47 protein-coding genes, 2 tRNA genes and 1 pseudogene are annotated in these 56083 nt (G+C 75.0%); 20 read left to right on the top strand and 30 right to left on the bottom strand.

What is annotated here, in order from left to right; all coding sequences use genetic code 11:
* Window positions 1-159: 159 nt before the first annotated feature.
* Window positions 160-792 (bottom strand): annotated as a pseudogene (gene dhaL, locus AB0O91_RS35870) (dihydroxyacetone kinase subunit DhaL).
* An 11-nt stretch (window positions 793-803) separates the two neighbouring features.
* A complete protein-coding gene (dhaK, locus tag AB0O91_RS35865; protein WP_363442214.1) occupies window positions 804-1799 on the bottom strand; it encodes a dihydroxyacetone kinase subunit DhaK in 996 nt (331 codons plus the stop codon).
* A 158-nt stretch (window positions 1800-1957) separates the two neighbouring features.
* On the opposite strand from dhaK, the gene dhaM reads away from it, so the two are divergent.
* Window positions 1958-2353 carry a dihydroxyacetone kinase phosphoryl donor subunit DhaM gene (gene dhaM / locus AB0O91_RS35860; protein WP_363442212.1) on the top strand — a complete coding sequence of 132 codons (396 nt, stop codon included), beginning with the start codon at window positions 1958-1960 and terminating at the stop codon, window positions 2351-2353.
* 6 nt (window positions 2354-2359) lie between these two features.
* Here dhaM and AB0O91_RS35855 read toward each other — a convergent pair whose 3' ends face one another.
* Window positions 2360-4072: a bifunctional 3'-5' exonuclease/DNA polymerase gene (locus tag AB0O91_RS35855; protein ID WP_363442210.1), complete on the bottom strand. Its 1713-nt coding sequence runs from the start codon at window positions 4070-4072 to the stop codon at window positions 2360-2362.
* Between the two features lie 155 nt (window positions 4073-4227).
* Between AB0O91_RS35855 and AB0O91_RS35850 the strand changes: the two genes are divergently transcribed.
* Window positions 4228-6270 carry a M3 family metallopeptidase gene (locus AB0O91_RS35850; RefSeq protein ID WP_363442209.1) on the top strand — a complete coding sequence of 681 codons (2043 nt, stop codon included), beginning with the start codon at window positions 4228-4230 and terminating at the stop codon, window positions 6268-6270.
* Here AB0O91_RS35850 and AB0O91_RS35845 read toward each other — a convergent pair.
* Window positions 6257-7702 carry a cellulase family glycosylhydrolase gene (locus tag AB0O91_RS35845; protein ID WP_363442207.1) on the bottom strand — a complete coding sequence of 482 codons (1446 nt, stop codon included), beginning with the start codon at window positions 7700-7702 and terminating at the stop codon, window positions 6257-6259. The two genes, AB0O91_RS35850 and AB0O91_RS35845, sit on opposite strands and share 14 nt — an antisense overlap.
* A gap of 126 nt (window positions 7703-7828) precedes the next feature.
* Window positions 7829-8455, bottom strand: a complete 627-nt coding sequence (locus AB0O91_RS35840) for a TetR family transcriptional regulator (protein ID WP_363442206.1) — start codon at window positions 8453-8455, stop codon at window positions 7829-7831.
* 187 nt (window positions 8456-8642) lie between these two features.
* On the opposite strand from AB0O91_RS35840, the gene AB0O91_RS35835 reads away from it, so the two are divergent.
* Window positions 8643-9869, top strand: coding sequence for an acyl-CoA dehydrogenase family protein (locus AB0O91_RS35835; RefSeq protein WP_363442204.1), 1227 nt, complete (start codon window positions 8643-8645; stop codon window positions 9867-9869).
* A 25-nt stretch (window positions 9870-9894) separates the two neighbouring features.
* On the opposite strand, the gene AB0O91_RS35830 is transcribed toward AB0O91_RS35835, so the two are convergent.
* The 3 genes from AB0O91_RS35830 to AB0O91_RS35820 all read right to left on the bottom strand — a co-directional run bounded on the left by AB0O91_RS35830 (window position 9895) and on the right by AB0O91_RS35820 (window position 12192).
* Entirely contained in the window at window positions 9895-10497 is a 603-nt protein-coding gene (locus AB0O91_RS35830; protein ID WP_363442202.1) for a hypothetical protein, read from the bottom strand.
* A gap of 182 nt (window positions 10498-10679) precedes the next feature.
* Window positions 10680-11489: an enoyl-CoA hydratase/isomerase family protein gene (locus AB0O91_RS35825; protein WP_363442200.1), complete on the bottom strand. Its 810-nt coding sequence runs from the start codon at window positions 11487-11489 to the stop codon at window positions 10680-10682.
* Window positions 11490-11640: 151 nt separating this feature from the next.
* A complete protein-coding gene (locus tag AB0O91_RS35820) occupies window positions 11641-12192 on the bottom strand; it encodes a GNAT family protein (protein ID WP_363442199.1) in 552 nt (183 codons plus the stop codon).
* A 78-nt stretch (window positions 12193-12270) separates the two neighbouring features.
* On the opposite strand from AB0O91_RS35820, the gene AB0O91_RS35815 reads away from it, so the two are divergent.
* Entirely contained in the window at window positions 12271-12918 is a 648-nt protein-coding gene (locus AB0O91_RS35815) for a TetR/AcrR family transcriptional regulator (protein WP_363442197.1), read from the top strand.
* Between the two features lie 277 nt (window positions 12919-13195).
* Here the strand turns inward: AB0O91_RS35815 and AB0O91_RS35810 are convergent.
* A tRNA-Arg gene (locus AB0O91_RS35810) sits at window positions 13196-13271 on the bottom strand.
* Window positions 13272-13924: 653 nt separating this feature from the next.
* Here AB0O91_RS35810 and AB0O91_RS35805 point away from each other — a divergent pair.
* The 5 genes from AB0O91_RS35805 (at window position 13925) to AB0O91_RS35785 (ending at window position 19530) form a co-directional block, all read left to right on the top strand.
* Window positions 13925-14509 carry a single-stranded DNA-binding protein gene (locus AB0O91_RS35805; protein ID WP_363442196.1) on the top strand — a complete coding sequence of 195 codons (585 nt, stop codon included), beginning with the start codon at window positions 13925-13927 and terminating at the stop codon, window positions 14507-14509.
* A gap of 354 nt (window positions 14510-14863) precedes the next feature.
* Window positions 14864-16300 carry a Cys-Gln thioester bond-forming surface protein gene (locus AB0O91_RS35800; RefSeq protein ID WP_363442194.1) on the top strand — a complete coding sequence of 479 codons (1437 nt, stop codon included), beginning with the start codon at window positions 14864-14866 and terminating at the stop codon, window positions 16298-16300.
* A 271-nt stretch (window positions 16301-16571) separates the two neighbouring features.
* A complete protein-coding gene (gene ettA / locus AB0O91_RS35795; protein ID WP_363442193.1) occupies window positions 16572-18236 on the top strand; it encodes an energy-dependent translational throttle protein EttA in 1665 nt (554 codons plus the stop codon).
* 110 nt (window positions 18237-18346) lie between these two features.
* Window positions 18347-18790 carry a thioesterase family protein gene (locus AB0O91_RS35790; RefSeq protein WP_363442191.1) on the top strand — a complete coding sequence of 148 codons (444 nt, stop codon included), beginning with the start codon at window positions 18347-18349 and terminating at the stop codon, window positions 18788-18790.
* Window positions 18791-18837: 47 nt separating this feature from the next.
* Window positions 18838-19530, top strand: a complete 693-nt coding sequence (locus tag AB0O91_RS35785; protein ID WP_363442189.1) for a hypothetical protein — start codon at window positions 18838-18840, stop codon at window positions 19528-19530.
* A 57-nt stretch (window positions 19531-19587) separates the two neighbouring features.
* Here the strand turns inward: AB0O91_RS35785 and AB0O91_RS35780 are convergent, their stop codons facing one another.
* From AB0O91_RS35780 to AB0O91_RS35735, 10 genes are all read right to left on the bottom strand, one after another.
* Window positions 19588-19992, bottom strand: coding sequence for a globin (locus AB0O91_RS35780; protein WP_363442187.1), 405 nt, complete (start codon window positions 19990-19992; stop codon window positions 19588-19590).
* Between the two features lie 89 nt (window positions 19993-20081).
* A complete protein-coding gene (locus tag AB0O91_RS35775) occupies window positions 20082-21227 on the bottom strand; it encodes an ABC transporter permease (RefSeq protein ID WP_363442185.1) in 1146 nt (381 codons plus the stop codon).
* Window positions 21224-22141, bottom strand: coding sequence for an ABC transporter ATP-binding protein (locus tag AB0O91_RS35770; protein WP_363442183.1), 918 nt, complete (start codon window positions 22139-22141; stop codon window positions 21224-21226). Before AB0O91_RS35770 ends, AB0O91_RS35775 begins: the two co-directional genes overlap by 4 nt.
* A 169-nt stretch (window positions 22142-22310) precedes the next feature.
* Complete coding sequence (locus AB0O91_RS35765) at window positions 22311-23513, bottom strand: FHA domain-containing protein (protein ID WP_363442181.1); 1203 nt, start codon at window positions 23511-23513, stop codon at window positions 22311-22313.
* A 73-nt stretch (window positions 23514-23586) separates the two neighbouring features.
* On the bottom strand, window positions 23587-24942 hold the full coding sequence (locus tag AB0O91_RS35760) for a VWA domain-containing protein (protein ID WP_363442179.1): 1356 nt from the start codon (window positions 24940-24942) through the stop codon (window positions 23587-23589).
* A gap of 105 nt (window positions 24943-25047) precedes the next feature.
* Window positions 25048-26403, bottom strand: a complete 1356-nt coding sequence (locus tag AB0O91_RS35755; protein WP_363442177.1) for a PP2C family serine/threonine-protein phosphatase — start codon at window positions 26401-26403, stop codon at window positions 25048-25050.
* A 3-nt stretch (window positions 26404-26406) separates the two neighbouring features.
* Window positions 26407-28914 (bottom strand): tetratricopeptide repeat protein, encoded by a 2508-nt coding sequence (locus AB0O91_RS35750; RefSeq protein ID WP_363442175.1) that lies wholly within the window; start codon window positions 28912-28914, stop codon window positions 26407-26409.
* Window positions 28915-28919: 5 nt separating this feature from the next.
* A complete protein-coding gene (locus AB0O91_RS35745; protein WP_363442173.1) occupies window positions 28920-30305 on the bottom strand; it encodes a hypothetical protein in 1386 nt (461 codons plus the stop codon).
* Between the two features lie 202 nt (window positions 30306-30507).
* Window positions 30508-31482, bottom strand: coding sequence for a transporter substrate-binding domain-containing protein (locus tag AB0O91_RS35740; RefSeq protein WP_363442171.1), 975 nt, complete (start codon window positions 31480-31482; stop codon window positions 30508-30510).
* 16 nt (window positions 31483-31498) lie between these two features.
* A complete protein-coding gene (locus AB0O91_RS35735) occupies window positions 31499-32821 on the bottom strand; it encodes a hypothetical protein (RefSeq protein ID WP_363442169.1) in 1323 nt (440 codons plus the stop codon).
* 473 nt (window positions 32822-33294) lie between these two features.
* Between AB0O91_RS35735 and AB0O91_RS35730 the strand changes: the two genes are divergently transcribed.
* Window positions 33295-33870, top strand: coding sequence for a nucleosidase (locus AB0O91_RS35730; protein WP_363442167.1), 576 nt, complete (start codon window positions 33295-33297; stop codon window positions 33868-33870).
* A 133-nt stretch (window positions 33871-34003) separates the two neighbouring features.
* Window positions 34004-34537 (top strand): DinB family protein, encoded by a 534-nt coding sequence (locus AB0O91_RS35725; RefSeq protein WP_363442165.1) that lies wholly within the window; start codon window positions 34004-34006, stop codon window positions 34535-34537.
* Window positions 34538-34604: 67 nt separating this feature from the next.
* On the opposite strand, the gene AB0O91_RS35720 is transcribed toward AB0O91_RS35725, so the two are convergent.
* A complete protein-coding gene (locus AB0O91_RS35720) occupies window positions 34605-34958 on the bottom strand; it encodes a DoxX family protein (RefSeq protein ID WP_363442163.1) in 354 nt (117 codons plus the stop codon).
* A 109-nt stretch (window positions 34959-35067) separates the two neighbouring features.
* Here AB0O91_RS35720 and AB0O91_RS35715 point away from each other — a divergent pair, with 109 nt between their 5' ends.
* Window positions 35068-35967, top strand: a complete 900-nt coding sequence (locus AB0O91_RS35715) for a LysR family transcriptional regulator (RefSeq protein ID WP_363442161.1) — start codon at window positions 35068-35070, stop codon at window positions 35965-35967.
* Window positions 35968-36167: 200 nt separating this feature from the next.
* On the opposite strand, the gene AB0O91_RS35710 is transcribed toward AB0O91_RS35715, so the two are convergent.
* Together AB0O91_RS35710 and AB0O91_RS35705 are read right to left on the bottom strand one after the other, a co-directional pair.
* Complete coding sequence (locus AB0O91_RS35710; RefSeq protein ID WP_363442159.1) at window positions 36168-37718, bottom strand: AMP-binding protein; 1551 nt, start codon at window positions 37716-37718, stop codon at window positions 36168-36170.
* A gap of 86 nt (window positions 37719-37804) precedes the next feature.
* The gene (locus AB0O91_RS35705; protein ID WP_363442158.1) at window positions 37805-38359 is read right to left on the bottom strand and encodes a hypothetical protein; all 555 of its coding nucleotides are present in this window, start codon (window positions 38357-38359) and stop codon (window positions 37805-37807) included.
* 337 nt (window positions 38360-38696) lie between these two features.
* On the opposite strand from AB0O91_RS35705, the gene AB0O91_RS35700 reads away from it, so the two are divergent.
* Window positions 38697-39371, top strand: coding sequence for a DUF4232 domain-containing protein (locus AB0O91_RS35700; RefSeq protein WP_363442156.1), 675 nt, complete (start codon window positions 38697-38699; stop codon window positions 39369-39371).
* A gap of 40 nt (window positions 39372-39411) precedes the next feature.
* Here AB0O91_RS35700 and dmpI read toward each other — a convergent pair whose 3' ends face one another.
* Together dmpI and AB0O91_RS35690 are read right to left on the bottom strand one after the other, a co-directional pair.
* Window positions 39412-39594 carry a 4-oxalocrotonate tautomerase DmpI gene (dmpI, locus tag AB0O91_RS35695; RefSeq protein WP_363442154.1) on the bottom strand — a complete coding sequence of 61 codons (183 nt, stop codon included), beginning with the start codon at window positions 39592-39594 and terminating at the stop codon, window positions 39412-39414.
* 125 nt (window positions 39595-39719) lie between these two features.
* On the bottom strand, window positions 39720-40616 hold the full coding sequence (locus AB0O91_RS35690) for a LysR family transcriptional regulator (protein WP_363442152.1): 897 nt from the start codon (window positions 40614-40616) through the stop codon (window positions 39720-39722).
* Between the two features lie 147 nt (window positions 40617-40763).
* Here AB0O91_RS35690 and AB0O91_RS35685 point away from each other — a divergent pair.
* A tRNA-Leu gene (locus tag AB0O91_RS35685) sits at window positions 40764-40847 on the top strand.
* A 52-nt stretch (window positions 40848-40899) separates the two neighbouring features.
* Here the strand turns inward: AB0O91_RS35685 and AB0O91_RS35680 are convergent.
* Both AB0O91_RS35680 and AB0O91_RS35675 read right to left on the bottom strand, forming a co-directional pair.
* Window positions 40900-42225 carry a hypothetical protein gene (locus tag AB0O91_RS35680; protein WP_363442150.1) on the bottom strand — a complete coding sequence of 442 codons (1326 nt, stop codon included), beginning with the start codon at window positions 42223-42225 and terminating at the stop codon, window positions 40900-40902.
* 341 nt (window positions 42226-42566) lie between these two features.
* Window positions 42567-43685: a serine hydrolase domain-containing protein gene (locus tag AB0O91_RS35675; protein ID WP_363442149.1), complete on the bottom strand. Its 1119-nt coding sequence runs from the start codon at window positions 43683-43685 to the stop codon at window positions 42567-42569.
* Window positions 43686-43828: 143 nt separating this feature from the next.
* On the opposite strand from AB0O91_RS35675, the gene AB0O91_RS35670 reads away from it, so the two are divergent.
* The 6 genes from AB0O91_RS35670 (at window position 43829) to AB0O91_RS35645 (ending at window position 51025) form a co-directional block, all read left to right on the top strand.
* The gene (locus tag AB0O91_RS35670; protein WP_363442147.1) at window positions 43829-45052 is read left to right on the top strand and encodes a histidine kinase; all 1224 of its coding nucleotides are present in this window, start codon (window positions 43829-43831) and stop codon (window positions 45050-45052) included.
* Entirely contained in the window at window positions 45049-45759 is a 711-nt protein-coding gene (locus AB0O91_RS35665; RefSeq protein WP_363442145.1) for a response regulator transcription factor, read from the top strand. The genes AB0O91_RS35670 and AB0O91_RS35665 overlap by 4 nt, the downstream gene beginning before the upstream one ends.
* Before the next feature lie 94 nt (window positions 45760-45853).
* Window positions 45854-46876 carry an RNA ligase family protein gene (locus AB0O91_RS35660; RefSeq protein ID WP_363442144.1) on the top strand — a complete coding sequence of 341 codons (1023 nt, stop codon included), beginning with the start codon at window positions 45854-45856 and terminating at the stop codon, window positions 46874-46876.
* 168 nt (window positions 46877-47044) lie between these two features.
* Entirely contained in the window at window positions 47045-48094 is a 1050-nt protein-coding gene (locus AB0O91_RS35655; protein ID WP_363442142.1) for an alpha/beta hydrolase, read from the top strand.
* Between the two features lie 302 nt (window positions 48095-48396).
* Window positions 48397-49311: a diiron oxygenase gene (locus AB0O91_RS35650; protein WP_363442140.1), complete on the top strand. Its 915-nt coding sequence runs from the start codon at window positions 48397-48399 to the stop codon at window positions 49309-49311.
* A 52-nt stretch (window positions 49312-49363) separates the two neighbouring features.
* Window positions 49364-51025, top strand: a complete 1662-nt coding sequence (locus AB0O91_RS35645) for a 4Fe-4S binding protein (protein WP_363442138.1) — start codon at window positions 49364-49366, stop codon at window positions 51023-51025.
* A 57-nt stretch (window positions 51026-51082) separates the two neighbouring features.
* On the opposite strand, the gene AB0O91_RS35640 is transcribed toward AB0O91_RS35645, so the two are convergent.
* From AB0O91_RS35640 to AB0O91_RS35625, 4 genes are all read right to left on the bottom strand, one after another.
* Window positions 51083-52123, bottom strand: coding sequence for a Rieske 2Fe-2S domain-containing protein (locus AB0O91_RS35640; RefSeq protein ID WP_363442136.1), 1041 nt, complete (start codon window positions 52121-52123; stop codon window positions 51083-51085).
* A gap of 5 nt (window positions 52124-52128) precedes the next feature.
* Complete coding sequence (locus AB0O91_RS35635; RefSeq protein WP_363442134.1) at window positions 52129-52974, bottom strand: methyltransferase domain-containing protein; 846 nt, start codon at window positions 52972-52974, stop codon at window positions 52129-52131.
* A gap of 172 nt (window positions 52975-53146) precedes the next feature.
* Window positions 53147-55711: an FtsX-like permease family protein gene (locus AB0O91_RS35630; RefSeq protein ID WP_363442132.1), complete on the bottom strand. Its 2565-nt coding sequence runs from the start codon at window positions 55709-55711 to the stop codon at window positions 53147-53149.
* Window positions 55705-56083, bottom strand: a 379-nt coding sequence (locus AB0O91_RS35625) for an ATP-binding cassette domain-containing protein (RefSeq protein ID WP_363442130.1), incomplete at its 5' end; no start/stop codon positions are given. The genes AB0O91_RS35630 and AB0O91_RS35625, both read right to left, overlap by 7 nt.

The following is a 56083-nucleotide window of genomic DNA, read 5'->3' as shown; positions in this document are numbered from 1 at the left end:
GCCGTTGGCAGTCTGAAAATCACCCGTCACGCCCCTCTCCGCACCCACCCCCTCCACCGCCCCCTCCCGCAGCGCGTCCCTCTCGCCTGGGTGGGGGAGGGGGTGGGTGGGTGGGTGCTGGGGGTGGGTGGGTGCGGGTGGGTGCGGGTTTGGGGTGGGTCAGGCGGGGGTGAGGGTGTCGGCGAGGGTGCGGAAGAGTAGGGCGGTGGAGGTGGCGCCCGGGTCCTGGTGGCCGGTGCTGCGGTCGCCGAGGTAGGAGGCGCGGCCCTTGCGGGCGCGGAGGGGGGTGGTGTCCAGGGCGCCCTGTTCGGCGGCTTCGGCGGCGGCTGTGGCGGCTGCGGGGAGGGTGGCGCCGGAGGCTGCGGCGGTGCGGAAGGCGGCGACGGCGGGGGTCCAGGCGTCCACGATGGTCTTGTCGCCGGGTTCGGCCCGGCCGAGGGCGCGGATCGCGTCCAGGCCGGCCGCCAGGGCTTCGGCGAGGGCGGTCGGGTCGGCCGACGGCCCGGGCAGGGCGGCGCCGACGGCGCGGAAGGCCTTGCCTTACAGGGGGCCGGAGGCGCCGCCGACCTTGGAGATGAGGGTGGTGCCGGTCTTGGTGAGGACGGCGCCGGGGCCGACCGGACGGAGGTCGTCCAGGGCGGTGCGGGCGGCGTCGAAGCCGCGCCGGAGGTTGCTGCCGTGGTCGCCGTCGCCGATCGCGGAGTCGAGGTCGGTGAGCCGGGCCTGCTGCGCCTCGACGGCCGCGGCGATCGCGCGGATCCAGGCCTCGGCGAGCGGGGTGTCGAAGTCCATGCCGTCTCCCTTCAGGCCCGCTTGAGGGCGGGGGTGTCGACCGGGGCGTCCCAGAGGTCCAGGAGTTGGGCGTCGGCCTTGGTGAGGGTGAGCGAGAAGCCCGCCATGTCGAGGCTGGTGACGTAGTTGCCGACCAGGCTGCGGACCACCGTGATGCCGCGCTCGGCGAGCCGGGCGGCGACCTCGCCGTAGACCACGTACAGCTCCAGCAGGGGGGTCGCGCCGAGGCCGTTGAGCAGGGCGATCACCTCGTCGCCGGGGGTCAGGTGGTGGTCGGTGAGGATGGTCTCGACCACCTCGGCGGCCAGTTCGCGGGCCGGGCGGAGCTTCTCGCGGCGGCGGCCGGGCTCGCCGTGGATGCCGACGCCGACCTCGATCTCGTCCGCGGGCAGGTCGAAGCCGGGCTTCCCGGCGGCCGGGACGGTGGCCGCGGTGAGCGCGATCGCGAAGGAGCGGGAGGCGGCGTTGACCCGCTCGCCGAGGGCGGCCACCTCGTCCAGGCCGGCGCCGCGTTCGGCGAGCGCGCCGGCCGTCTTCTCGACCAGGACGGTCGCGCCGGTGCCCCGGCGGCCGGCCGTCCAGGTCGAGTCCTCGACCGCGACGTCGTCGTTGACCAGGACGGTGCGGACCTCCAGGCCCTCCTCGGCGGCGAGTTCGGCGGCGAGCTCGAAGTTCATCACGTCGCCGGTGTAGTTCTTCACCACGAAGACCACCCCGGCGCCGTTCTCCACCGCCTTGGCGGCGGCCAGCATCTGGTCCGGGACGGGGGAGGTGAACACCTCGCCCGGGCAGGCGGCGTCGAGCATGCCCGGGCCGACGAAACCGCCGTGCAGCGGCTCGTGGCCGGAGCCGCCGCCGGAGATCAGCGCGACCTTGGGCCCGGCCGGGCGGGCGGCCCGGGTGATCACCCGGTTGGGGATGTCCACCGTCAGCTCGGGGTGGGCGGCGGCGACTCCGGCCAGGGCGTCCTCCAGGACGCTCTCCGGGGTGTTGATCAGTTTCTTCAACGCTCTTCGCTCCCTTGGGTGACCGCGGGTGACCGTGGTGCGGACGCAACAGCCTGGGCCCGACGCTACGCCAGACGGGGGGTACGGGCACGGGATCCGACACGCGGGATTCGGGTCACTCTCCCGGCGTAGTGGGATGGGGCCGTAGGGTCGGCCGTATGAGCGAACACGTGGGCATCGTGCTGGTGTCGCACAGCGCGGGGCTGGCCGCCGGGCTGCGCGAGCTGCTCGGCGAACTCGCCCCGGACGGCGTGCGGGTGGCGGTCGCGGCCGGGACGGAGGACGGCGGGATCGGCACCAGCTACGAGCTGATCGCCGGGGCGATCGCGGCGGCGGACGGCGGGGCGGGCGTGGTGGTGCTGCCGGACCTCGGCAGTTCGGTGCTCACCGCCCTGACCGTGCTGGAGGACGACCCCAGGCCGGACGTGCGGCTGGTGGACGCGCCGTTCGTGGAGGGCGCGGTGGCCGCCGCCGTCATCGCCTCGACCGGGGCCGGGCTGGCCGAGGTGGTCGCGGCGGCCGAGGACGCGCGGACGTTCCGGAAGCTCGGGTAGGACCGGCTACTTGGCGTCCGCGTAGCAGTCCACCACCGCGGTGCTGAGCGGGAAGCGCACCGGGGTGTCGCCGAACACCAGCCGCCGGGCCTCGTCGGCGGCCTCGGCGACGGCGCCGGCCACCTCGTCGGCCAGGTTGGCCGGGGTGTGCACGATCACCTCGTCGTGCTGGAAGAACACCAGGTGCGGGCGGTCCGACGGGACGGCCGTCGGCAGGGCGTTCAGCCGCCGGCGCAGCGCCGCCAGCAGGGCCAGCGCCCAGTCGGCGGCGCTGGCCTGGATGACGAAGTTGCGGGTGAACCGGCCGCGGGCGCGGGCGGTGCGGCCGCCGTCCTCGCCGCCCGTGTCCGCCTCGGTGAGGTCGAGGAAGGCGGCGGAGGCGGGCGGGCAGACCCGGCCGAGCCGGGAGGTGACCACGCCGCCGTCCTCGCCGGTGCGGGCGGCGGCCTCGACGTAGCCCATCGCGGCCGGGTAGCGGCGGCGCAGGGTGTTCAGCAGCGGGCCGATGTCGCCGCTGGTCTGCCCGTACATGGCGCCGAGCAGGCCGAGCTTGGCCTTGTCGCGGTCGCCCTGGAAGGCACTGGCGGCGAGCGCCTCGTAGAGGTCGCCGCCGGCGGCGGTGCGGGCCAGCCCGGCGTCCTGGGAGAGCGCGGCGAGCACCCGGGGCTCCAGCTGGGCGGCGTCGGCGACCACCAGCACCCAGCCCGGGTCCGCGACCACGGCGCGGCGCAGGATGCGCGGGATCTGCAGGGCGCCGCCGCCGCGGCTGGCCCAGCGGCCGGAGACCACGCCGCCGACCACGTACTCGGGCCGGAAGCGGCCGCCGCGGGCCCAGGCGTCCTGCCAGGCCCAGCCGTGGGCGACGTGGATCCGGGCCAGCTCCTTGTAGCGGACCAGCAGCCGGGCGGCCGGGTGGTCGACGCCCTTGAGCTCCCAGGAGCGGGTGGAGCCGAGCTGGATGCCGGCCTCGGCGAAGGCCCGCAGCACCTGGGTGTGCGAGTCGGGGTTGAACTGCTTCGCGCCGAGGGCCTGTTGGAGTTCGACGGCGAGGTCGGCGAGCAGTTTGGGCTGGGCGCCGGGGAGGGTGGGCCGGGGGCCGAGCAGGTCGGTGAGCAGCCCGTCGTGGACGTCGGAGCGCCAGGGCAGGCCGTCGCGGGCGATCTCGGCGGCGACCAGGGCGCCGGCCGATTCGGCCGCGACCAGCAGCCGGAACCGCTGCCGGGCGGCCGGGTCGGTGATGGCGGCGATCCGCTGCTGCTGGTCGGCGTGCACGGCGACCACGGCGGCCAACGGGTCGGCCCCGGGCGGCAGTTGCAGCCGGTCGGGGGCGAACAGGGTGTCCTGCCCGTCGTCCGCGTCGGCCGGCCCGGGCTCGGGCAGGTCGTCCGGGACGGGCAGGCCGCGCAGCCGGGCCCAGGCGGCGCCGAGCGAGCGCGGCGCGCCGAAGCGGCCCTCGTGGCCCAGCAGCAGGGCCTCGACCAGGCGGAGGTCGTGGCAGCGGGCGAGCCGGTCGGGCAGCCGGGGCAGCAGCGGGGCGTACCCGGACTCGGCGGCGGCCCAGACCCAGCGCGGCCGGTCCGCGGCCTCCCGGGCGGCGACGGCCGCGGCGAGGTCGCGGACGGCCTCCGGCGGGCCGAGCGGGCGGCCGGCGTCGTCCAGCGGCTGGAGGCGGCCGCCGGGGCCGTGCGGGTCGGGCGCGAGGGCGGTTCTGGGGGCCACGGCGGGCAGCTCCTCTCCGGGAGGCGGTCGGGTGTGCGGACGGGGTGCGGGCGTACGGGCCCGCGGGTCTGCGCCGTCGACGTTAACGGGTGGGTCTGACAACGACGACCCGGGGCGTATGGGCACGCGGGACGACACCGCGTAGGGTCGGCGAAATGACCGAGAACCCGTTCTTCGCGGCCGGCCCCCTGGTCGGTGGACTGCCTCCCTACGCCGAGATCCGGGAGGAGCACTACCTGCCCGCCTACGAGCGCGGCATGGCCGAGCAGCTGGCCGAGATCGCGGCGATCACCGGCACCCCCGGCGGGCCGACCTTCGAGAACACCCTGGTGGCCCTGGAGCGCTCGGGCGAGCTGCTGCGCCGGGTGGACGCCGTGTTCCGCAACCAGTCCTCCTCCGACACCACCGAGCTGCTGGACGAGGTGGAGGCGACGGTCAGTCCGCTGCTCGCCGCCCACCACGACGCGATCCACCTCGACCAGGAGCTGTTCGCCCGGGTCGAGGCGCTGCACGGGCAGCGGGCCGGGCTGGGGCTGGACCCGGAGTCGCTGCGGCTGCTGGAGCGCTGGTACACCGCGTTCGTCCGCTCCGGCGCCCGGCTGGGCACGGCCGAGCAGACCCGGCTGCGCGAGCTGAACGCCGAACTCGCCGCGCTGGCCACCACGTTCCAGCAGAACGTGAACACGGCGACCCGGGCCGCCGCCCTGGTGGTGGACACCGCCGAGGAGCTGGCCGGGCTCTCCGAGGGCGCGATCGCCGGTGCGGCGGAGAACGCCCGGGTGCTCGGCCACCCGGGCCGGTACGTGCTGAGCCTGAAGAGCCCCTCCCACCAGCCCGAACTGGCCCAGCTCAGCGACCGTTCGGTGCGCGAGCGGCTGCTCGCGGCCTCACTGGGCCGGGGGGTGGCGGAGAACGGCCCGCCGGCGATCCGGCTGGCCGAGCTGCGCGCCGAGCGGGCGGCGCTGCTGGGCCACCCGAGCCACGCCGCGTACGTGGTGGCGGACGAGACGGCCGGCACGGTGGAGGCGGTGTCCGGCCTGCTCGCGCGGCTGGTCGAGCCCGCGCTGGCGAACGCCCGCCGGGAGGCCGCCGAGCTGGCCAAGGTGGCGGCCGCGGACGGGATCGGGGAGATCGCCGCGCACGACTGGGCGTACTACTCGGAGAAGGTCCGGCAGGCCTCCTACCAGGTGGACGCGGCGGCGTTGCGCCCGTACTTCGAGCTGGAACGGGTGCTGCGGGACGGCGTGTTCTTCGCCGCCGGGCTCGCCTACGGGCTGACCTTCACCGAGCGGCCGGAGCTGACGGCGCACCACCCGGACGCCCGGGTCTTCGAGGTGTTCGAGCAGGACGGCAGCCCGCTGGGCCTGTTCATCGGCGACTTCCACGCCCGGGCGTCCAAGCGCGGCGGGGCCTGGATGGACGAGCTGGTCGGCCAGTCCGGGCTGACCGGGCGGCGGCCGGTGGTGCTGAACAACCTCAACATCCCGCGGCCGGCGCCCGGTGAGCCGGCGCTGCTCAGCTGGGACGAGGTGCGCACGATGTTCCACGAGTTCGGGCACGCGCTGCACGGCCTGTTCTCGGACGTCACCTACCCGCTGTTCGCGGGCACGTCGGTGCCGCGGGACTTCGTGGAGTTCCCCTCGCAGGTCAACGAGATGTGGATGGTCCGGCCCGAGGTGCTGGCCAACTACGCCCGCCACCACGAGACCGGTGAGCCGCTGCCGGCCGCGCTGGTCGAGCGGATGACCGCCGCCGAGGGCTTCGGGCAGGGCTACCGGACCGTGGAGTACCTGGCGGCGACTCTGCTGGACTGGGCCTGGCACACCCTGCCGGCGGGCCACCGGGTCGCGGACGCCGAGGAGTTCGAGGCGCGGGCGCTGGCGGAGGCCGGGATCGCCGTCCCGGCGATCCCGCCGCGCTACCGCACGCCGTACTTCCAGCACATCTTCTCCAGCGGCTACAGCGCCGGGTACTACGCCTACATCTGGTCGGAGGTGCTGGACGCGGACACCGTGGAGTGGTTCGGGGGCAACGGGCGGTCGGTGCGGGAGAGCGGCGAGCTGTTCCGGCGCGAGCTGCTGGCGCGCGGGTTCAGCCGGGACCCGCTGGAGTCCTTCCGCGCGGTGGTCGGCCGGGCGCCGGACACCGCGCCGCTGCTGGCCCGCCGGGGCCTGGACCAGGGCCTCACCGTGCGGTGAGGCGGACCGTCACCGGAGTGCCCGGGCGGGTGTGCGGGAGCCGGATCCGGACGGTGCCCGCGCGTCCGCCCACGGGCTGGTCGACCTCGGTCCGGGCGTCGGCGGGGGAGACCTCGACCCGGGCGCCGCGCGGGAACGCGGCGGGCGGCAGGACGAGTTCGCTGGGGTGCCCGGTGCCGTCGGCCGTCCAGCCGACCGTGCGGCCGTCGGTGCGGACGTCCGTGCCGGCGACGGCCGACGGGTAGGGGCCGAAGGCGGGTTCGTCGCCGGGGGCGGGGTGGCCGGCGGGGTCGAGCGCGCAGTAGCCGCCGGTGCCGCGGCACCAGTACCAGAGGGTCCAGCCCTCGGCGAAGCCGTCCATCGCGGCGACCTGGCGGCGCACCAGTGCGGTGTTGCCCGGGGTGCGGGGGTTCGGCGGCCCCCACTCGCCGACCAGGACGGGCAGCCGGTGGGCGGCCGGGTAGCCGGTGATCGCGGCGGTGTACTGCTCGACGAAGCCGTCGGCGGGGTTCCAGTCGGCGCCGTTCTCCACCGCGGTGTCGTAGAAGTGCGGGGCGTAGCCGAGCCGGGGCGCGCCGGGGCGGGGGTCGCCGAAACCGGGCAGTGCGGTGGGCACGCCCTGACCGACCAGGACCGTCGGTTCGACGAACAGCCAGGCGCGGGAGTCCACCCGGCGGACGGCGGCGATCAGGCGGCGGTACATGTCGGCGAGCCGGCCCCGCTCCAGGTCGGCGGAGGCGGCGGCGAGCACGGCCGGGTCGGCCGGGTCGCCGGCCACCGGGCCGAACGGCTCGTTGAACAGGTCGTAGCCCAACAGGGAGCGGTGGCCGCGCAGTTCGCGGGCGAGCCGGGTGTAGAAGTCGGCCTGCCAGCGGCGCAGGTCGGGGTCGTCGTAGAGGTGGCGGAAGGCGGCCTGGACGGCGGGCTGGAAGTAGCCGGCGAACCAGTCGTCCGGGTCGGGGGTGAACGGCAGTCCGTCGTCGCGGGTGGCCCAGGCGGGGATGCCGCCGGTGCCGCCGACGAACTCGGGCCCGTAGACGTCCTGGTGGAAGTCGACCAGCACGAGCAGGCCCAGCTGGTCGGCGCGGTCGAGGAGTTGTCGGATCCGACGCAGTTCGACGGGGTCGAGCCGGCCGCGTTCGGGTTCCAGCCTGGTCCAGGAGACCGGCAGCCGGACCAGCGTGAACCCCTGTGCGGCGACGGCGTCGAGGTCGGCCGGGGTGGCCTCGGCGTACTTGTCGAGGTTGACGCCGCGCAGTCGGAGCTGCCGGCCGCGGGCGTCGGTGAGGGCGGTGCGGCCGTCCGGGGCGGTGGCCGTTCCGGTGGGGAAGGGCACCGGGTGTCCGTCCCGGGGTGAGGCCGAGGCCGGGGCGGCGGTCAGGGCGGCGGTGACGGCGAGCAGCAGGGCGACGGCGGTGCGGCGCAGGCGCATCGAGGACCTCGCACGGCGGGGGAGTGGGGCCCCGATGATGCCGGTGGTCCGGGTGCCGCACAAGGGCGCCGGGCGCCCGGGAAGGGGCGGCGCGTGTCGGACAAGGAGCTTGTGCGGGCGGGGAGTTCAGTCGCCGTTCGGTTCGGCGGGGGCGGTCGGCAGCACGGCGGTCGGCAGGTCGGCGGCGGCTGCCAGGCGCCCCCAGAGCAGGTCGGCCAGGGCCTGCACCATGCGGGTGCGCGAGCAGGGCCTGGTCTCCAGCCACCAGTCCCCGGCGGCCAGCACCATGCCGGTGATGCCGCGGCCCCAGGCCTCGGCGAGCAGGTCGCGGTCGGCGCCGAGGTCGACCTGGTGCTGCACGGCCCGGGTGATCTCCTCGGCGATCTGCCGCAGGGCGGGGGCGAGGGCGTTGCCGGCGCCGCTCGGGTCGCCGGGCTCGGGGTGGGTGAGCAGCCGGTAGACCTGGGGGCGGGCCTCGATCCCGGCGAGGTAGGTGTCCAGGACGTGTTCGACCCGGTCGCGGCGTTCCAGCGGTTCGGCCAGGGCGGCCCGGACGGCGGTGAGCAGGCCGCCGGTGTGGCGCTCGGTCAGGGCTCTGATCAGGCCGTTCCGGTCGCCGAAGTGCCGGTAGAGGATCGGCTTGGTGATGCCGGCCTCGGCGGCGATGGCGTTCATGCTGGCGCTCGGCCCCTCGCGCTGGATGACCCGGTCGGCGGCGTTGAGCAGCTGCTCGCGGCGGGGCTCTCGGGACATGCGCTGCTCCTCGGATCGGGGGTGGTCTGGGCGTTGACAGCGGTTACCAATCAGTAGCAGACTCCGACGATGTTACCGGGGGTAACACCCCGGTGGGTCGGCTGGGTCGCACCCTGCGGTCGCGTTCCGGCGGCCGTGCCCCAGCGGCCGCACCCTGCGTCGTCGTCCCTTCTGCGGAGGCCCCACCATGAGCAGCACGTTCTCGCTGGACCCGGGCGCGGACCAGCTCGCCGTACGCGACTGGCTGCACGGCTTCGCCGCCGACGTCGTCCGTCCCGCCGCGGCCGAGTGGGACGAGCGCGAGGAGACCCCCTGGCCGGTCATCCAGGAGGCCGCCAAGCTGGGCATCTACTCGCTGGACTTCTACGCCCAGCAGTACTTCGACCCCTCCGGCGTCGGCATCCCGATCGCCATGGAGGAGCTGTTCTGGGGCGACGCGGGCATCGGGCTGGCCATCGTCGGCACCACGCTGGCCGCCGTCGCGGTGCTCGCCAACGGCACCGACGAGCAGATCGGCACCTGGACCCCGCAGATGTTCGGCACCCCGGAGGACGTCAAGGTGGCCGCCTTCTGCTCCTCCGAGCCGGACGCCGGCTCGGACGTGGGCGCGCTGCGCACCCGGGCCGTCTACGACGAGGCCAAGGACGAGTGGGTGCTGAACGGCACCAAGACCTGGGCCACCAACGGCGGGATAGCCGCCGTGCACGTCGTGGTGGCCAGTGTCGACCCGGAGCTGGGCACCCGCGGGCACGCCTCGTTCGTCGTCCCGCCGGGCACCCCGGGGCTGAGCCAGGGCCAGAAGTTCAAGAAGCACGGCATCCGCGCCTCGCACACCGCCGAGGTGGTGCTCGACGGCGTCCGGGTGCCCGGCAGCTGCCTGCTCGGCGGCAAGGAGAAGCTGGACGAGCGGCTGGCCCGGGCCCGCGAGGGCGCCAAGCGGGCCGGCGGCAGGGGCAACGCGGCGATGGCCACCTTCGAGGCCTCCCGCCCGGCCGTCGGCGCGCAGGCGATCGGCATCGCCCGGGCCGCCTACGAGGTGGCGCTGGACTACGCGAGGACCCGGGAGCAGTTCGGCCGTCCGATCATCGACAACCAGGGCGTGGCCTTCCAGCTCGCCGACATGCGGACCCGGATCGACGCGGCCCGGCTGCTGGTGTGGCGGGCGTCCTGGATGGCGGCCAACAACCAGCCGTTCACCGCGGCCGAGGGCTCGATGTCCAAGCTGTACGCGGGCGAGACCGCCAAGTTCGTCACCGCGCAGGCGATGCAGATCCTCGGCGGCAACGGCTTCACCCGGGAGTACCCGGTGGAGCGGATGCACCGGGACAGCGCGATCTACTCGATCTTCGAGGGGACCAGCGAGATCCAGCGGCTGGTCATCGCCCGGGCGATCTCGGGGATGCCGATCCGCTGACCGCGGCCCGCCGGCCGGCCCGCTCCTACCGGGTCAGCCAGAAGGTGAGCCCGGCGGTGACGGAGCCCACCAGCGCGCCGACGACCGTCTGCGCGGTGGTGTGGTCCCGCAGCACCACCCGGGACCAGCCGATCACCGCGACCAGCGGGTAGAGCAGCAGCCACAGCGGGCCGAGCGCGATGCCCAGGCAGGCCGCCGCGCCGCCGGCGACGGCGGTGTGCACCGAGACCTTCCACCAGACGGTGATCACCAGGATCGGCACCAGCGAGGCGAACATCGCCGCCACCATCGCGGTGAGGTCGCGCGGGGCGTGGGCCAGGATCATCACCGCGAAGCTGACCGCGACCGAGCCCATGATGAACGGGATGACGGTCAGCCGGCGCTGCCGGTGGCCGACGTGCCGGTCCTCCAGGGTGCCCTTGCGGATCCCGCGCTGGATGAACAGGGTCGGGATGACGGCCGCGAACAGCGCGGCGAACGCGGCCCAGCCGAGGCCGGCCCAGCCGTAGCGGAGGGCGCCGATCAGCAGGCAGACCGCGATGATCACGTTCTTCGGCTCGACGCCGTCGGTGACCCGGCGGGCCCAGATCGTCCGGCTGGTGGGGGCGGTCGTGGCCTCGGCGGTCATCGGGGTGGGTGCTCCGGTCGGGAGGGAGTCGGAAGGGAATCGGGAGGGAGTCGGGTAGGGAGGGGACGGCTCGGTGTGTCGGTCGGATGATCGTACGTGAGTCGTCGGCCTCGCCGTCCGGGGCGCCGTCGGGGCGCCGGGTCGGCACCGCGCCGACCGCGCCGGGTCAGAACCGTGCAGGGTCAGAACCGTGCCGGGCGGCCCGCCAGGAAGGCGGCCAGCCCCTCGTGCACGTCCGAGGCCTCCCGTGAGCGCCGCTCCCAGGGCTCCAGCGCCTCGGCCGCCCGCTCCGCCGGGACGGCCAGCGCGGCCTTGACGGCGCCGATGGTCTGGGTCGAGCGGCCGGTCAGCACCCGGGCGAACTCCAGTGCGGTGGCGTCCAGTTCGGCGTCCGGCAGGACCCGCTCCGCCAGGCCCAGCGGCAACGCGTCCACGCCGCGCACCAACTCGCCCGAGAACAGCAGGTACTTGGCCCGGGCCGGGCCGACCAGCCGGGCCAGGCGCAGGGTCGGCACCGCCGGGTAGACCACGCCGAGCTTGGCCGGGGTGATCCCCAGCCGGGCGTCCTCGGCGACGAAGCGCAGGTCGCAGGCGACGGCCAACTGGCAGCCGCCGCCCACGCAGGCGCCGTGCACCACCGCGAGGGTCGGGTGGGGGAAGGCCGCGAGCGCCTCCTCGGCGGCCACGTTGACCTCGTGGTAGGCGTCCGCGCGCTTCGGATCGCCGTACACCTCGGCGAGTTCGGCGATGTCGGCGCCCGCGCTGAAGGTGTTCCCGGCGCCGGTCAGCAGCAGGACGCGCACGCCCTCGTGCAGGGCCAGCCGGTCCAGCACCTCGGGCAGCGCCTGCCAGATCTCCAGGGTCACCGCGTTGCGGCGGTGCGGGCGGGCGAACTCCAGGACCGCGACGCCGTCCGCGCCGACGTAGGCGTTCAGGCCCTCGGCCCGGACGGGCAGGGCGGAGCGGTCCCGCGTGAGCAGCGGCTGGTCCATGCGCACCTCCGGTCGGTCGTGGTGCGCCCACTCTGTCAGGCCGGGTCGGCGGGCCACGCCCCGGCCCGGGGGCGGCTCCCGGAGTCCGGGGCGGCCGGACCCCCGGGCCGGGAGGCGGACCGGCCCGGGGTCGGGCACCTCCGACGGACGGTCAGGCCCGGGCGGCGGCCCACTCCGGGGCCAGGACCGCCCAGATCTCCTTGTCGTGGCGGACGCCGTCGTGCAGGAACCACTCGCGCAGCACGCCGTCCCGCCGCATGCCGACCCGCTCGGCCACGGCCCGGCTGCGGGCGTTGGCGGCCGAGCACCACCACTCGGCGCGGTGCAGGCCCCGGGTGGTGAAGGCGTAGTCGAGCAACTGCCGGACGGCGGCGGTGATCAGCCCGCCGCCCTGGCCGGCCGGCTCGGTCCAGGCGCCGATCTCGCAGTTGCCGCTCCTGGTGTCGAAGTGCACGAACATCACGCCGCCGACCAGCGTGCCGTCCCGCCAGATGCCGTAGATCCGGCTGGTGTCGGCGGCCTGGCCGTCGGCGTAGCGCTGGAGGGTGGCCCGGGCCGAGTCGAGGTCGGTGGAGCGGGTGGCCCACGGGATCCACGGGTCGGTGTGGGCGCGGGCGCGGTCGATGTGGGCCAGGAACTCGGGGGCCTGCCAGGGCTCCAGCGGGCGCAGTTCGGCGTTCTCGGTGAGCGGGACGGAAAACACGGGCGGGCCTTTCGCGGGTGGTGCGGGGAGCTGTCGGGCACCATTCATAACAAACGTTTGGTATGTACGATAGCCCCCATGACGCCTGCCCGTGGAGACCATGAAGCCCGCCGCTCGGAAGTCTCCGAGGGGGTGTGGCGGGTGCTCTCCACCCGGGGTTTCGAGGGGCTCACGTTGCGCGCGGTGGCGGCCGAACTGGGGGCCTCCACGGGCCTGCTGACGCACTACTTCCCGAACAAGCGGGCCCTGTTGAGCCACGCCCTGGAGGAGCTGGACCGCCGCTCCGCCGCCCGGCCGCGCCGGCTGGCCCCCGCCGACGGCTCCCCGCCGCCGCCCGCGGGGCTGGCCCGGCTGCGGGCCGCGCTGCTCGACGTGCTGCCGCTGGACGAGGCGAGCGAATCCGGCAACCGGATCTGGGTCGGCTCCTGGGACGTCGCGCTGGCGGACTCGGAGCTGGCGGCCGCGCACGCGGGGCGCTACGCCCGCTCGCGGGTGGCGCTCACCGGCCACGTCGCGGACGCCCAGCGGCTCGGCCAGCTCCCGGCCGGGGCCGACCCCGCCGGGCTCGCGGCGGGGGCGCAGGCCTTCGTGCTGGGGCTGGTGGTGCAGTCGCTGTTCGCCCCGGCGGAGTTCCCGCCCGGGCGGCAGGTCGACCTGCTGGACGCCTATCTGGCGGGGCTGGCGGGGTCGGCGGTGCCTGCCGGGTCGGCGGATCCGGCGGTTTAGGGCGGCTCGGGGCGGCGGCCCCACGGGCACCGCCGGCCGGTTTTCCGGCCCGCTTCCGCCCGGCCCGGGGTGTTCGGTCCGGGGTGTTCGAACCGGGCTGTTTCGTTCAAGGGTGGGGGATTCGCCCGTAATTCCGGATGTTCCGTTCGGCCCGGCTTTCGCGGCGGGGCACGACACGCATTGTCACGGCTTATGCGCGGTGCGTGCGGGATTACCCGGAGGTCCGAAACGGCCACGGAAAGTGTTCACATGTCCGGTGGCCTGCGGAATTGCAGGGTGGTGCCCCCAGCAGGATTCGAACCTGCGACCTACCGCTTAGAAGGCGGGTGCTCTATCCGCTGAGCTATGGGGGCGGGACGGGCGGCGCCCTGACGGGCGCGACCGTGGCCGGGATCGGGCGACGAGCGTTGGGGACGCGCGTAGTCCGGCCCCGCACCTGAGGGTGGGGGTGGGGCTCGGTGGGCCCTCGCCCTGTCGGGGACAGGATAAGGGTGCCCAGTTCCTCGGCCGGGTGCGACGGCACCGTCGTTGGTGTGTCGGTTCGGTGGAGCGGTCCGATAATCGCAGGTGGAGGCCGTGTGTGCAGCGGTCTGGGACAGTTCCGGGCCGGACGTTGTGCACTCGTTACGGGGCTGCCTCCCCACCCGTTATGGATTCGACACGGAGAATGTCCCGCCGCCGGTGCGGGTGGGGGGTCGTATTCGGCTTGCTCCGGTCGGATGACGTGCGCGGACGGCTCGGCACGGGTCTTCCGTCGGGCCCCGTCCGGGGCCGCGATCTGCCGGTTTGTTGTCATGAGCGCGAAGAGCAGGCGGCCCGGCGGTGTACGAAGGCCCAAATTCACCCCTGTGAGTGACTGCCGTAATTCACCCTGCCGATCGGCCCAGGAGTTGTCCACAGGATTTCGGAACCCGGTGGCCGGGATTTCTTCCGGGGCGCACTCTCGACTCGCACCGCTCGATTTCCTGCGGTGGTTCGGCGAGAAGCGGAGAACGGAGGGCGGGCCGTGAGCGAGACGCATGTGACGGTGCTCGGCAATGTCGTGACGGAGGTGAGCTACGGGGAAACCGCCGGCGGGGTGCCGATGGCGAACTTCCAACTGGGCTGCACCGAGCGGCGCTACGACCGGGAGCACGAGCGCTGGGTGGACGGCGAGACGCAGTGGCTGAGGGTGACGGCCTGGCGGGCGCTCGCGGTGAACCTGATCGGTTCGCTCGCCAAGGGCGATCCGGTGGTGGTGACGGGCCGTCTGCGGGTGCGGGAGTGGACGGAAGGCGAGGTGAAGCGCAGTCGGGCCGAGATCAATGCCCGTTCGGTCGGGCACGATCTCACCCGCGGCACCTCGGCGTTCCGCTGGGCGACGGGCGTGCGCGGGCAGCCGTCGGGCGCGGTGGCGCCGGTCGGGGCGGAGGCCGCGGCGGAGCCGGTGCCCGGATGGATCGTCGACGCACTGGAGTCGCGCCGGGCCCCGGCGGTGGCGGCGGCGCCCCGTCCGCTCGCGCTGCCACCGGGCGGGAGGACGGCGGCGGAGCAGCAGGAGGGGGTGTCCGAGGGGGAACGTGGAGGTGAAGTCCAGGTGGTGACGGGCTGACGGTCGGGTGACCGTACCTGTCGACAAATATGTTGATCGAGAAGGTCATTGCGCCCGCACGCGCAATCTCGACCGGATAACGGAAAGTCGCGAGGAGATTCTGTCGGGGCGTCAGCTTGTGTGGAACCTGAGGGGGTTGATAACGATCCAGATACGGAATCGTCCTGATTTCGCATGGGGGTTTCGGGGCCTCCGGGGCTCAATAGGATTCGTTTGGTTCATACCCGCAGCAGTGCCACAGGGGGCACGCGCGGCACGGCAAGTCGGCGGGCTGCCCACTCGGAGCGGCCTGGCCCGGAGGGATCCCAGATGTTCAAGAGGCAGGGGCGGGGTCTGTCCCGCATAGCCACTGTCATGGCCACGACCAGCGTCGCGCTGGGCGGCGGTCTGTTCGCGGCCGGTGCGGCAGCCGCGGCGGACGCCCCGGCTTCGGGCGTGTCCGCGGTGGTGCAGAACTCGATCTTCGGCGAGAAGGTCGACGTCGACGGCGGCACCTACGACGCCGGTCTGTTCACGCTCAAGACCGCCGACGGTGAGCTGAAGACCTACTGCATCGACTTCGGCTTCCCGGTGGACATCAGGAAGAAGACCCAGTACCAGGAGTCGGACTGGTCGGCGAGCTCGCTCGGTCGCCCCGACCGCGCGGAGCCGGCCTCCAAGATCCGCTGGATCCTGGAGAACTCCTACCCGAAGGTGTCGGAGAGCTCGCTCTCCGCCTCCCTCAAGATCCCCGGCCTGACCGCCGAGGACGCTGCGGCCGGCACCCAGGCCGCGATCTGGAAGTTCTCCGACGGCAAGAACGCCACCCCGCACAGCGACGCGGCCACCAAGCTGCGCGACTACCTGATCGGCGGCGCCAACAAGGGCATCGCCGCCGAGCCCAAGCCGTCGCTGAGCCTCACCCCGGACTCCGTCTCCGGCAAGTCCGGCAGCAAGCTCGGCCCGTTCGTCCTCAACTCCAGCGCCAACGAGGTCAAGTTCGCCGTCACCGGCGACGCCGCCGACAAGGCCAAGCTGGTCGACAAGGACGGCAAGCCGGTCGGCGCCACCCTGGCCGGGCCGGTCGCCAAGGACACCCAGCTGTTCCTGGACGTCCCGGCCGGCACCCCGGACGGCTCGCTGGCCCTCAAGGCCGACGTCTCCACCGTGGTGCCCAGCGGTCGCGTGTTCCTCAGCAAGGGCTACACCGCCGAGAACCACAGCCAGACCATGATCCTGGCGGGCTCCAGCAAGGTCAGCGTCTCCACGGGCGCCAAGGCCACCTGGAAGCAGGGCAAGGGCGCGCTGATCGACAGCACCGCCAAGGTCGAGTGCGCCAACAACGGCGTGCGGGTCTCGGTCACCAACGGCGGTGACGAGGCCGGCACCGTCACGGTCGGCAAGCAGCAGCTGACCGTCCAGCCGGGCAAGACCGAGAGCGTGCTCGTCCCGGTCGCCGAGAAGAGCGGTTACAAGATCACCGTGACCGGCCCGAACGGCTACAGCCGCGACTTCGAGGGCGTGCTGGACTGCAAGACCGGTACCGGCAACCCGTCCTCCGCGCCGAGCACCCCGGCCACCACCGGCACCACCACTCCGTCGGCCACCCCCTCGGGCACCCCGAGCGCCGGTGGCGCCCACCCGGCCCCGTCGACCACCAGCGCCGCGCCGGGCACCGGTGGCCTGGCCCAGACCGGTGCCAATGACTCCACCCCGATCCTCGCCGCCGTCGCCGGTGGCCTGGTCGTGGCCGGTGGCGCCGCGGTCTTCGTCCTGCGCCGCCGTGGCCGTCACGGTCGCACCACCGCCTGAACCGCCCGAGCCGGGCACGGGGGGCGCTGACCCCCTGAGGCCCTGACGGACGGGACCGGCCCGGTTCCCCGCACCTGCTGCGGGGAACCGGGCCGTCGCGTTTCCCGGGCCGTCGTGCCGCCCGCACCGGCCCCGGCGGGGTGGCCCGGGACCGGGCGCCGCCGGCGATACCCCGGTGGGGGTCACCTGGGCGGTTCGGGGCTCCCGGCCGGGTGCGGCACAATGGAACGCTGCAAGACGAATACTCCCGACGACGCCGGAGCGATCTCACGTGGCGGAATACATCTACACGATGCGCAAGGTGCGCAAGGCGCACGGAGACAAGGTCATCCTTGACGACGTGACGCTCAGCTTCCTCCCCGGAGCGAAGATCGGCGTCGTGGGCCCCAACGGTGCCGGTAAGTCCACGGTGCTGAAGATGATGGCCGGCCTGGAGCAGCCCTCCAACGGCGACGCCTTCCTCTCGCCCGGCTTCACCGTCGGCATGCTGCTCCAGGAGCCGCCGCTCGACGAGACCAAGACGGTCCTGGAGAACGTCGAGGACGGCGTCAAGGAGATCAAGGGGAAGCTCAACCGCTTCAACGAGATCGCCGAGCTGATGGCGACCGACTACTCGGACGCCCTGCTGGACGAGATGGGCAAGCTCCAGGAGGACCTGGACCACGCCGAGGCGTGGGACCTGGACGCCCAGCTGGAGCAGGCCATGGACGCCCTGGGCTGCCCGCCCGGCGACTGGCCGGTCACCAAGCTCTCCGGTGGCGAGAAGCGCCGCGTCGCGCTCTGCAAGCTGCTGCTCGAGGCCCCCGACCTGCTGCTGCTCGACGAGCCCACCAACCACCTGGACGCCGAGTCGGTGAACTGGCTGGAGCAGCACCTGGAGAAGTACAAGGGCACCGTCGTGGCCGTCACCCACGACCGGTACTTCCTGGACAACGTGGCCGAGTGGATCCTGGAGCTCGACCGCGGCCGCGCCTACCCGTACGAGGGCAACTACTCCACCTACCTCGAGACCAAGCAGTCCCGTCTCAAGGTCGAGGGCCAGAAGGACGCCAAGCGCGCCAAGCGGCTCAAGGAGGAGCTGGAGTGGGTCCGCTCCAACGCCAAGGGCCGCCAGGCGAAGTCCAAGGCCCGCCTCGCCCGTTACGAGGAGATGGCGGCCGAGGCCGACAAGATGCGGAAGCTGGACTTCGAGGAGATCCAGATCCCGCCGGGCCCGCGCCTCGGCAGCGTCGTCATCGAGGTCGAGAACCTCAACAAGGCCTTCGGCGAGAAGGTCCTGATCGACGACCTGAGCTTCACCCTGCCGCGCAACGGCATCGTCGGCATCATCGGCCCGAACGGCGCCGGCAAGACCACCCTGTTCAAGATGCTCCAGGACCTGGAGACCCCGGACAGCGGCACGGTCAAGGTCGGCGAGACGGTCAAGATCAGCTACGTCGACCAGACCCGCTCCAACATCGACCCGAAGAAGACCCTCTGGGAGGTCGTCTCCGACGGTCTGGACTGGATCAACGTCGGCCAGGTCGAGATGCCGTCCCGCGCCTACGTGTCGGCGTTCGGCTTCAAGGGCCCGGACCAGCAGAAGCCGGCCGGCGTGCTCTCCGGCGGTGAGCGCAACCGCCTGAACCTGGCGCTCACCCTCAAGCAGGGCGGCAACCTGCTGCTCCTCGACGAGCCCACCAACGACCTCGACGTCGAGACGCTCTCCTCCCTGGAGAACGCCCTGCTGGAGTTCCCCGGTTGCGCCGTGGTCATCTCCCACGACCGCTGGTTCCTGGACCGAGTGGCCACCCACATCCTCGCCTACGAGGGCGAGAGCAAGTGGTTCTGGTTCGAGGGCAACTTCGAGTCCTACGAGAAGAACAAGATCGAGCGACTGGGCGCCGACGCCGCCCGTCCGCACCGGGCCACGTACAAGAAGCTGACCCGAGGCTGACACCCAGCTGTCACGACGGCCCGGCAGACTGCCCCCCGGGGCGGCCTGCCGGGCCGCGGCCCGTCACCGAGGTTCGGCGGCGGGCGGACCGGACACCGAGGAGAACACCCGTGGCTCGCCACATCTACGCCTGCCCGCTGCGCTGGTCCGACATGGACGCCTTCGGGCACGTCAACAACGTGGTCTTCCTGCGCTACCTGGAGGAGGCCCGGATCGACTTCATGTTCACCCAGGCCGCCGAGGCCGGGGCCGGGGAGTTCGCGGGCGGTTCGGTGGTGGCCCGCCACGAGATCGACTACAAGCGTCCGCTGGTGCACCGGCCGGAGCCGGTCACCATCGAGACCCGGGTGACGCGCATCGGCAGCGCCTCGCTGACCGTCTCCTACGACATCAAGGACGTCCACGAGGACGGCTCCGAGACGGTGTACGTCCGGGCCTCCACCGTGGTCGTGCCCTACGACCTGGCCGAGGGCCGGCCGCGCCGGATCTCCCCGGTGGAGCGGGAGTTCCTCTCCCGCTTCATGGACGAGGCCCCGGTCGGCGCGGCAGTCTGAAAGTCCCTGGATCCCCGGACCGAGCACCTGATTCGAGCTGAGCCGCTGTGACCGTCACCGCCCGTCTCGCCCTGACCGACACCGGTGAGGCCGCCGACCTGGCCGGCTTCCTGCTGCGCCTGCTGCGCTTCGACAAGGCGGCGGCCGTGCGGTTGCAGGCGGTCGGCCCGGCCGGCGAGGACGGCGTGCTGGCGGTCTTCGGCCGGCTGCCGCTCGGCGGCTCGGGCGCACTGGCGATCCGCACCGCCCGGCTGGGCGGCCTGGACGAGCCGGTCGACCTGACCGTCTCGGCGGGCCAGTTGCTGGACGGCGTGGACACCGAGGCGGGCGCCGTGGCGCTGCCCGCGCCGGTCACCGGCCCGGCCTGGGCCGGGCTGCTGCCGCCGCGGGCCGGCTGGCGGCCGGTGGGGACCCCGCCGGTGGCCGAGGTGTACCCCGAACTGATGGCCGGCGTGCGGGAGTTCCGCGAGCGCAGCGAGGCCGTGCCGGCTCACCACCGCAGCCGCGCGGTGCTGGACCGACTGGCGGACGAGATCTGGTCCCGGCCGGTCGGGGTGCTGCCGGAACTGCCGCTGCGCGCGGCGCACGCCGCGTACGTGATCGGTTTCCTGAAGCCGGGTGCCCCGCTGTCGGTGCACCGGGCGGGCGGCTGGCTGCGGTTGAGCGCCCCGGCGGGCTCGGTGGTGGTGCGGACGGCGGCCGCGCCGGGTGCGGGGCTGGGGCTCAGCCCGCTGCGCTAGGGTCCGGCCTCGGAGCCTCGAACTTTGAGCCGTGGCCCGGGCGGATCGAGAGCCGGCTCAGCCGGGGGTGTTGATCATCGAGGCGGCGGCGTAGACCAGGTAGTCGAGCAGCTGCCGCTCGTGCTCGGCGGGCAGTTCCAGGCCGGCCACGGCGGCCCGCATGTGGGTCAGCCAGGCGTCGTGCGCGGCCTTGTCGACCTTGAACGGCGCGTGCCGCATCCGCAGGCGCGGGTGGCCGCGGTGGTCGCTGTAGGTGCGCGGGCCGCCCCAGTACTGCATCAGGAACAGCGCCATCCGCTCCTCGGCCGGGCCGAGGTCCTCCTCGGGGTACATCGGCCGCAGCAACGGGTCCGAGGCGACGCCCTCGTAGAAGCGCCGGGTCAGCAGCCGGAAGGTCGGCTCACCGCCGACCTGCTCGAAGAAGGTCTCCTCGCTGAACGTGCCTCGCCCGATCTCTGTCACCCGACCATGGTCGCAGACGCCGACGGGGTCGTACACCGGGACCAAAGGCGTACGACCCCGTCGGGGCGGTGGGCGTCAGGCGGGGCGGATCAGGCGTCTTCCCACTTGAACAGCTTCCAGGCGATGCCGGTCACCACGGCCGCGAAGAGCAGCAGGCCGCCCATGGTCGGCAGGGCGTCGGCGATCCCGCCGCCGCGGGTCAGCACGGTCTGGGCGGTGTCGACCAGGTAGTGCAGCGGCATGACCTTGGAGACGGTCTGCAGCCAGCCGGGGGCGCCGTCCATCGGGAAGAACGAGCCGGACAGGAAGGACATCGGCAGCACGATGATCTGCGAGATGCCGTTGGCCGCCTCCTCGGTCTTGGCGATCGAACCGGCGAGCAGGCCGATCGACATGAAGGAGAGGGTCGCGCAGGCCACCAGCGGGAGGACCAGCCACCAGTCGCCGGTGAGCTTGAGCCCGAAGAAGGACGTCGCGACCACCAGGAAGACGGCGGTCTGCAGGAACGCGGTCAGCAGCGAGACCAGGATCCGGGAGCTGACCACGGTGCCGGCGCTGATCGGGGCCAGCCGCAGCCGGCGCAGCACCTTGGACTTGCGCCAGTTGACCAGGGTCAGCGCGGCGCCGAAGACCGCGCCGGTGGCGACGGCCCAGCCGAGCAGGCCCGGGGTGAGGAACTGGATCGGCTTGAGCGACTGGTCCTCGACCTGCTGGGCGTCCACCACGTAGGCGGCCGGCTGGTGGGTGGCCGCCTGGTTGGCGCTCTGCACGACCGAGGTGACGATGCCCTGGAGCGCGCCGGCCCGGACCTGGTCGGCGGCGGTGTAGCGGAGCTCCACCTTTCCGTCCGGGCCCTGGGTGATCATCGCGTCGTAGTCGCCCTTGCGGACCTTCTCCAGGGTGCCGGCCTCGTCGTCGGTCCTGGTGATGGTGAGGACCTTGTCCAGGCCGGCCCGCTCCTCGCCCGACATCGAGTCGAACAGCTTCACCGCGCCGACCTGGGCGACCTTGGCGTGCGGGCTGGAGGAGCCCTTGGTGACGGAGCCGAAGAAGACCAGGAAGACCAGCGGGAACAGCAGGACGAAGAAGGTGGCGGTGCGGTCGCGCTTCATCCCGAGCAGCATCGCCCGGGACAGGCTCCAGAAGGCGCTGACCCGCTCCCGCCCGCCGGCGGTGTCGGCCGAACCGCCGCGCGGGGCGGGCGCCTTCGGCTCGGTGGAGGTCGAGACGGTCATGCGCGGAACTCCCGTCCGGTGAGCTGGAGGAAGACGTCCTCCAGGGTGGCGCCGCGCACTTCGAGGCCGCGCAGTGCGTTCTGCTCGGCGAGGACGCCGAGCACCGGGCCCGGAATGCGGGTGGAGACGGAGAGCGAGACGGTGTCGTCCTCCAGGGTGGCGATGTCGGCGCCGGCCGCGGCCAGCAGGTCACGGGCCCGCTCGACCGGGAGCTGGCCGGAGGCCACGCTGATCCGGACGGTGTCGTCGATCTCCCGGATCAGCGCCGCGGGGGCGCCGGTGTGCAGGACCTTGCCGTGGTCCATGATCGAGACCCGGTCGCAGAGCACCTCGGCCTCGTCCAGGTAGTGGGTGGTCAGGACGACGGTGCGCCCCTCGGCGTTGATGTCCCGCAGCAGGTCCCAGAGGTTGCGCCGGGCCTGCGGGTCGAGGCCGGTGGTGGGCTCGTCGAGGAAGACGAGCTCCGGGTCGTGGGCCAGCGCGCAGGCGATCGACAGGCGCTGGGCCTGGCCGCCGGACATCTGGTCGGTGAGGGTCCCGGCCTTGTCGGAGAGTCCGACCCGCTCCAGCATCGCGTCGGCCCGCCGGGGGCCGACCCCGTAGAACGACGCGAAGGTGCGGATGGTCTCCCGGGCGGTCAGTTTCCGGAAGAAAGCGGAGGCCTGGAACTGCACGCCGATGCGCGGCAGCAGTTTCGGATTGCGCGGCCAGGGCGCCGTCCCGAGCAGTTCCACCCGGCCCTCGTCGGGCTTCCTGACCCCTTCCAGGATCTCCATGGTGGTGGTCTTCCCGGCCCCGTTGGGGCCCAGGATCCCGTAGAACTCGCCGGTCTCGACGGTGAGCGACACCCCGTCGACGGCCAGCACATCCCCGTACCGCTGGCGGATGCCGTCAGCGGATATTGCAGCAGTCATGAGCCCTGAGAATAGGGGTTTCCGGGCGCCTTGTGCACACCGCGGGCGCGGATTTGCGGATCCCCTGAGGAAGTCGCCGGAGAAGTACCGGGAAAAGCCGGGCCGGGCGAAATGCTGAATTCCGCCCGGCCCGGCCGGAGTTGTCGCTGACCGGTCGTCAGGGGGCCGGTCAGGCGCGGTGCACGGTGATCGTCGTCCAGGCGCCGATGTGGATGCGGTCACCGTCGCCCAGCGGGACGGCGGTGTGCGGGGAGATCGGCTCCGCGCCGCCGTTCACGGTGGTGCCGTTGGTCGAGTCCTGGTCCACCAGCACCCAGCTGCCGTCCGCCTGTTCGGCGAGCAGCGCGTGCTGGTGCGAGGCACCCGGGTCCTCCGGCGGCACCGACAGGTCGATCTCCGGCACGGTGCCCCGGTGCTGGCTGCGCCGGCCGATCCGCAGCTGGCCGCGGCCGGTCAGCGGGATCCGGCGCTCCGGGCAGTACGGCGGGAAGAACAGGCCGGCCGCCTCGGGACCGCTGCGGGCCATCATGTCGGTGAAGTAGTCGCGGTCGGCCGAGACCACCGCGATCCAGTTGGCCCGGACCGGCTCGGCCGGGACGCCCGCCGGCTGGGCATCCGGCTGGGGCTGCGGCGGGGCCAGGTGGAAGGACGTGCCGAAGTCGCCGCCGCGGGTGTTCGGGCCGGGGCCGGCCGGCTCGGCGTACACCGGTCCGGAGTCCTCCCGGGGGGTCTCCGGGAAGGCGCCGCCGGGGGTGTGCCCCTCCTGCCCGTGGGTGGGCAGGGCGGGCGGGTAGCCGTAGGTGTGCGGGTACTCCGGGGCCGGCGGCTGCGGGTACTCCGGCTGCTGGTACTCCGGTTGCGGGTGCTGGGGCTGCGGCGGCTGGGCGGGACCGCCGTAGGCCGCCGGGATGTTCAGCGGCGGCGGCTGGGCCGGGCCGGGCGCGGGCGCGCCGGCGGCCGGCGCCTGGCGGCGCGAGGGGGCGGACAGGTCGTAGTCGTAGCCGCACTCCTCGCAGAACCGGCCGGTCTGCGGGCTGCGGCAGATCGGGCAGACGGTCAGGCCCTCGGTGGGGCCGTGCGGTGCTCCGGGCGGTGGCGGTACGGCCCCGGGCGGCGGGTAGCCGCCCGGCGGGGGGAACGCCCCGGGCGGCGGTACGGCCCCCGGCGGTGCCGGCGGAGGCGGCGGCGCGCCGAACGCGGCACCGCCGTGCTGCGGGTAGCCGGCGGGCGCGCCGTGCGCGGGGTCGGCGCCGGGCGCCCCGGGGTAGCCCCCGTGGGCTCCGGGCGCCGGGACCGGTGGGGTCATCGGGAAGCCGCAGAAGTCGCACCAGTCCTCGGCCTGCGACTCGTGGCCCCTCGGGCAGATCGGCATCAGGTCCCCCTCGTTTCGGGCCGGTGCGGTGCGGCGCGGTGCCGGGCGGCCGGCCCGATCACGTCTTCAGCGGTCACTTCTTCACACGTACCGTCTTGGTCGACCGGGTCTCAAGGGTCATCGAGTCGGCCTCGCTCACGTTCTTACGGAACCGAACCGTACCCTCCTTCGGGTCGACCACGTCCACCACCTTCTGCAGCAGCTTGAAGGTGCCGTCGTTCCCGGTCGCGTGGGCGATCCGGACGGCGGCGCCGAGCTTGGCGGTGGCGGTGTCGACGTCCCCGGCGCGGTGGGCCTCCAGACCCTCCTGGATCGAGGAGGCGAGCTCGGCCTGCCCGGTGTAGTGGGCGACCTGCGGGCTGATCCGGGTGGAGGAGGCGAGGTCGTCCGTCCAGACGGCCTTGACCAGGCCCTGGCTGAGCACCTCGGGGGTGCCGCCGCCGGCCGGCGGGGGCAGGACCAGGCTGATCCGGGCGGCGAGCATCTCGTTGCCGACGGAGGCGGCCGGGACCTCGACGCAGACGTGGTAGTCGCGGCTCTCGTCGCCCCAGGAGCCGGTGGGGTAGTCGCCGGCCCGGGGCCCGGCCTCGGCCCGGCGCTCGGTCAGGTCCTCGACCGTGGGAGCGACCTGCTTGACGAACTTCACGGTGGCGTTGGCCGGCGTCCAGATCCGCAGCGCGACGTCGGCGACCTGCTTGCCCATCGCACCGGCCATCATCGAGCGGAAGTCCTCGGCGAGGCCGGAGGGTTCGGCGACGATGTCGGTGGTGCCGAGCAGGGCCGAGGAGATCTTGCGCAGCTCGTCGATCCGCCAGTCGGTGCCGACGCCGCGGCAGTCGGCGGTGAAGTGGCCGGTGACCCGCTCGACGGTGCCGGCGAGGTCCTCGGCGGACTCGTGCTCGTTGTTGCCGTCGGTGAGCAGGATGGCGTGCCGGATGGCGATGTCGCGCCGGGTGAGGAAGAGCCTGTCGGCCTTGGCCAGCCAGGTGCCCATCGCGGTGCCGCCGGCCGCGGTGAGGCGGCGCAGCGACTCCTTGGCCTGGTGCCGGGTGCTCGCCGAGGCGGTCGCCAGGGTGCCGTCGCCGGGGTAGATGTCACGGGCCTCGTGGGTGCCGGCGACCACGGCGAAGGCGGTGCCGTCGCGCAGCGCGTCGATGGCGGCGGCGGTGGCCTCGCGGGCGCCGTTGATCTTGGTCTTGGGGTAGTCCATCGAGCCCGAGCAGTCGACCAGGATCACCACGGCGGCGTCGGCGTCGCCGCCCTGCCGGGCGCCGTCGGTGACCCCGAGCGGGCGGCCGCCGGAGGTGCCGCCGCCGGTGGAGGTGACGGTGACGATGGCGTTGACCTCGCGGGCGCCGTCGGCCAGGTACTCGTTCTGGAAGATCTCCACGTCGAACCTGGGCAGGTTCGGCTTCGCCAGTGTTGCCATGGGGCGGTGGCTCCCGTCGGATGAGGAGTGGATGCGGGAAGGTCGGTGGTCGGTCCGGCGGACGGGGGCCGTCGGTCCGGGCGCGGCCGGTCGGCCGGTCGACCGTCAGGCGGTCGGCGGGTGCGGCGGCTGGGGCGGGACGGGCGGTGCGGGCGGTGCGGAGGGTGCCGCCGGGGCGGCCGGCGGCGGGGCGAGGGGCGGCGCGGGCGGGACGGCCGGGACCGTGACGGCCGGGGCCGGGGCCTGTACCGGGGGCAGCGGGGCGGCGGCGGAGCCGATCACCGGGAGGTCCGGCAGGGTCGGCTCGTGGTCCTCGTCGTCGTCGGCCCCGGCGGCGGCCGGGGCGCCGGGACGCCGAACGACCTTGAGGTCCAGCGCGGTGGGCGTCTCGGCGATCTCCGCCAGTGCGGCGGCGGAGGGTTCGATCGGCAGCACCGCGACGGTGATGTTGTCGTGCCCGCCGGCCGCGACGGCGAACTTCACCAGGGTCTGCGCGGCCGCGAGCGGTTCGGTGCGGGCGTCCGGGCGGACGTAGTACGCCAGGTCGGTGGCCGCCTCGGCGTAGTTCCACAGCCCGTCGGTGCAGATCAGCAGCACCCCGGGGACGTGCGGGGCGAAGGCGAGGGTGTGCGGCACGACCTCCTCGGCGTCGGCGCCGAGCCAGCCGGTGATCGCGTGGGCGCGCGGGTCGGCGTACGCCTCGGCCTCGCCCATCAGCCCGGCCTCGACCATCCGGGCCGCCCAGGAGTCGTCCTGGGTGAGCCGGAAGGGCTCGGCGCCGGCCCGGTCGTCCGGGATCCAGTACGCCCGGGTGTCGCCGACCCAGCCGATGGTGATCCGGCCGTTCGCCGCTATCGCGCTGACGTAGGTGCAGGCGGGCGCGTTGAGGTCGGGGCGGACCGGGCCGGCGCCGTCGGCGGCGAGGTCGGCGACGGCCTTGGCGGCGTCGGCGATCGCCGCGCGCATCGCCTGCTCCGGGTCCCGGCCGGCCTCCAGCGAGGTCAGCAGGGATTCCGAGGCGGCGTCGACGGCGGTCTCCGAGGCCTCGTCCGGGCGGTCGGAGGAGGAGACGCCGTCGCACACCACGGCGACCACGACCGGCTCGCCGCCGGGCAGCGAGGTGGCGGCGACGGTGAAGGAGTCCTCGTTGCGGTGGTGGCGGACGCCGCGGTCGCTGACCCCGGCGACGCCCGCGAGCGACTTCTCCATGTGGTCGCGCGGGCGCGGCTGGGCGCTGCCGCAGCCCTCGCAGTAGCCGTCCTCGGTGACCTGTGCCTGCCCGCAGTGGACGCAGACCGGCCCGCGCTGCGGCGGCACGGCCTCACCGCGGGCGGTGGCCCAGCTCGCGGGCATCGCGCCCGGGGCCGCCCGCCCGTCCCGGCCGGCCCCGCAGCGCCCGCAGTAGGCGTCCTCCGGCTCCATCGGCTCGGAACAGCTCGGGCACTCGGTCTGCTGCGGCATCGGCTACACCCACGTCCTGGGGCGGGCCCGGTTGGCCCGTTCCACCATCTCGATCCTGGTCTCGGCCCGGTCGGCCAACCGGGCGAGTACCCGGTAGGACTGTTCCAGGGCGAAGCGCAGTTCCCGCTCCACGGCGGGACGTCCCAGGACCACCAGGTCGGAGCCCTGGCCGGCCCCGGCCGAGCCGGCGCCGACCCAGCCGAGGGCCGCGCCGAGCACCTCGACCGAGAGCTCCTCGCGGCGGCGGTCGTCCAGCCGCAGCGCGGTCAGCTGGGCGGAGCCGGCGGCGAGGTCGGGGGCCAGCGGGTCGGTGGCGGCGCGTTCGCGCAGCCGGGCGCGGACGGCGGCGATCCGGGCGGCGGTGTACTGGCTGGAGGTGGCCGGGACGGTCTCCAGGACGCGCACCGCGGCGGGCCGGTCGTCCTCGGTGAGGCGGACCCGGGCCAGGCCGAAGGCGGCGCTGAGGTAGGACCGGTCGGTGGTCCAGACCAGGCGGTAGAACTCGGCGGCGTCGCCGCCGTCGCCGAGCAGTTCGGCGCAGATGGCCAGGGCGAGCTTGGGTGCGGCCTCGCCGGGGAAGGCGTCGTAGACCGCGTCGAAGGCCTCGGCGGCGGCCCGCAGTTGGGCTTCGGTGGCGTCCGCGGCGGCGCGGACCAGGGCGACCAGCCCGCGGTACCAGACCACCCGCCAGTCGTCCGGGTGGTCGTGCTCCAGCTCGGCCAGCGCGGTCCCGGCCGCGCCGTGGCGGCCGAGTTCGAGCAGGGCGCGCAGTTCGCGCAGCCGGCTCTCCACCGAGACGGCCGGGGCGGCGCCGAGGGCGGCGAGCGCCTCCTCGGGGTCGGCGGCGAGCAGGGTGGCGAGGAAGCCGGCGTTGGGGTCGCCGGGCTCGACCCGGGGGACGGGCAGCGCGAGGGCGGCGGCCGCCGGGTCGAGGGCGGTCACCCGGAGCTGCCCGGCCTGGTCGGCGGGCAGCACCAACTCGGTGTCCACGACGCGCAGTTCGGGGCCGAACAGGGTGGACGGCGCGGGCCGGGGCCGGTCGTCCTGGAGGGCCAGGATCTCCCGCAGCACACCGGTCAGCTGGTCGGCCATCTCCTCGGCGGAGGAGAAGCGGCGGGCCGGGTCCGGGTCGGTGGCGCGGACCAGGAAGCGGTAGTACGACTCGTAGCGCGCGAAGACCTCGACGTCCTCGGGGCCGGGCAGCGAGTCCCGGTAGGTGGTGCTGTAGCCCTGGAAGTCGAAGGTGAGCACCGCGAGGGTGCGGGCCACGGTGTAGAGGTCGGAGGCGGGGGAGGGGCCGTCGGTGGCGATCTCCGGGGCCTGGTAGCCGATGGTGCCGTAGATCGGGCCGTCGTCGTCGAAGCGGCGGACCGCGCCCATGTCGATGACCTTGAGCGTGTCGCCGCTCTGGATCACGTTGTCGATCTTGAAGTCGCAGTAGATCAGGCCCCGGCCGTGCAGGTAGCCCAGTGCCGGCAGCGCCTCCAGGGCGTACGCGATGGCCTGCTCGACCGGCAGCGGCTCGCGCCGGCCGTCCGCGGTGCGGCGGTCGTTGGCGATGTCCTTGAGCGACTTGCCGCCGACGAACTCCATCACGATGTAGCCGTCGGTGGAGCCGGTGCGCAGGTCCGGGTGCTCGGCGAAGTTGATGATCCGGACGATGTTCGGGTGGTCCACCTCGGCCAGGAAGCGCCGCTCGGCGACGGCCGCGGCGAGCGCGTCCTCGTCCCCGGTGTCCAGCAGGCCCTTGAGCACCACCCACTTGTCGTTGACCCGCCGGTCCACCGCCAGGTAGATCCAGCCGAGCCCGCCGTGCGCCAGGCAGCCGACCACCTCGTACTGCCCGCCGACCAGGTCGCCGCGGCGCAGCTTGGGCGTGAAGGAGTACGGCGTGCCGCACTTGGTGCAGAAGCCGTCCGGGCGGCCCGGCTGGCCGTTCTTCTCCCGGCCCACCGGGGCCTCGCACTTGGAGCAGAACCGCTTGCGCTCGGGCACCTCGGGGTTGGCCAGTACCGCCAGCGACGGGTCGGCCGTCTCCACCGTCGGTACGGTGACCAGGCCGGCGCCCAGCCGGTTGCGGGTGCCCGCGCTGACGCTGCCGCGGGTGGAGCGCACCGAGACCGAGCGGCTGCTGCCGGTGCGGGTCGAGCGGTGCGAGCGGGAGCGGCCGGACATCGAGCGGCTGCTGCCGGTGCGGGTCGAGCGGACCGAGCCGCTGCGGGCGGAGTCCGGGGTGGCCCGGGCGGACGGGACGTAGGGGTGGGTGACCCCCGTGTCGGCGCCGGGCGGGGTCAGGCCGCACTCGTCGCAGTAGTTGTCCGCGTCGATGGTGCCCGAGCAGTCCCGCGGGCACGGCGAGCCGGGGCCGGCGGCGGCCGGCGGGGGCGGTGCCGACACCGCGGCCGCCGCCGTCGACGCCCCCGCGGGCGCCAGCCCGCACTCGTCGCAGTAGCCGTCGGCGTCGATCCTGCCGCTGCCGGAGCAGTCCGGCCGTACGCACGTCTCGCCCATCAACCTCAGCCCCCCTGTACCTGTCCGTCGACCGGCGTCTGGCCGGTCCCGTGTGCCTGTCCGCCCCCGGGCGGCCGCGCGTCCCCGGCGGCCTCGCCCTGGGCCGGGCGCAGCGACTGCTGGAAGCGGGCCACCGCGGCGGCCGCCGCCCGCAGGTCGCACGGCGCGCTCCAGAGCAGCCAGCGCGCCTTCTCGTAGCGTTCGATCACTTCCGGGTCCTCGGCGACCCGCATCCGGGCCGCCATCGCCTTGTAGGCGTCCAGCCGGCCGCGCAGCTCGGCCCGGACGGCCAGCGGCTGGGTGACCTCGGTGAGCGAGTGCCGGGCCCGGGCCAGCTCCTTGGCGGCGGCGTCCTCCAGCGCGTCCAGCAGCGGCGCCAGCCGGCCCCACTGCCCGCCCTGGCGCAGGTCCAGCGCGGTGACGATCCGTTCGCGCAGGGCCGAGGCCGGGCCGGGCACCGCCGGCACGTCGCTGGCCGCTATCTTCGCCAGCACCTCGCCGCGGGCCCGGCGGGCCTCGGCCAGGGTGGCGTCGGCCCGCTGGAGCAGGTCGCCGACGCCCTGCAGCCGCTCCTCGGCGTCGTCGCGCAGCCGTAGCAGGTTCTCCAGCTCCAGCCGGACGCCGTCCAGCGCCCGGCCGGCCCGGTCGAACCGCTCGGTGTCCACCACCCCGGAGGGGGAGGCGAAGGCCTCGCCCTCCGGCACCGTGCCGCGCTGGGCGGGCACCCGGGCCGGGCGCCACAGCGCCAGCGGGTCCTCGCGGACCTCGGTGCGCAGCTCGGTGAGGTCGCGTTCCAGCCCGTCCAGGTCGTCGCCGAGCGGGTGGCCGCCGGTGCGCACGCCGAGCGAGGCGGCCAGCGTCCGCACCCGGTGCAGCTCGGCCAGCAGCAGGTCGATCCGGGCCGGCAGCGCCGACCAGACCGCGTCGGCCGCGCTGACCACCTCCAGCACGGTGGCGTACCAGGAGTTCATCCGGGCCATCAGCGCGTCCAGGCTGATCCGCTCGACCAGCTTGGCGGGCGCGCCCAGCAGTTGCGGCCCGTCCGGCACCGCGCCGCCGGGGACGGTCACCGCGTCGCCGGTCAGCAGCTCGCTCAGCTCGGCGAGTTCGGGTGCCCCGGGCTTGGCCTTGCGGGCCCGGACGGCGCGCGCCGAGGCGAGCGCCTCGGAGTAGCGGTCGAACAGCGCCCAGAGCAGCGGCAGGCCCTTGCCGGCGACCGACCAGCGCTCCAGGGTGCGGCCGGACAGCTCGGCGCCGTCCAGCAGCCGCAGGCCCGGGTGGTCCTGGAGGGCGAGCAGCGCCGACTCGACCGCGTCCCGCTCCGCGCCGAGGCGCGCGAGGGCGCGGTCCACCTCCTCCCGGCTCAGTACCGGGCCAGCCGATGCCGCCACCGCGGTGTCCTTCCTTCCTCGCGTGCGAAGCCGTCGCGTGCGACGGGCCGTCCCACGACAACCCCCGTGTCCACCACCGGTCTCCCCGTGGTGATCGTCCCGAACCCTAGCCGGTGGCCGTGCGGGCGGTGCGGGCGCGGGGCGTCAAGACGACGTCAACGCCCCGCGCCCGGACCGCTCCGTACCCGACCCGGACCGGGCGTCAGTGCGGCACCGGCCAGTAGTGCTCGGCGTCGTTGACCATGTACGGCTTCAGCCAGCGGTCGTAGCTGCGCCCCCAGTCGCCGCTGCTGTGGTAGTCGGCCAGCACCTGGTTGACCCGGGCGGTGAGGTCCGGGCTGCTCTTGAGCATGGCGACGCCGATCACCTCGGGCTTGAGGTCGCCGTCGACGATCCGCACGGTCTGGTCCTGGGCCGCCTGACCGGCCGCCAGGCCGGCGTCGGTCATGGTGGCGTCGACCTTGCCGAGCTGCATCAGGACCAGGCAGTCCAGCTGGTTCTCCACGACCGTCAGGTGCGCGCCGGTGTCCTTCTTGGCCCCCTCCTTGGTGGGGTCGAAGACGTCGGCGGCGGTCGACCCCTTGGCGACGCAGACGTTCCGGCCGGTGATCGCCTCGTCCAGGTTCTTCGCCGGGGAGGTCTTCGGGACCAGCACCCGCTGGGTGATGCTGAAGTACGGCTTGGAGAAGGCGACGTCCTGCATCCGCTGGCAGCTGATGGTCATGGTGCGGACGATCAGGTCGACCCGGCCCAGCTTCACCGCGTCGACCCGGTCGGCGGTGGCCACCGGCTTGAGCACCACCTTGTCCGGGTCGCCCATGATGGCGGTGCCGATCGCCCGGGCGAGGTCGATGTCGAAGCCCTCGATCTGGCCGGTGTTCGGGTTGCGGGCACCCCAGCGGTAGCTGTTCTGGTCCACGCCGATCACCAGGCTGCGCTTGGCCTTGATGGCCTTCACGGCCGGGCCGTCCGCCGAGCTCGGCGGCACGCTGGCGTAGAGGTCGCAGCTGTCGGACTGGTCCTGGGCCTGCTGGACGGCCAGCGGCGCGGCCTGCGGCACGGCGGCCGGTGCGGCCGGTGCGGCGCCGGAGGGGCCGCCCCCGCCGAGCACGGCCGCGCAGGCCGCCAGCACGGCCACGGCGGCGGCGGTCCTGGTCGGTACGGTTCTGGTGCGCATCGTTTCCGTTCCCCCTCTACCGGTACTCGGCGAGTCGTCGGCCCAGGCCGCGCAGCGCGGCGGCCGCGGCCGCCAGACCGAGCAGCGCCGCCGCGACCGCGGCCAGCCGCAGCTCCCCGGCGGTGCCGTCGGCGGCGGCCGTGAACCGGGCCTGCTCGATGTCGGCGGCCTGGGCGAGCGCCCGGTCGGTCGCGTTGAAGGCGGCGTCGGCGGTGTTGGTGCCGTCGGTGGCCGACACCGTCTGGTTCAGCGCGCCCTGGTAGTCGGCGTTGTCCACCTCGGCGTTGTGGGCGGCGAGTTGCTTCTGCTGCCAGCTGTCGTACGCGGTCGCGGCGGTGGCCAGGGCCTCCTGGGCGGCGCCGGGGGCGAGGGCCATCGCGTTCGGCAGCGAGCCGGTGCGCTGCGCCATCGGGACCTTGCTCGACGGGTCCCCGGCCAGGTGCTTGACGAGGTCCGTGTACTGCGCGGCGTACGTGGCGGTGGAGCCGCGCGCCACCAGGTTGAGGTTCTCCGCCAGCCGGGCGGTCAGCGCGTCCACCCGGGCCGCGTTGAGCGCCCGCAGCGGGGTCGCCCCGTCGCGGTCGCTCCTGGCCAGGTCCGCGCCGGTGGTCAGCCCGGCCACGGCGAGCCAGAGCGTGCCGGCCAGCACGGCGGCGGTGGCGCCCAGCAGGCCCACGTTGAACACCCGGTTGGTGCGGCGGAACAGGGTCAGCTGCACCCAGCCCAGCGCGGCCAGGGCCAGCACCGCCAGGACGTACGCCCCCCACGGGACCGCCCGGGCCGAGGCGTAGTCGTCCGCCAGTTCGTCGTTCTCTATGGTGGTCAGCTCGGCGGCGGCCGGCAGCAGCACGGTCTGCATCTGCTCGGAGGCGTACCGCAGGTAGGCGCCGCCGAGCGGGATGCCCTGCCGGTTGTCGGCCCGCGCGGATTCCACCAGACCGGCGTACACCGGGAGTTGCTGGTTCAGCCGGGTGAGTGAGTCCTGTGCCGGGGAGGTCGCGGTGGTCCGGGCGGCGGCCTGGGAGACCAGCTGGGCGGCCTGGGCGAGGTCCTGCTCGTAGCGGGCCCGGACGTCCCTGGGCTCGGCGCCGGCCAGCAGGAAGCCGGAGGCCGCGGTGGTGGCGGCGTCGGCCAGCGAGCGGTGGATCTCGGCGGCGTCCCGGCTCAACGGCTGGCTGTGCGAGACCACCCGGTCGGCGGCCTGCGCCCGGCTCTCCAACTGCCAGGCGGTGAGCCCGCCGAAGGCCACGGTGAGCACCGCGAGCACCACCCCGGCCAGCCGCAGCCGGCCCGGCGGCGTCCGGGTGGCCTGCGCCAGCCGGGCGCGCGCGCCGCGCACGCCGCGGGCCGGCACCCCCGCCCCGGGGCGCCCCGCGGGCGGCCCGGCGCCCGGCCCGGCCGACGGCCGCACCGCGGAGCCGGGTGGTACCGCCCCCCGGCGCGCCGTCGGATCGCCGTACGGAGCCGCCCCCGGCACGGCCGGTGGCCCGCTCGGCCGTGCCGGGAACGCGGCGCCCGGTGCGCCGTTGCCTACTGGTGTTGCCACCTGCCTCATCCTCCCCAGGGGGCCGGACCCGACACCCGGGGCCCGACCGATGGCAGCAGTATGGCCGTGACTCCCCCCGGCCACACCTGACTTGCGCCGATCTTGAGCATGTCGTGCACGGTTCCCGCACGCTCCCGTCCGGCCCGTACCGCTCCGGGCGGCCCGACGGGGAGGCGGCGATCCGTGCGACGCCGACCGTGCCCCGCGCGGTTCCGCGCCGCGCTGTTCCCGGGCCCGGCGCACCCCGGCTCCGTACGATGGGGCCCATGCGACTGCTTGGAACGATCTCGCCCGACCGCCCGCTGCTCGTCGTCGCGGTCCGCGAGGAGGCCGCCCACCTGGACGACCGGCTGCCCGTGCTGCTCACCGGGATAGGGAAGGTCAACGCCACCGCGGCCCTGGCCACCGTCCTGGCCCGGGGCGAGCGGCCCTCCGAGGTGATCAACCTCGGCACGGCCGGCGCGCTGCGCACCGGCTGGGCGGGTATCCACCACGTCGTCCAGGTGATCCAGCACGACCTGGACACCGAGGTCCTGCACTCCCTCACCGGGCGCAGCTACGGCGCCCCACTGGTGGTCGGCAAGGGCGACGGGCCGGTGCTGGCCACCGGTGACCTGTTCGTCGACTCCCCGGAGGCGAAGCAGCGGCTGGCCGAGCACGCCGACCTGGTCGACATGGAGGGCTACGCGGTGGCCGCCGTCGCCCACCGGGCCGGGGTGCCGGTGCGACTGGTCAAGTACGTCAGCGACGAGGCCGGGGACGGCGCCGCGCACACCTGGCGGGAGTCGGTCGACGGCTGCGCCCGGCAGCTCGCGGACTGGGTGCACGGCCAGGGCTGGTGAGGGTCCACCGGATGGGTGCGGACGGCTAGGGCCTGTCTCCTGGATTTTGTCGGATCAGGCCGCGGTGGTGGGGTGCCTGCCCCAACACCGCGGCCCCGGCAAGGATCCAGGAGACAGGCCTTAGGGTGGCGCGGTGACCGAGAACACCGCGCCCCGGGGCGCCGCGCCGAGCAGGTCCGCCGACAGTCGCCCGCCGTGGGGCAACACCGATGAGCGGACCACCCTGCTGACCTTCCTGGACTACCTGCGCGAGGCCGTGATCGGCAAGCTGGACGGCGTCGGTGACGAGGACGCCGGGCGCCCCGGCGTCGCCTCCGGCACCAGCCTGCTGTGGCTGGTCCGGCACCTGACCGTGGTCGAGCTCAACTGGTTCGAGTACGCCTACGGCGGGCTGGGGGAGGAGCCGCGCTCCACCGGTGAACTCCCGTCCGGCGAGGGCGCGGTGGCCGAGGCGGTCGCCGCCTACCGGGACGCCGTCGCCCGGGCGAACGCGGTGGCCGCGGCCGCCCCGGACCTGGACCGGCCGGGCGTGCGCTCGCTGCGGCCCGATGTCACCGGGGGGCCGTCGCTGCGCTGGGTGCTGGTGCACATGATCGAGGAGACCGGGCGGCACGCCGGGCACGCGGACATCCTGCGGGAGCAGCTGGACGGGGCCGTCGGACGCTGACCGCCCGCCGTCGGGCCACGCGTACGGACCGCTGCTCCGCCCGCCGGCCGGCTCCGCCCGAACGGACCTACCGGCTCCGGAGAGTGAGGGCGAGGGTGGCGACGGCCAGGGCGAGGTAGGCGGCGGGGAAGTGGAGGTTGTGGAGGACCCGGGTGCGGAGGTGGGTGGCCACGGCGCCGATGTAGAACAGCACCAGGCCGACCGCCGCCGCCAGGCCCGGCAGCGGTTGGCCGAGCAGGCCGGCCAGCAGGCCGAGTGCGCCGGCCAGTTTGAGGGAGGCCAGCCACGGCACCCACTCCGGTCGGACCCGCACCTCGGCGGAGTTGGCCAGGACGAACGGGGCCTTGGCGAGGTCGGCGGCGGCGATCGCGGCGTTGGCGGCGACGGCGACGACGGTCACGGTGACCAGGGCGACGGACACGGGACTCCTCAGGGGGGAGAGGGTTGCGCTCGGGCGGGATCCGCCCTGCTGCCAAGCCTCTTCGGGGCGCTCCCCTTGCGTCCAATACCTGCTTCCATAACCTGGTGGAATGGATGTGGACACCCGGCTGCTGCGCACCTTCGCCGCGGTCGCCGAGGACGGCAGCCTGACCCGCGCGGCGGAGCGGCTGTACGTCTCCCAGCCCGCGCTGACCAAGCAGATCCGGCAGCTGGAGACCCTGCTCGGGGTGCCGCTGTTCGTCCGTTCCCGGGCCGGGATGGCGCTCACCGCGGCGGGTCGGAGCCTCGCGGCGCGGGTGCCGGGGCTGCTGGCCGACTGGGAGGCGGCGCTGCGGGAGACCCGGGGGGCGGCGAGCCGGGCCGGGCGGGTGCTGCGGGTCGGCTTCCTGGCCAGCGCCGCCAACGAGGCCACCCCGGGCATCGTGGCCGGGTTCACCGCCCGGCATCCGGGCTGGCGGGTCGAGATGCGGCACGCGGCCTGGTCGGACCCGACGGCGGGCCTGGCCGCGGGGGAGGCCGACGCGGCGCTGCTGCGGCTGCCGTTCCCCGGCCAGGAGCGGTGGCGGGTGGCGGGGTTGTCCGTCGAGCCGCGCTGGGTGGCGCTGCCCTCGGCGCACCCGCTGGCCGCCCTGGAGGTGGTCCCGTTCCGGGAGTTGTGGGACGAGCCGTTCGTGGCGGCCCCGGCCGGGACCGGCGGCTGGCGGGACTACTGGGTCGCGGCCGACGAGCGCGAGGGGCGCCCGGTCCGGATCGGCGCCGTGGTGGAGCACCCCGACGACTGGCTGAGCGCCATCGCGAACGGCTACGGCGTCGCCCTCGCGCCCGAGTCGACCGCCCGCTTCTACGCCCGCCCGGGCATCGCCTACCGGCCGGTGAGCGGGGTGAGCCCCAGCCGGCTCGCGGTGGCGTGGTCCCCGGCGGACGACGGCGACCCGGTGGTGCGGGACTTCGTGCGCTGCTGTCTGGACGGTGTCGCGGGGCAGCGGTGAACCGCGGCCCCCGCGGGGGAGGGGTGGCAGCCCTCAGCGCCGCCACCCCCCGTTGGCTTCTCGGCACCGGGGCGGGGGTTCATTGAGCCAAATCCCGCCTGGGGGTGAAACCGGGTGGGGATCCGGGCCGGGTTCGGTGCGGTTCCGGTGAGGGCCGGGTCGTACCGGTCCCGGCGGTCCCGGTACGACCCGGCACCGGTTCAGTGCGGGAGGCTCTCGCGCAGCCGCTTCTTGTCGGGCTTGCCGACGGCGGTCAGCGGGATGGCGTCGACCAGGTGGAGGGCTTCGGGGGCGTAGATGCGGCCCTTGGCGGCGGTGACGAAGGCGCGGACCTCCTCCAGCTGCGGCCGGTGTCCCGGGGCGGGGACGACGGCGACGTGGACGTGTTCGGCCTGCTGCTCGTCGTGGACGCCGTAGACGGCGCACTGGGCGATGCCCGGGTGGGTGAGGAGCAGTTCCTCGACCTCGGTGGGGTAGACGTGGCCGCCGACGACGATGATCAGGTCCTTGAGGCGGTCGGCGAGGTAGAGGTAGCCGTCCGCGTCGAAGTAGCCGACGTCGCCGGTGTCCAGCCAGCCGTCCCGCAGCACCCGGGCGGTGAGGTCGGGCTGCTTCCAGTACCCGGCCATCAGCATCTTCGAGCGCACGTGCACCGCACCCTGCTCGCCGACGGGCAGGTCGGTGCCGTCGGTGGCGCGGATCGCCACCTCCACGTCGGGGAAGGGCCGGCCGACCGGCAGCGGGCCGTCGTCGCCGAAGCGCGGGTACTCCTCCGGGGTGAGGGCGGCGATCTTCTGGGCCTCGGACATGCCGTAGAGGCTGACCAGGACGGGCCCGAACACCTTGATCGCCTCGCGGATCCGGGCCGGGGAGGAGGCGCAGCCGCCGTAGTCGATCCGGCGCAGGCTGGACAGGTCGGTGCGGCCGACGGCCGGGTGGTCCAGCAGCTGGTAGAGCAGCGGGGGCAGCACCCACAGGTCGGTGATCTGCTCGCGCTCGATCGCGGCGAGGACGCGGCCGGGGTCGAAGGAGCGCTGGAGGACGACGGATCCGCCGTGCCGGAGCGTCAGGTCGGTGAGGACGCCCGCCAGGTGGGCGAGGGAGGTGGCGGCGAGCAGGCGGGGCGGCCGGCCGTCCGCGTTGCCGGGGAGCGGCTGGTCGAAGAACCGGCGGTAGGGGCCGTGGAGGCTGAGGATGCCCTTGGGGATGCCGGTGGTGCCGCCGGTGTGGCGGATGCCGAGGTCGTCGTCGGGGCCGACCGGGACGGCCGGGTCCTCGGCGGGGTGGTGGGCGGAGGCGGCGATCGCGTCCGGGCCGATGCCCTCGGGGGCGGGGCCGAGGGTGAGGACGGTCGGGGCGGCGGGGCCGGCCTGGAGCAGCGGGAGCAGGGCGGGGGCGTCGGCGTACCGCTCGGCGTCGACGAGCAGGACGGTGGTGTCGACGCTGGTGGTGATCTCGGCCAGGACCGGGGCGCTCATGCCGTCGTACAGGTTGACCACCCGGGCGCCGGCCAGGCCCGCGGCGTAGCGGGCGCTGAGCGCCTCGGGGGTGTTGCCGGTGAGCAGGGTGACGGTGGCGCCGCGGCCGGCGCCGCGGGCGATCAGCTCGTGGGCGAGCCGGTAGGTGGCGGCGGCGAACTCGCCGCCGGTGATCTCGACGCCGTCGGCGGTGGTGATGGCACGCCGGTCGGGGTCGGAGGCGAGGGAGCGGAGGATCAAAGCGGGTGCGCTGACGAACTCCGGCTCACTCATGGCCACTTCTTCCTTGTAGTTTGCAACCATGTCGTCAGGCTAACCCCACCCCCCGACCGGTACCGGCGAGTTTTGGCCAGTCCCGGTCAGAAAGTCGTCGGTGGGCGAAGGACCAGGTCGGAGGCGGCGTCCCAGTACTCGTCGAACGCTGTGACGATCACATATCCGGCCTGGCCGGGGAGTTCGGGGATCAACGCGCTGCGGCAGCCGTGGCCGTGGTGGACCTCCACCCGCACGGGTGCGCCGTCGAGCCGGAGCAGGCCGGTGCCGCTGCCCTCGAAGGCCGGGAACGGCTCGGTCCGGGGGTCGAACGTGGAGCGGCCGGAGTTGGCCAGGAAGTTGGCCAGTTGGGACTCCGGGGTGGTGCGGGAGTCGATCCGGTGCCCGGGCGGCAGCGGGCGCGAGGTCTGCACGACGGCGGTGAACTCGCGACCCAGGTGGTAGTCGAGGTCGAGGTGGCAGAGGTGGTGGTCGGTGGACTGGCGGCCGACCAGGAGGAACCAGTCCGGCGGGGCGTCCCGGACGGCCGCGATCCGCCCGCCCCACTCCTCGGCGGTCTCGCGCGGAGTGGGGCGGTGGGCGTCGTGCGGGCGCTCGCTGCGGAACATCGGTGCCTCGATTCGCTGACGGGAGACGCTCATTGAGCCATCGTCACGCACCGCTGGACGCGCTGACCCCGGTCGGTCAAGATCCTTCGGGTCACGGGTCTGTCCCAGCGGGCGGCGGCCGCGGGCGGCGGTGGACGGCGGCCGGAGCGCGGCTCGGAACCTGCCCGGAACCGCTGCTCCGACCGGCCCGGGGCGCGCCGCGGCCGGTGGCGGGGCGTCGCGGTGCCCGGCCGTTCGTGTAACAGGCCTGTAGTGGCGGCCGGGTGGGCGGAACGGTTCACCGGGCGGCGCGGTCCTGCTCTCCGGAACGCCCGCTGGTACCGACCCGTACCGAGCAGCCGGAAAGCCACCCGACACCGAGGAAGTCACGATGCGCGCTCACAAGCTCACCTTCGCCGCCCTGGCCGTTGCCGCGGGTCTCTCGCTCACCGCCTGCCAGAACGACGACACCGGCACGGACCAGGCCAAGCCGTCGACCGCGCCGAGCGCGGCGGCCACCGTGCCCGCCGCGCCCACCGGCGCCGCCCCGGGCGGGAAGACCGCCGGCGGTACGGCCCCCGGTGCGGCGACCCCCGGCGCGAAGGGCACGGCCGCCGGGAGCGGCTCCACCGACGCGGGCAAGGCCGGCGCCAAGTGCCGGACCGAGGACCTGGCGATCACGGCCGCGGACCGCACCATCGACGGCGACGAGAACCGCACCGTCGTGGTCGAGTTGAAGAACCACAGCGGCCACGACTGCGCGATCTCCGGGTACGCCGGCGTCGACCTGAAGACCAACGCGGGCTCGCTGTCCGCGCAGCGCTCCGGCGAGCCGGTCGTCCCGGGCGTGCTCAAGAACGGGAAGTCGACCTTCTTCGGCATCAGCTACCCGGAGAACAAGACGGGCGGCACCGGCGTCCGCATCACCGGACTGGTGGTGACCCCGCCGGACGAGACCCAGTCGGTCACCCTCCCCTGGCCGGGCGCCGCCTCGCTGCCGGTCTCGGACCGCCCCGGCACCCCGGTGAAGATCGGCCCGATGGGCAGCGCCGGCCAGGCCAACTGACCGGCGCCGCAAGGCCGTCGGCGGTCGGCGGGCGCGACCGCTACTTGTCCGCGGTGAGCCGGCCCGCCGAGCCCCAGTCCTCCGGCCGGTACTCGTTGACGAACACGAACACGCTCTCGGCCGGGACGCCCAGCGTCTCGACGAAGGCGGTGGTGACCTTCTCGACCAGCTCGCGCTTCTGGGCGACCTCGCGCGGACCCTGCTGAATGGTGACGATCGGCATCTTCGGCTCCTGACCGGGGTTCGGTGCCGGGCTCCTCCGCCCGGCGCTCCCGCCGGGTTCTCCGGCTGGGAACAGTCCACCCGACCGGGCCGCCCGCACCCAGACCCGATCCGCTCTGGCAGCGATCACGAATCCTGATCGTCCCCGCTCACGGGCGTGCTGCGACAGGCCTCCAGGAGGAGCCGGGGGAGCGGGGCGGAGCGCCGGACGGCGAGCGAGGTCGGCAGCGCCAGCGGGGTCCGGCAGGGGCGGAAGGCGACCCGGTGGACGTTCACCAGCCGGGCGTTGGCGGCGTACACCACCGTCCACATCGGGGCCCCGGAGCCGATCGAGGCCAGGGTGTCCTGGAGGGTGCTGTGCACCGGCCCGAGTACCGGCCGGAAGCCGGCCCGCGCGCAGGCGTCCGTCACCAGGTCCACCAGTGCCGGGTGGCCGGCCCGCTCGGTCAGCCGCAGCGGCAGCTCGGCGAGGTCCGCGAGGTCCACCTCGGGCCGCTCGGCGAGCGGGTGCCGGGCGGGCAGCGCGAGCACCAACTCGTCCTCCCAGACCGGCAGGAAGCGCAGATCGGGGTTCTGCTCGGCGATCGCCCCGCGCACGAAGGCGGCGTCCAGGCGCCCGTCCGACACCCGGGCCAGCCGCTCCCGCACCCGGGCGTCCTGGAGCTCCACGCGCACGGCGGGCGCCCGGCGCCGGTAGGTGTCCAGGATCAGGTCGAGCCGCTCGCCGAGCGCCGTGACCGTCCCCAGCCGCAGCACGGCCGGCTCGGCCAGGTCGGCGGCCAGCGCCCGGGCGGCGTCCTCGGCCGCCAGCACCTTGCGGGCGGCGGGGAGGAAGCGCTCCCCGGCCGGGGTCAGCCGGACGTACCGGGGCGAGCGGTCGAACAGCTCGACCTTCAGCTCCCGCTCCAGCCGCCGCACCTGCTGGCTCACCGCCGGCTGGCCGAGCAGCAGCCGCTCGGCGGCCCGGCCGAAGTGCAGTTCCTCGGCCACGGCGACGAAGCAGCGCAGCTGCCGTAGCTCCATGCGGTCCCCCTGCTCGCTCTGCTCGTTCCGCCGCTCCGCCCGGTGCGCCGGCCGGACCATCGTCCCAGGCGGGGGGTGCGGGGGAGACGGACGGAGGTGGTCGGAGGTACCCCTCGGGATGGTCTATAGTTAACCCATCACCCAGATGCGCGGGTGGCGGAATAGGCAGACGCGCTGGATTCAGGTTCCAGTGCCCGAAAGGGCGTGGGGGTTCAACTCCCCCCTCGCGCACAGCGAACGGCCGGTCGATCCTCGGATCGACCGGCCGTTTTGTCGTTCCGTCTCACAGGTACAGCGGGTGGGGCTGGGCCGAGCCCGCGACGTTGTGGCGCTCGGCGTGGCCGGCCCGGACGAAGGCGGAGGCGATCCGGCCCTCGACGGCGCCCAGGGCGAGGTCGTGGCGCGGCGCCGGCCCGTCCGTGGCGGCGAGGACCGGGCTGCTGACGTACTCCTGGACGAGCCAGCCCTCGGCCGCCGCGACCCCGACGGCCTCCTCCCAGAGCGCCTCGGTGGTCTCCTTGCCGAGGACGACGCCGTGCCCCCGGGTGTCCAGCGGGCGCTTGAGGACGTGCCGGGCGCGGTCCCGGACGACGGTGCGCAGGGTCGCGGCGTCGCAGTGGGCGAGGTTGCGCGACCAGGGGATGGTGGGCCGGACCCGGTCGAGGTCGGCCGGGTCGAAGAGGTGGGCGAAGCGGGGGTCGGAGAGGACGGCCAGGCAGAGCTTGTTGTCGCCGACCAGCCGGCCGCGCAGGCCGTTCTGGACGAACAGCGCCTCCTCGCGCACCGCCCGCAGGTACGGCTGCGCCCCGTCGCCCATGTGCAGCAGCTCCTGGATGCCGACCTTGGTGAAGGAGTGCCGGACCGGTTCCCCGTGCAGGGTGACGCCGCCGCCGGGCGCGGGCCGGAGTTCGCGGGGGTCGGCGTGCAGGGTGCGCACGCCGAGGGCGGTCAGGGCCGCGTCGTAGTCCAGGATGTCGGCGCGGTAGCCACCCCGGGGGAGGAGCAGGGCGACGGTGTCGGGGCGGGTGCCGGTCTGCTGTTCGGCGAGCTCGGTCAGCCAGCGCCCGGGCCAGGCGGGGTCGTCGGAGGGCAGTGGCGGGGGCAGGGCGATGCCGTGCCCGGTGAGCAGCGGACGCCAGGCGGTGCGGGCCCGGCCGGCGTTGGGCAGGCCGCCGGGGCAGTTCGCGTTGGTCTCCAACACCCGCAGGGTGCCGTCGGGTTGGGGCAGCAGGTCGAGCCGCAGCAGGTGCACCCGGGTGTCCCGGGCGGCCGCCACGTGCTCGCGCAGCGGTTCGGGGACGCTGACCACCGCACGGAGGTCCCGGTCGTGGTCCCAGGCGGCGAGGATGGTCTCGATCATGCGGTGGTAGGAGGCGACGTAGCCGTCCAGCTCCGCGCGCAGCTCCGGGCGGAGCCGCAGCGGCAGGCCGAGCCGCTGCGGGTGCCGCCGGACGATCTCGAAGGCCTGCGACTCGGCCAGCGCGCGTCCCTGCGGGGTCGCGGCGAGCGCCGCGACCTGGCGGGTGAAGTCCGGGTCCAGGCCGGCCCAGGCGTAGCCGCCCGGCCCGCCGCTCGGACTGTCCCCCGTGATTGTCTCGGTCGAGGTCATCCTCACCCCATCCCGGCCACCGGCCGATCGTGCGGACCTGCGGTGCGTTCCCGCGGGGATCATCGCGCGGCGCGGGGTCGGCGCACAGGGGAAGCGGGGAATCCGGTACCGGGACGCCGCGCGGGCCCGGTTCGGCGGCCCTTCCGGGGCCGCGGGCGGGCCGGAACGGGGTACAGGAGTGCGGGGGTGCGACGTACGGTCGGGGGGTCGGGGCGCGATCACCCGGCAACGGAGGTGCCGCACAAGGGCGTTGGCGCCGACCGGCCGAGCTGCGGCCACGACCCGGCGCCCGGCCCGGCAGAGCGGTGAGCCGCCCGGGCCGGGCCGAGCGCCGGGGGTGCTCAGCGGCAGAGGGCGGTGTCGACGAGGGCTTCGAGGCGGTGCGTGACGGCCCGGTCCGACGGGACCTCGGTCACCGTGATGTTCGCGGCGCGGCCGTCGTCCGTCGCCCCGCCGCGGGACTCGAAGCCCGGGATGTCACCGCCGTGCCCCCAGTAGACGCCGCCGCAGGACAGCGGCCGGCTGACGATCCCCAGCCCGTACCCGGCGCCGGTGTCGCCGATCGGGACGGTGGTGCGCATCTGGGCGAGCTGGGCCTGCGGCAGCAGGCGGCCGGCCAGCAGCGCGGTGAAGAAGCGGTTCAGGTCGTCGCCGGTGGAGACCATCTGGCCCGCCGCCCACCCGGCCGAGGGGTCCAGCTCGGTGGTGTCGATCAGCGGGCCGCCGGGCTCGTCCCGGCGGTAGCCGTGCGGGTGGGCCTCCCGGAGGGTGCGGTCCCCGGCGGCGGGGAAGGAGGTGTGGCGCAGTCCGAGGCGCTGGACGATCCGCCGGTCGATCTCCTCGGCGATCGGCCGCCCGGTGACCTTCTGGACGATCAGGCCGGCCAGCACGTAGTTGGTGCTGCTGTACCCGAACGTCGCGCCGGGCGCCGCGGCGGCCGGGTGCCGGAAGGCGAGGTCGAGCAGTTCGCGCGGCTCGAAGTACCGCTGCTGGAGGTCGGAATCGGGGATGTCGCCCTCGTAGTCGGGCAGTCCGCTGGTGTGCTGGAGCAGTTGGCGGACGGTGATGCGGCGCCCGTCGATGCCGTCGCCGCGGACGATGCCCGGCAGGTAGGTCTCGACCGGCTCGTCCAGGCCGAGCCGTCCCTCGCCGACCAGCTGTAGGGCGACCACGGCGGTGAAGGTCTTGGTGTTGCTGCCGATCCGGACCTGGCCGTCCCGGGGGACCGCGGCGCGGGTGGTGACGTCCGCCACCCCCGCCGTGTAGCCGCGGGTGCGGCCGCCGCGGTCCTGGACGCTCGCCAGCGTGCCGGGCGGGCCGTCGTTCCGGACCAGCGCGTTCAGGCCCTGCTGGACGGCGTCGGGCCGGGCGGCGGCCGCGGCGGTCGGCACGGTCGGGACGGTCAGGGCGCCCGCCGTGATGAGGCCGAGGGCCAGCGCGGTGGAGACGGTTCGTCGCATGGTGGACTCCATGGGGATGGTCGGGGCGTGGTGGACCCGATCCTGGGCCCCGGGGCGTCCGGCGCACATCGCGGAAAGGCGGGAGAACGGGCTCCCCCGATCGAGGGAGGTGGCCGCTGACCTGCCCGGACATACTGGCCGACATGATCACGGGAATCCGGCCGTTGCTGCGCGGCTCCACGTACACCGGTGCGCTGTTCGCCTACGGCGGCGCGTTGGCGAGCTTTCCGCTGTTGCCCTTCGCCGCGGTGCCGGCGCTGGCCGTGCGGCCCGCGCCGTACGCGGTGCAGGCCGGGCTGACCCTGCTGGTCTGGGCGGCGCTGATCGGCGCACTCGGGCTGGCCGGCACCACCCGGCGGGTGCTGGTCCGCTCCGCCCGGCGCCTGCTGAAGGTGCCGCTGCCGGATCCGGCCGCCGGGCGGGCGGGCGCCGACCGCCGGCGCACCCCGGCCTGGCTGCTGCTGCACGTGGGCGTGGGGTGGGTGGGGGCGCTGGTGAGCGGGCTGCTGCTGACCGCGGGGGTGGCCCTGCCGGGGGCGTGGCTCGACGGGGAGGCGCGGCTGACCCTGTTCGGCCGCTCGGTGCGGGTCGGGGACGGCTGGTGGAGCTGGCCGGTGGCGGCCTGCTGCGTGCTGCTGGCGCTGGCCGGGTGCGCGGCGGTGACCGGCGTGCTGCGCTGGGCGGCGCCCGGGCTGCTCGGAGCGTCCTCGGCCGAGCGGCAGGCGCAGGCCGCCGCCCGGGAGCAGCGGCTGGCCGAACGCAACCGGCTGGCCCACGAGTTGCACGACTCGATCGGGCACACGCTGACCGCGACCACGATCCAGGCCGCGGTGGCGGGCGAGGTGCTCTCGGCCGACCCGGCGGCCGCACGGGCCGCCCTGCGCAGCATCGAGGAGTCCACCCGGGCCGCGCTGGAGGACCTGGACTACGTGCTGGGCGTGGTGCGCGAGGAGGAGTCGGGCACCGCGCCGACCCGGACCCTGGCCGACCTGCCCGAACTGCTGGAGCGGCTGCGGCACGCGGGCGCCGTGGTGGAGCCCGAGCTGGCGGGCGAGCCGGCGCAGGTCCACGGGACGCTCTCCCGGGCGGCGTACCGGATCCTCCAGGAGGGGCTGACGAACGCGCTGCGGCACGGGGCGCCCGGCCCGATCGCCCTCCGGGTCGCGGTGGCGGCGGACGCCGTCGAGCTGCTGGTCGTCAACCGGACCGGCCCGGACGCCGACCGCCGGCCCTTCCCGACCTCCGGCCACGGCCTGCCCGGGCTGGCCGAGCGGGTCCGGCTGCTGCACGGCGAGTTCACCGCCGGCCCGGACGGGCCCGAGCGCTGGCGGCTGGCGGTCCGGCTGCCGGTACGGTCGTCGGCATGACCGCTCCCGCCCCCGCCGCCGAGGCCCCCGCCGAGGCCCCCGTTCCCGGTGCCCCCGTCACGCTGCTGATCGCGGACGACGACGAGGTGACCCGCAGCGGCCTGCGCACCCTGCTCGCCGTCCAGCCCGGGATCGAGGTGGTCGGGGAGGCCGCCGACGGCGTCGAGGCGGTCGAACGGGCGCTGCGACTGCGGCCGGACGTGGTGCTGATGGACGTCCGGATGCCGCGCCGCAACGGGATCGACGCCACCCGGGAGCTGCTCGCCGGCTCCGCCGAGCCGCCGAAGGTCGTGGTGATCACCACCTTCGAGAACGACGGCTACGTCACCTCCGCGCTGAGCGCGGGCGCCAGCGGCTTCCTGCTGAAGCGGCTGCCGGTGCGGCAGATCGCCGAGGCGGTGCGGGTGGTGGCGGCCGGGGAGGCGATCCTCTTCCCGGCGGCGCTGCGCCGGATGGTCGCCGCCCGCCCGCGGGGTTCCGCCGAGGCGCTGCCGCGGGCGGCGCTGACGGGGCGGGAGGAGGAGGTGCTGCGGCTGATGGCGACCGGGCTGTCCAACCCGGAGATCGCCGAGGCGCTGACGGTGAGCCAGGAGACGGTGAAGACCCACGTCGGGAACGTGCTGACCAAGCTCGGCGCGCAGAACCGGACCCATGCGGTGGTGATCGCGTACGAGTCCGGCCTGGTGGTGCCGGGGGCGGCCGGCTGAGCCGGGCGGGCCGCCCCCGGATCCCGTCGCCGCCGGGCGGGCCGGCCCCCAATCCCGTTGCCGTCGGGCGGGCGTTGCGGCGAGGATCGGTGCCGTGTCCGAGACGACGTTCGAAGGCTCCGCCGGCGCCGAGCTGAGGCCCTATCCGAAGATCCCCGCCCGGGGCCGCCCCGGCGCGCCCGGCAGCCGGGAGTGGACGGCGGCGGAGAAGGTGCACGGCGCGCACTTCGCCGTGGTCTGCGACGCGGGTGCCGTCCGGCCCGCCAAGCGGCGCGACCTGCTCGGCGACGAGGAGCTCGACGCCTTCTTCGGCGTGAGCCGGATCTGGCCGCGGCTGTCCGTCGCGGCCGGGCACCTCGCGGCGGCCCTGCGGCCGCCCCGGGGCGGGGCCGCGCTGGTGACCGTGTACGGCGAACTGGCCGGCGGCCGCTACCCGCACCCCGGGGTGCCCGCCCTCGCCGGGGTCGACCCGGTGCAGACGGGCGTCTGGTACGCGCCGGGGCTGCACTGGCTGCCGTTCGACGCCACCGTGGAGACCGCCGAGGGGCTCCGCTGGGTCGCCGACCGCGAACTGCGGACCGCCGCCGTGGCGGCCGGCCTGACCTGCGCACCGCTGCTCGGGCACGGCACGCTGAACTCCCTCCAGGACCTGCCGGTCGCCTTCCCCAGCCGGGTGCCGGCGCTGTTCGGGCTGCCGGAGCTGCCCGACAACCTCGCCGAGGGGTACGTGCTCAAGCCCGCCGGCGAGTGGTGCGAGTCCGACGCCGCCCGGCCGGTGGTCAAGGTCAAGCAGCGGGCCTTCGCCGAGGACGAGCGGTACGCCGGCGCCCGCCCGTACCTCCCGCCGCCCGAGGGCGCGGCCGGGGTGCCGGGCTGGCTGCTGGTCCGGGCCGCGGCCCTGCTGACCCCCACCCGCGCGGCGGCCGCCGTCAGCAAGCTCGGCCCGCGCACCGCCGCCGGGACGGTCGCGGCCGAGGTCGCCCGGGACGTGGCGGAGGAACTCGCCGAGGCGCTGGGCGGGTTGGAGGAGTCCGTCGTCGTGGCGCTGGTCCGGGCGCTCGATCCCGGTGCGCGCGCCCTGGTCGACTTCGACCGCCGGGACCGGCAGGGCTCCTGACCGTCCGGAGTGCCGGCCGCCGGCGGGGAACGGGTCGGCGGGGAACGGGTCGAGGGCGGCTCCAGGCGGCGTCGAGGAAGCTTCCGACTCCCCCGGGGGGAGCCCATCATGGGCTCCCGACCGGGTCCCCGGCCGGGGGATCGGGCAGAGGCTCCCAGGAGGCAGAAGATGTCGATTCCATTCCCCGTCCGGGTCCAGGCCGCCGTCGTCCGGGCCGTGTACGCCCTGCCCCACGGGCTGCGCCGGGCCTTCGCCGGGAAGCCGGAGGTGCGGGACGGGCAGACGCTCGCGCTGGACGCGCAGGTGATCCTGAAGTTCCAGCGGATGTCCAAGGCGACCATGGTGATGCCGGGCGGGCTGGGCCCGTCCCGGGACGAGATGGAGCACGCCCGGCACCTGGTGGGCGGGCCGACGATCGAGCCGGTGGGCGTGCGGGAGCTCGGGATACCGCGGGAGCGGGGCGAGACGCCCGCGCGGCTCTACACCCCGGCCGGACTGGGCGGGAGTTCCGGGCTGCTGGTGTACGTGCACGGCGGGGGCTGGGTGGTCGGCAGCCTGGAGAGCCACGACCACGTCGCCCGGTTCCTGGCGCAGCGGGCCCGGGTGCGGGTGCTGTCGGTCGGCTACCGGCTGGCGCCCGAGCACCCGTTCCCGGCGGGCCTGGAGGACGTGCGGGCCGCGCTGGACTACGCGTTCGCCAAGGCGGTCGACCTGGGCGTCGACCCGGAGCGGATCGCCGTCGGCGGGGACAGCGCGGGCGGCAACCTGGCCGCCGTCGCGGTGCAGGAGGCGGTGCGGCGGGGCGGTCCGGTGCCGGTGTTCCAACTGCTGCTCTACCCGGTGACCGACCTGTCGACCAAGCGCCGGTCGCACCAACTGTTCGCCGAGACCTACTTCCTGACCAGCGACAACATGGACTGGTTCGCCGACCGCTACGCGCCCGAGCCGGCGGACCGCACCGACCCGCGCATCTCGCCGCTGCTGGCCGACGACCTGACCGGGCTGCCGCCCGCGTACCTCAGCACCGCGGGCTTCGACCCGCTGCGGGACGAGGGCGAGGCGTACGCGCAGGCGCTGGAGGCGGCGGGGGTGGAGGTGTACCTGAGCCGGCAGTCGGACCTGATCCACGGCTACGCCAACTACATCGGCGTCGGCCACCGCTTCGAGGACGCGACGGCGGAGGCGGCGGAGGCGCTGCGGAAGGCGCTCGGCTGCTGAGCTGCACGGCACGGCACGGCATGGCACGGTACGGCACGGTACGGACGGAGCAGGGGCGGGGCCCGGGGCGGGCGCCGCCCCTTCGTCGTGCGCCGGGCTCGGGTGCCGGTCGAGGTGCCGGGCCCGGGTGCCGGCCCGGGTGCCGGTCGGCGCGGCAGCGGGGGCGTCAGGGGGCGTGCGCCGCGGGCCTGCGCGCTGTTTCGCCGCTGCGCAGGGGGTTCTCCGGACCCGGCTCTTATTGTACTGTCCGTCTAATAAGCGGGTGAGCGGGAACCCGCAGGAGCAGGCCCCCGGAGGCAGCCATGGCTCTCACCCACCACACGGCGGCGCACGGCCACACCGCGGCCGACGACGACGTCTCCAAGCGGCTGCTGGAGTCGGCCGCCGTGCTCTCCTACGACCCGATGACCGAGATCGACTGGGACGCGCCCCTCCCCGAGGAGCACTACGGCCTCAACCCGGAGTGGAGCACGCTCTACGGGACCGCGCTCTGGGACGAGATGACCGAGCAGCAGCGGGTCACCCTCACCCGGCACGAGGTCTGCTCGATCATGAACACCGGCATCTGGTTCGAGATGATCCTCCAGCAGATGGTGCTGCGCGACCAGTACCTCAAGAACCCCGCCAACGCCGAGTTCCAGTTCGCGCTCACCGAGATCGCCGACGAGTGCCGCCACTCGATCATGTTCGCCCGGGCCTGCCAGAAGATGGGCGTCCCCGCCTACCGGCCCAACAAGGTCATCGCCCAGGCCGGGCGCGCCTTCAAGGCCCTCGCCAAGGGTGAACTCGCCTACGGCGGCATCCTGGTGGCCGAGGAGGTGCTGGACGTCATGCAGCGCGACTGGATGCGCGGCGAGAACGTCCTGGAGATCGTCCGCGGCACCTCCCGGATCCACGTGGTCGAGGAGTCGCGGCACATGAAGTTCGCCCGGCAGGAGATCCGCGAGCGGGTCCGCCACGCGGGCCCGGCCCGCCGCCGCACCTCGGCCACCGGCATCGCGATCGGCGCGTACGTCATCGTCAGCAGCATGGTCCACCCCGGCGTCTACAAGGCCGCCGGACTGGACGTCGCCCGGGCGCTCGACGAGGTGCGGGGCAACGAGCACCGCAAGGCGATGATGCGCAACAGCTCCCGGCACCTGATGGCCTTCCTCGCCGAGACGGGCCTGATCACCAGCCGCGCGGCGGCGGTCTACCGCCGCGTGCACATGCTCTGACCGGCAATCGGCGACCACCAGCTCCAGCGAGGACGAGGACTCAACCCCGGCCATGGCCTACGCGATCACCCGGACCTGCTGCAACGACGCCTCGTGCGTGTCCGTCTGCCCGGTCAACTGCATCCACCCGACGCCGGAGGAGCCGGAGTTCGGCACCACCGACATGCTCTACATCGACCCGCAGGCGTGCATCGACTGCGGCGCCTGCGCGGACGCCTGCCCGGTCGACGCGGTGTTCCCGGTCGACCGGCTGCGCGGCCCGGACGTCGTCTTCGGCGAGCTCAACCGGGACTGGTACCGCGACCACCCCAACGACCACGCCTGGGGCGCGCCCAGCTTCCCGCGCAGCCTGCCCGGCGAGGTCGGCCCGCTGCGGATCGCCCTGGTCGGCACCGGCCCCTCGGCCGGGTACACCGCGCAGGAGTTGCTGCGCTGCACCGGCGCCGAACTCACCATGATCGACCGGCTGCCGGTCACCGGCGGCCTGCTGCGGCACGGCGTCGCGCCCGACCACCAGCCCACCAAGCGGATCGCGGAGAGCTTCGCGAGCGTCTTCCACGACCCGCGGCTGCGGATGCACCTCAACCTGGAGATCGGCACCGACGTCACCCACGAGGAACTCGCCGCACACCACCACGCCGTGGTGTACGCGGTCGGCGCGGCCGCCGACCGGAAGCTCGGCGTGCCCGGCGAGGACCTGCCCGGCAGCCTGCCCGCGACCTCCTTCGTCGGCTGGTACAACGCCGACCCGACGGTGCCCGCCGACGCGGTGGAGCTGTCCGCCGAGCGGGTGGTGGTGGTCGGCAACGGCAACGTCGCGGTGGACATCGCCCGGATCCTGCTCACTGACCCGGAGGTGCTCGCCGCCACCGACATCGCCGACCACGCCCTGGCCGCGCTGCGCCGCAGCCGGGTCCGGGAGGTGGTGCTGCTGGCCCGGCGCGGACCGGAACAGGCGGCCTGGAGCCGGCCCGAGTTCCTGGCGCTCGGCCGGCTGCCGGGCGTCGAGCTGGTGGTCGAGGACCACCCGGCGGTACGGGCGGCGATCGAGACGGCCGCGCCGGACTCGCGGGCCGCTCTGCTGGCCGGCCTGCCGCTGGTGCGCCACGACGGGGCCGCGCGGCCGGGGCCGGGGCGGCGGATCGTGCTGCGCTTCCTCTCGGCGCCGGTGGAGCTGACCGGCGAGGACGGCCGGGTCGGCGGGCTGACCGTCGAGCGCACCGCGCCGACGGCGGACGACGGGCTGCCCGAGGGCACCGGCGAGCGCGCGGTGCTGGCCGCCGGGCTGGTGGTGCGTTCGATCGGGCACCGCGCGGTCCCGCTGCCCGGGCTGCCCTTCGACGAACGCGCCGGGACGGTCGCCCAGCGCGGCGGGCGGGTCGTCGACCCGGCCACCGGCCGGGCGGTGCCCGGCGCGTACGTGGTCGGCTGGGCCAAGCGCGGGCCCTCCGGCGGGATCGGCGCCAACCGGGCCTGCGCCCGGGAGACGGTGGACGCGCTGCTGGACGACGCGGTGGCCGGGACGCTGCCGGAGCCGTCGGCGGGGCGGGCGGAGTTCGAACGGCTGGTGCGGCGGCGCCGGCCGGACGCGGTCGGGCTGAAGGAACTGCGCGCGGTGGACCGGGCGGAGCGCGAGCGGGGCGCGGCGCAGGGGCGGCCGCGGGTGAAGCTGGCGACGGTGGCGGAGCTGCTGGCGGCGGGCCGGCGGCGCTGAGGGCGGGGCCCGGTCCGGCCCGGTGACCGGAAGGAACCCGAGCCGGAGGGTGCCCGGCTACTCCGGTCCGGCCAGGTCGTGGCGGTCCGAGGGGTGGGCGTCGCCCGGGCCGGCCTCCTCGGTGTGGCCGGGGAGCTCGGCGGGCTCCACCCCCTCGGGGTAGAACTGCCGCGCCCACCGCCGGAACAGCCCGATCGAGCGCTCCCCGGGCACCAGCCGGGGCTGCGCCAGGTACCGCTTGTGCGCCAGCACCGGCCGGTCCTGCTCGAGGATCCGCAGCGTGGCCCGCAGCGCCAGCCAGGAGGCGGCCCGGTCCACCGCCTTCGCCGACCCGACCCCCGGCACCGGCACCGTGCTGGTCACCCCGACGCGCACCAGGGTGCGCCAGGGCGCGACCGGCGTCGGCAGCAGCCACACCAGCAGGGCGCTGCCCAGCTCGGGCAGTTCGGCGCTCACCCGCATCAGCCCCAGCCCGGCCATCGTCACCGGCTGCTCCAGACTCACCGCGCCCAGGCCCGGGAACCGGGTGGTGGTGCGCTGGTGGACGGTGAACAGCGGGCCCGCCTGCTCCGGCGGCGCGGTCTCCCGGGTGTCCAGGCCGTGCAGCACGGAGGTGTGCCGGAAGTCCACGCCGTTCTCCATCACCTCCTGCGGGTGGGAGGTCACTTCCCCCTGCCACCAGGCGAGCGGCCGCACCCCGAGCGCGGCGGGCAGCTCCCAGCCGGGTGCCGAGTCGTCCGGCCCGCCCCGCCAGACGAACAACGCGCCGTCCCGCTCGACCAGTCGGCGCCGCGCCAGCTCGCCGCGGAACCGGGTGCCGCCCGGCCCGCCGGTGCAGGAGCCGTCCGGCGCGAAGGCGAAACCGTGGAACGGGCAGACCAGTTCCTCGCCCCGGACCCGCCCGCCCGCGCCGAAGTGCGCGCCCAGGTGCGGACAGTGCGGCCCGATCGCGCGCACCGCGCCCCGCGCCGTCCGGTACAGCACCACGTCCTCGCCCATCAGCCGGGCGGTGCGCACCCGGCCGGGCGGCAGGTCGCGGGCCCGGCCGACGCAGAACCAGCCGGTCGGGTAGGGCAGCGGTGCGGGGCGTTCGGTCACGACGGTCACCTCGACGGCTTGACGGCCGTGTGAACGTACCAGCCGGTGACCTCGCGGGCGTCGTACCTCTCCCTCACGGTACGGATGTTGAGCCACCGGTCCGGACTGCCGAAGCGGCGCAGGGCCGCCCACGGCAGCCGCAGCACGGCGTGCAGCGCCTCCGTGGTGGGCCGGTAGTGGCGCGTCGCGTCCAGGGCCTCCTCGACCTCGAACCCGGCCTCGGCGAGCAGTCGGGACAGGCCGTCGGCGGGGCCGACCCGCATGCCGGCCGGCACCCGGGCGCCCGGGCGCGGTCCGGGCACCGGCGGCTCCCCGGTCCCGTCCCGTCCCGGCTCCCGGCGGACCGGACCGAGCAGCACCAGCCGCCCGCCCGGGCGCAGCACCCGGTGGAACTCGCCCAGGGCGCGCGGTGGGTCGTAGGAGTGGGGGAACGCCTCCATCGAGTAGAGGCCGTCGAACCCGCCTTCCTCGAAGGGGAGTTGATGGAAATCGCCGCACCGGAAGGTGACCCGGTGGGCTGCCGCGTGCGGCGTGCCCGCCCGGCGGGCCCGGGCGAGGAGGTCCTCCAGGATATCGATCCCGGTGACGGTCAGCCCGAACCGGCCCGCCATCGTCCGTGCCACCGCTCCGGTCCCGCAGCCCACGTCCAGCACCCGCGCCCCCGGCGGCAGCGCGAGCTTGCGGCCCAGCACGTCCTCCGCCTGCCGCTGCGCCCGCCGCAGCCGCCACTTCGACTGGCCCGGCTCCGTCCACCCCCAGTGCAGGGCGTCGTCCGCCGTCAGGGTGGAGAGCCAGCAGTTGCCGGTGTACATCCGGCGCAGTCCGGCCAGATCGAGTTCCTCGGTGGTCATGCGGGCACGCTAACGGCGGGTCCACGGGCGGTTCCGGCGGCGCCCCGGCCGGCTGGGCCGGACGGGCGGTACGTCCGTTCGTCGGACCGGCTGACCATCCGACACCGGGCCGGCGCACCGTCGGATACCGCCGACTTCCTTGGGAGCGAGGGGACTTCGGCCGCCGGGGCGGTCAGGCCGCGCCTGCCGCCGCGGGGAGGACGCCCCGTCCGTCGCGGTCGCGCAGGGCCAGGGCCGCCGGGAGCACCGCCGCCGTCAGGGCGACGGCCGCGCAGCAGGCGGCGAGCACGCCCAGGGCCGTCCAGGGCACCACCGCGGGGGTCGGGCCGACCAGGTCGGTCAGCGCGGCCCAGGAGCCGCCGACGCTGATCGCGGTGCCGAGCACGCCCAGCAGGGTGCCGGCCGCCACGCACATCAGTGTCTCGACGGCGACGGTGCGCAGCACCTGGCCCCGGGTGGCCCCGGCGAGGCGGAGCAGGGACAGCTCCCGGCGGCGGTCGCCGACGGTCATCACCAGCGTGTTGGCCAGGGCGATGACCGCGTAGCCGATCGCCAGTCCGAGGATCATCAACAGGGCGTTCCAGGAGGCCTGTTCGGTGCTGTCGGTGGCGGCCGACCAGATCTCCCGGGGAGTGGTGAGCCGGGCGCCCAGGCCGTCCACGGCGGTGTGCAGCGCGGCGGCGGCCCGGCCGGGGTCGGTGCCCGGCAGCACCCGCAGGTCGATCCGGGTCGCCAGGGCCGGGCCGCCGACGCCGCCGGTGACGGCGTCGGCGGCGGTCACCCAGGCCTGGACGGTCTCGGCGCCGGTGCCGAGCAGGGCGGCGACCCGCAGCTCCCGCGGGGTGCCGTCGGCCAGCCGCACGGCGACCGTCCCGCCGACCCGGGGCGCGCCGGGCCAGGTGCGGCTGAGCACGACCGAGCCGGGGCCGAGGTCGGCGAGCGAGCCGGCGACCACCGGGAGCCGGTCGACCTCGGCCAGCGCCGCCGGGTCCGCCGCGGCGGCGCCGAGCGGCACCAGGGCCTGACCGGTCGGGTCGACGGCCAGCAGCGAGGTCGGGGTGATCACCAGTGCCCGCACGCCGGGGACGGCGCGGACCCGCTCCACCACGGCCCGGTTCAGCCCGGGCGTCCCGGCCGGGGTGACCACCAGGTCGGCGGCGGAGAGCTGGTGGCGGACCTCGCTGACCTGCGAGCGGTCGATGGTGCCGATGCTGCCGAGCAGGCAGCCGGCGAAGGCGGTCACCAGCACCACCGGGGTGGTGGTCGCGGCGGTGCGCCGGAAGGCGGTGAGCGCGCTCTGCCGGGCGGTGGCCCAGACGATCCCGCCGCCCTCCTCGGCCGGGCGGCCGCGCAGCCGGGCCACCAGCGCGGGCAGACCGGTCAGCACCCGGATCGCCGGACCGGCCAGCACGGCCGCCAGCAGGACGCAGCCCGCGACGACGGGCAGCAGCAGGGCCAGCGAGTCGGCGGCGTTGGCCGCGGCGTCCGGCCAGCTGCGGGCGGTCAGCACCAGGGCCGCGATGGCGCCGCCCAGCACCAGCAGGCCGCCCGCCCAGCGGAACGCCAGTGCGCCGCGCGAGCGCCGCTCCGCGTCCGCCTCCGCCAGCGCCTCGCCGGGGCTGATCAGCCCGGCCTTCAGCGAGGAGAGCAGCACCCCGGCGAGCGCGGTCGCCAGCCCGATCGAGGCCGCCACCAGCAGCCCCCACCAGGTGACCGGGACGGTGAACCCGGCCGGCACCAGGTCGTGGCCGACCAGCCACCGGCCGGCCGGGGCCGCCCCGGCCGCGCCCAGCGCGCACCCGGCGGCGGAGGCCAGCAGGCCGACCAGCAGGGCCTCCCGGTGGACCAGGGCGCGCAACTGCCGGCGGGTGGCACCGATCAGGCGCAGCAGCGCGAGTTCCCGGCGGCGCTGGGCGATCGACAGCGCGAAGGTGCCGGCCACCACGAACACGGCGGTGCCGCCGGAGACGGCGGCGGACAGCCCGAGCGGGGTCTGCACGCCGTCCAGCCGGGCGCTGACCTCCAGGTGATGCGGGTCGGCCTGGGCGCGCTCGGCCCCGGTGAGCACCCGGGCCACGCCCGCGCCGCCGGCCGCGTCCACCGCCCGGCGCACCGCGTCGGCGGGGCCGAAGGCGGCCAGCACGCCGACGGCGGGGCAGTACCGGGCGGCTCGGGCATCGGTGAAGAAGACGGCGTGCTCGAAGGCCTCGGCCTCGGTGACGCCGGAGACCGTCGCGGTGTGCGGGCCGTCGGCGGTGACGTAGCGGACGGTCCGGCCGACCTGCTCCGGGCTCCCGCCGCCGATGACGATCTGGTCGTCGGCGGCGGGGGCGGTGCCGGCGGTGAGCCGGTAGCCGCCGAGGGCGGCGGCGGACCAGGCCCGGCCGACCTGCCCGCCCGGGCCGTCCGCGAGCTGGGCGTAGAAGGTGCGGTCCGCCACCGTCGGGCCGGTCGCGGCCACCGCGGTGAGCAGGGCGGCGGGCAGCCCCGGCTGGGCGGGCACCGGGGTGGGCTGGGTGTCGCCGCCTGCCGCGGGGGTGAAGTCCACGTTGAGGTCGGCGGTCACCAGGACCGGGGCTCCGGAGAAGCGCTGGCGGCCCTGGTCGGGGACGCCGGCGGTGGCCGCGATCACCAGGATCGAGGTGGCCATCAGGGCGACGCCGCAGGCCAGCGCGACGAAGCTGCCGACGAAGGAGGCCCAGCGGAGCCGGACGGAGGCGAGGGCGAGGGTCAGCACGCGACGGCCTCCGGGGCGTGGGTCCGTGCGGCCGGCGACTGGGTCCGTGCGGCCGGGGCCTCCAGGGCGGTCATCCGGGTGGCGACCTGCTCGGCGGTGGGCCGTGCCAGGGAGCCGGCCGGCCGGCCGTCGCGGAGGAAGAGCACCCGGTCGGCGCAGGCGGCGGCGACCGGGTCGTGGGTGACCATGACCACGGCCCGGCCGGGGTCGTCGGCCGCCCCGCGCAGCAGGGCGAGGACCTCGCGGCTGCTCCCGGTGTCCAGCGCGCCGGTCGGTTCGTCGGCGAGCAGCACCGCCGGGCGCGTGAGCAGCGCCCGGGCGATCGCGACCCGCTGCTGCTGGCCGCCGGACAGCTCGCCCGGCCGGTGCCCG

The sequence above is a fragment of the Kitasatospora sp. NPDC089797 genome (assembly GCF_040684795.1).
In the GTDB taxonomy this organism is placed as follows: domain Bacteria; phylum Actinomycetota; class Actinomycetes; order Streptomycetales; family Streptomycetaceae; genus Kitasatospora.
Note: the sequence above shows the minus strand (reverse complement) of the source record. Positions and strands in the feature narration are given on the sequence as shown.

What these genes read in the sequence shown, in the direction of transcription:
- AB0O91_RS35800 (WP_363442194.1), top strand. Translation starts at nt 14,864, where the DNA reads ATGGCCACGACCAGCGTCGCGCTGGGCGGCGGTCTGTTCGCGGCCGGT.
- AB0O91_RS35825 (WP_363442200.1), bottom strand. Translation starts at nt 11,489, where the DNA reads ATGGACCAGCCGCTGCTCACGCGGGACCGCTCCGCCCTGCCCGTCCGG.
- AB0O91_RS35850 (WP_363442209.1), top strand. Translation starts at nt 4,228, where the DNA reads ATGACCGAGAACCCGTTCTTCGCGGCCGGCCCCCTGGTCGGTGGACTG.
- AB0O91_RS35675 (WP_363442149.1), bottom strand. Translation starts at nt 43,685, where the DNA reads ATGCGACGAACCGTCTCCACCGCGCTGGCCCTCGGCCTCATCACGGCG.
- AB0O91_RS35635 (WP_363442134.1), bottom strand. Translation starts at nt 52,974, where the DNA reads ATGACCACCGAGGAACTCGATCTGGCCGGACTGCGCCGGATGTACACC.
- AB0O91_RS35730 (WP_363442167.1), top strand. Translation starts at nt 33,295, where the DNA reads ATGCGACTGCTTGGAACGATCTCGCCCGACCGCCCGCTGCTCGTCGTC.
- dhaM (WP_363442212.1), top strand. Translation starts at nt 1,958, where the DNA reads ATGAGCGAACACGTGGGCATCGTGCTGGTGTCGCACAGCGCGGGGCTG.
- AB0O91_RS35840 (WP_363442206.1), bottom strand. Translation starts at nt 8,455, where the DNA reads ATGTCCCGAGAGCCCCGCCGCGAGCAGCTGCTCAACGCCGCCGACCGG.
- AB0O91_RS35680 (WP_363442150.1), bottom strand. Translation starts at nt 42,225, where the DNA reads ATGACCTCGACCGAGACAATCACGGGGGACAGTCCGAGCGGCGGGCCG.
- AB0O91_RS35690 (WP_363442152.1), bottom strand. Translation starts at nt 40,616, where the DNA reads ATGGAGCTACGGCAGCTGCGCTGCTTCGTCGCCGTGGCCGAGGAACTG.
- AB0O91_RS35755 (WP_363442177.1), bottom strand. Translation starts at nt 26,403, where the DNA reads ATGCCGCAGCAGACCGAGTGCCCGAGCTGTTCCGAGCCGATGGAGCCG.
- AB0O91_RS35835 (WP_363442204.1), top strand. Translation starts at nt 8,643, where the DNA reads ATGAGCAGCACGTTCTCGCTGGACCCGGGCGCGGACCAGCTCGCCGTA.
- dmpI (WP_363442154.1), bottom strand. Translation starts at nt 39,594, where the DNA reads ATGCCGATCGTCACCATTCAGCAGGGTCCGCGCGAGGTCGCCCAGAAG.
- AB0O91_RS35655 (WP_363442142.1), top strand. Translation starts at nt 47,045, where the DNA reads ATGTCGATTCCATTCCCCGTCCGGGTCCAGGCCGCCGTCGTCCGGGCC.
- AB0O91_RS35710 (WP_363442159.1), bottom strand. Translation starts at nt 37,718, where the DNA reads ATGAGTGAGCCGGAGTTCGTCAGCGCACCCGCTTTGATCCTCCGCTCC.
- AB0O91_RS35650 (WP_363442140.1), top strand. Translation starts at nt 48,397, where the DNA reads ATGGCTCTCACCCACCACACGGCGGCGCACGGCCACACCGCGGCCGAC.
- AB0O91_RS35665 (WP_363442145.1), top strand. Translation starts at nt 45,049, where the DNA reads ATGACCGCTCCCGCCCCCGCCGCCGAGGCCCCCGCCGAGGCCCCCGTT.
- AB0O91_RS35770 (WP_363442183.1), bottom strand. Translation starts at nt 22,141, where the DNA reads ATGACTGCTGCAATATCCGCTGACGGCATCCGCCAGCGGTACGGGGAT.
- AB0O91_RS35700 (WP_363442156.1), top strand. Translation starts at nt 38,697, where the DNA reads ATGCGCGCTCACAAGCTCACCTTCGCCGCCCTGGCCGTTGCCGCGGGT.
- AB0O91_RS35670 (WP_363442147.1), top strand. Translation starts at nt 43,829, where the DNA reads ATGATCACGGGAATCCGGCCGTTGCTGCGCGGCTCCACGTACACCGGT.
- AB0O91_RS35715 (WP_363442161.1), top strand. Translation starts at nt 35,068, where the DNA reads ATGGATGTGGACACCCGGCTGCTGCGCACCTTCGCCGCGGTCGCCGAG.
- AB0O91_RS35750 (WP_363442175.1), bottom strand. Translation starts at nt 28,914, where the DNA reads ATGGGCGAGACGTGCGTACGGCCGGACTGCTCCGGCAGCGGCAGGATC.
- AB0O91_RS35775 (WP_363442185.1), bottom strand. Translation starts at nt 21,227, where the DNA reads ATGACCGTCTCGACCTCCACCGAGCCGAAGGCGCCCGCCCCGCGCGGC.
- AB0O91_RS35760 (WP_363442179.1), bottom strand. Translation starts at nt 24,942, where the DNA reads ATGGCAACACTGGCGAAGCCGAACCTGCCCAGGTTCGACGTGGAGATC.
- AB0O91_RS35705 (WP_363442158.1), bottom strand. Translation starts at nt 38,359, where the DNA reads ATGAGCGTCTCCCGTCAGCGAATCGAGGCACCGATGTTCCGCAGCGAG.
- AB0O91_RS35765 (WP_363442181.1), bottom strand. Translation starts at nt 23,513, where the DNA reads ATGCCGATCTGCCCGAGGGGCCACGAGTCGCAGGCCGAGGACTGGTGC.
- AB0O91_RS35645 (WP_363442138.1), top strand. Translation starts at nt 49,364, where the DNA reads ATGGCCTACGCGATCACCCGGACCTGCTGCAACGACGCCTCGTGCGTG.
- AB0O91_RS35830 (WP_363442202.1), bottom strand. Translation starts at nt 10,497, where the DNA reads ATGACCGCCGAGGCCACGACCGCCCCCACCAGCCGGACGATCTGGGCC.
- AB0O91_RS35740 (WP_363442171.1), bottom strand. Translation starts at nt 31,482, where the DNA reads ATGCGCACCAGAACCGTACCGACCAGGACCGCCGCCGCCGTGGCCGTG.
- AB0O91_RS35845 (WP_363442207.1), bottom strand. Translation starts at nt 7,702, where the DNA reads ATGCGCCTGCGCCGCACCGCCGTCGCCCTGCTGCTCGCCGTCACCGCC.
- AB0O91_RS35815 (WP_363442197.1), top strand. Translation starts at nt 12,271, where the DNA reads ATGACGCCTGCCCGTGGAGACCATGAAGCCCGCCGCTCGGAAGTCTCC.